We start from the raw sequence: 57671 nt of genomic DNA, 5'->3' as shown, positions 1-57671 counted from the left end.
CGTCCGGATTGCGCTCCGCCCACCGCTCGTGGTCCGCGACCGCCTGCCCGCGCACCACCGGCGGCAGCACCGCGTCGAGCACCGGCCCGGGGAACATGTCCGCCAGCTCCCGCAGCGCCAGCCAGCCGCGCAGCCTGGTCCGCCACGGGCAGACGCACACCACGCCGTCCGCCTCCGCGACGAACGCGTCCGCGCTCTCGTGCGCCGGCACCCCGGACGGCGGGGTGGCCGCCAAATCCGCGAGCGACCGGCGCAGTTCGTCCTGCGCCGTGGGGATCCGCGCGCGCCCCGCGTATCGCGTCCAGTGCTCCCGCTCGGGCTCCGGGAAGGCGGCGAGCGGTTCGTAGACCCGGAGGTAGGACGCGTACGGGACGAGCACCGAGGACACCACCGACATGCCATAGATCGTGTCATGCCCGTACTCCTCCGGGGGGTGATCCCCGGCACCCGGCCCGATCCGGCCCGCGCAGGACTTACCCTCTTGCCCAGTCGGACCCGCCTGCCGGGCCGGTCCACGGCCCTCCCCACCTTCAGGAGGGTCCTCCGCCGCTTCGTACTTGGGAGTCACCACCGTGACCGATGTAACCGACGGCGTCCTGCACACCCTGTTCCGCTCGGATCAGGGGGGTCACGAGCAAGTCGTGCTCTGCCAGGACCGCGCCAGCGGCCTCAAGGCCGTCATCGCCCTCCACTCCACCGCCCTGGGCCCGGCCCTCGGCGGCACCCGCTTCTATCCGTACGCCTCCGAGGAGGAGGCCGTCGCGGACGCGCTGAACCTGTCGCGCGGCATGTCCTACAAGAACGCCATGGCCGGCCTCGACCACGGCGGCGGCAAGGCCGTGATCATCGGCGATCCCGAGCGGATCAAGACCGAGGAACTGCTGCTCGCCTACGGCCGCTTCGTGGCCTCGCTCGGCGGCCGCTACGTGACCGCGTGCGATGTCGGCACCTACGTCTCCGACATGGACGTCGTCGCCCGCGAGTGCCGCTGGACCACCGGCCGCTCCCCCGAGAACGGCGGCGCCGGCGACTCCTCCGTGCTCACCGCGTTCGGCGTCTTCCAGGGCATGCGGGCCTCCGCGCAGCACCTCTGGGGCGACCCGACGCTGCGTGGCCGAAAAGTAGCGGTCGCCGGCGTCGGCAAGGTCGGTCACCACCTGGTCGAGCACCTGCTCTCGGACGGCGCCGAGGTCGTGATCACGGACGTGCGCGAGGAGTCGGTGCGCCGCGTCACCGAGAAGCACCCCGAGGTCGCCGTCGCCGCGGACACCGAGGCGCTGATCCGCACCGAGGGCCTCGACATCTACGCCCCGTGCGCGCTCGGCGGCGCGCTGAACGACGCCTCCGTCGCCGTGCTCACGGCGAAGGTGGTGTGCGGCGCGGCCAACAACCAGCTCGCGCACCCGGGCGTGGAGAAGGACCTCGCGGACCGGTCGATCCTGTACGCCCCCGACTACGTGGTGAACGCGGGCGGCGTCATCCAGGTGGCGGACGAGCTGCACGGCTTCGACTTCGACCGGTGCAGGGCCAAGGCGTCGAAGATCTTCGACACCACGCTCGCCATATTCGCGCGTGCGAAGGAAGACGGCATCCCGCCGGCGGCCGCGGCCGACCGGATCGCCGAGCAGCGGATGGCGGAGGCGCGCCGGCGCTGAGGGTGACCGGGGCGTCACCCGACGCCCCGGAGCATACGGCCCGCCGACCGGGGAGAGAAGTCTCACGCCGGTCGGCGGGTCGCATGCCCGGAAGAGGTTAAAATCGCAGTTGACCAGCGAGGACGGGGCTTCTCGCCGGTCGGCTTCCGGGGCGCTTGATGCGGGCGGCGTACCGTATGGTCGCGGAAGCAGGTACCGTTGAAGCCCTACGGGCACGGTCTCTCCGATGAGAGTCCGTCCTGAAACATGAACGCGTGTCAAGACTCTGGGGCCGTCGAGCCCCGTCACCGAGGGGGTCGAGCCATGGGGCGCGGCCGGGCAAAGGCCAAGCAGACCAAGGTCGCCCGCCAGCTGAAGTACAGCACCGGCGGGACTGACCTGTCGCGTCTGGCCAATGAGCTGGGCGCATCGTCTTCAAGTCAGCCACCGAACGCGGAGCCGTTCGAAGACGAGGAAGACGACCCGTACGCACGGTACGCGGATCTGTACAACACCGACGACGAGGACGAGGACGAGGACGACAAGTCCGGTCCTGCGTCAAAGCGCCGCGGCGCTTGACCTCGCGCTGACACACCGACCCGGTCCGGGCCTCGCCCGGACCGGGTTCTGTGCTACCCCGGTCCGGTCCGCCGGTCGAGTGGGCACGGAGCCCCGGCGGGTTCGGGCGCGTCGGCCGGCGGAGCGACCGGGTCGCCCCGGTCACCGGTCCGCCGCGTCGCGCCGCACTACCGCGCGTAGTCACCCACCAGCTCCGCACCCGTGGTGTGCTCGCCGCGTCCGGTGATCTCGCCCGCGACCCAGGAGTCGACCCCGCGGTCGGCCAGGGTGGTGAGGGCGGCGTCGACGGATTCGGCGGGGACGACGGCGATCATGCCGACGCCCATGTTCAGCGTCTTCTCCAGCTCCAGCCGCTCGACCTTGCCGGCCTCGCCGACCAGGTCGAAGACCGCGCCCGGGGTCCAGGTGGAACGGTCGACCCTCGCGTGCAGGTGGTCGGGGATGACCCGGGCCAGGTTGTTGGCCAGGCCGCCGCCGGTCACATGGCTGAAGCCGTGCACCTCGGTCGTCCGGGTGAGGGCGAGGCAGTCCAGCGAGTAGATCCGGGTCGGTTCCAGGAGCTCCTCGCCGAGGGTCCGGCCGAACTCCTCGACCTCGCGGTCCAGCGTCCAGCCGGCCCGGTCGAAGAAGACGTGGCGGACGAGCGAGTACCCGTTGGAGTGAAGGCCGGAGGACGCCATGGCGATCACCGCGTCACCCTCGCGGATGCGGTCCGGGCCCAGCAGCCGGTCGGCCTCGACCACGCCGGTGCCCGCGCCGGCGATGTCGAAGTCGTCCGGCGCCAGCAGCCCCGGGTGCTCGGCGGTCTCGCCGCCGACCAGGGAACAGCCGGCGAGCACGCAGCCCTCGGCGACGCCCTTCACGATCGCCGCGACCCGCTCGGGGTGGACCTTGCCGACGCAGATGTAGTCGGTCATGAAGAGCGGCTCGGCGCCGCACACGACGAGGTCGTCGACGACCATGCCGACGAGATCGCGGCCGATGGTGTCGTACACGCCCATCCTGCGGGCGAGGTCGACCTTGGTGCCGACGCCGTCGGTGGCGGAGGCCAGCAGCGGGCGCTCGTAGCGCTTGAGGGCGGAGGCGTCGAAGAGGCCGGCGAAGCCGCCGAGGCCGCCGAGGCCCTCGGTCTCCGGGCGCCGGGTCTTCTTCACCCACTTCTTCATCAGCTCGACCGCGCGGTCGCCGGCCTCGATGTCGACGCCCGCTGCCGCGTAGGAAGCACCTGTTGTCTCAGACATGGCCTGGGATCTTTCGTGTGGAGATACGGGGCTGGTGGGGCCGGGTGAACGGCCGGGCCGTCACGGCCGACGCAGGGCGTCGGACGCGGCGGTCGCCGCGGGTCCTGCCGCCAGCTCGGTCTCCAGCAGTTGCTTACCGAGCAGCTCCGGGTCCGGCAGCTCCATCGGGTATTCGCCGTCGAAGCAGGCGCGGCAGAGGTTCGGCTTGGCGATCGTGGTCGCCTCGATCATGGCGTCCAGCGAGATGTACGCGAGCGAGTCGGCACCCATCGAGGCGCCGATCTCGTCGACCGTCATGCCGTTGGCGATCAGCTCGGCGCGGGTCGCGAAGTCGATGCCGAAGAAGCACGGCCACTTGACCGGCGGGGACGAGATCCGGATGTGGATCTCGGCGGCGCCCGCCTCGCGGAGCATCCGGACCAGGGCGCGCTGGGTGTTGCCGCGGACGATCGAGTCGTCGACGACGACCAGGCGCTTGCCCTTGATGACTTCCTTGAGCGGGTTCAGCTTGAGGCGGATGCCCAGCTGGCGGATGGTCTGCGAGGGCTGGATGAAGGTGCGGCCGACGTAGGCGTTCTTCACCAGGCCGGAGCCGAACGGGATGCCGCTGGCCTCCGCGTAGCCGATGGCGGCGGGGGTGCCGGACTCCGGGGTCGCTATCACCAGGTCGGCCTCGACCGGGGCCTCGGCGGCGAGCCTGCGGCCCATCTCCACCCGGGAGAGGTAGACGTTGCGCCCGGCGATGTCGGTGTCGGGGCGGGCCAGGTAGACGTACTCGAAAACGCAGCCCTTCGGCTTCGCCTCCGCGAACCGGGAGGTGCGCAGCCCGTTCTCGTCGATGGCGACGAGCTCGCCCGGCTCGATCTCGCGAACGAAGCTGGCGCCGCAGATGTCGAGGGCGGCGGTCTCGGAGGCGACCACCCAGCCACGCTCCAGGCGGCCGAGGACCAGCGGGCGGATGCCCTGCGGATCACGGGCGGCGTAGAGGGTGTGCTCGTCCATGAAGACGAGGGAGAAGGCGCCCTTCACGTCGGGAAGCACCTTCGGGGCGGCCTGCTCGACGGTGAGCGGCTTGCCGTCGTCGTCCGTCTGGCCGGCGAGCAGCGCGGTCACCAGGTCGGTGTCGTTGGTCGCGGCGACCTGGGTGGCGCGGCCGTCCTTGCGGGGCAGGTCCGCGACCATCTCGGCGAGGCGGGCCGTGTTGACCAGGTTGCCGTTGTGCCCCAGCGCGATCGAGCCGTGCGCGGTGGCACGGAACGTCGGCTGCGCGTTCTCCCACACCGAGGCTCCGGTGGTGGAGTAGCGGGCATGGCCCACGGCGATATGGCCCTGGAGGGATCCCAGGGACGTTTCGTCGAAGACCTGCGAGACGAGTCCCATGTCCTTGAAGACCAGGATCTGCGACCCGTTGCTCACTGCGATACCCGCGGACTCCTGTCCACGGTGCTGCAGGGCATACAGTCCGAAATAGGTGAGCTTGGCGACCTCTTCGCCGGGAGCCCAGACACCGAAGACGCCACATGCGTCCTGGGGGCCCTTCTCTCCGGGGAGCAGGTCGTGGCTGAGTCGTCCATCACCACGAGGCACGCCACCGAGTGTAGGCGAGGTCGACCACTGGTCCGAATTCGGGATACCGCGCCGGACCATCGCGTAAGCACTCCCCGAGGTGGCCCCGGGACCCGACCGGCCGCTCACGCTCGGTGACCGAACCCGGTTCGCGGGGACCGCGCGGCACGGGGCGCTGATCGGCCACAGGGCGGCGGCGATGCGGATCAGCGCCCCGATAGCGGCGATTTCCGGCCACGCGGGGCGGGGCGGTCGCCGGGCCGGTTGGTGGCGCTCGGTGAACCGGGCGGGGGTGGTGCGCGGAACGCGGCCGAACGCCTGTTTCGTGGCGAGCCTCACACCGGAAAAGGCGGCCGCACGCGTCGGATCGGGCGTGTACGGGGTCGCGGGGCGGCCTGGAACGTGCGGGTCGCCGCGACCGCGGGGCGGATCGGAAGCCGTGAGCGGACTCGACCGCGGGGCGGCCGGGGCGCCCGAGCGGGGAAGTCTGGGGCTGCGGGGGCGGCCGGGGCCGCGGGGCTCACTCGTCGGATTCCGGGGCCGTGGCGCCGAGCGACCCGCCGTTCACCGAGGCGAGGGTCAGGGTGCGCCCGTCGATCCGGTACGTCGTCCGTCCGTCCAGGATCGATCCCCGGCAGCGTCCGTTCCGGCTTCGCCTGGGCGGCGGGTCACATCGTCCTGGTGGTCCCGATGCCGTCGAACGTGATCGTGGAACCGGAGAGGGCGCCGCCGCGGAACCGGTTGCAGCCGAGATCGCCCGTGACGCCGCCCTCGGCGTCGATCGTGAAGTGGGCGCGGTCCGGGGCCCCGGTCCGCTCCGCGCCGATCGTCACCGAGTCGACGGTCCAGCGGACGCCCGTGAGGGGCGCCCGGGCCGGCGCCGCTTCGTCCGCCCGGGTGCCCGCCCCCGTATCGCAGGCGGCCGGGGCGGCGAGGCGGACGAGGATCGCCGATGCCGCGCGTCGCGGGTCCACGGCCCTGTGACGGCCGGGGCGGCGGTCCGGTTCCGGCGGGGCGTCAGGTCCGCGGCGGGGCGACCGGCTCCCGGCGGGTGCGTCCGGTTCCCGGCGGGTGCGTCCGGTTCCCGGCGGGTGCGGGCCCCTCGCCCCGGCGGGCGGGTTCCTCACCTCATCAGGGGCAGGAGGGCGGCGAGATCGGCCCGTTCGCCGCTGGCCGCGACCTTCGCGTCGTCGAGGGCCCGCGCCCACTCCGCGCGGCCGGTGGCGAGCCGGATCCAGGTGAGCGGGTCGGTCTCGACGACGTTGGGCGGCGTTCCCCGGGTGTGCCGGGGGCCCTGCACGCACTGCACCACGGCGAACGGCGGGACGCGCACCTCGACCGAGCCCCCGGGCGCCTTCTCCGCGAGGGCGTCGGCGAGCAGCCGGGTGCAGGCGGCGAGCGCCTGTCGGTCGTACGGGATGCCGAGGCCGGCCGCCTCGTTCAGGTCGTCGGTGTGCACGACGAGTTCGACGGCGCGGGTGACCAGGACGTCCGTAAGGCGCATCGCCCCGGCCGGGGTCGACAGCAGCCGTTCGTCGCCCGCGCCGGGCACCAGCTCCTCGAACCGCCCGGCGACCTCCCCGAACAGCGCGTCCAGATCGGGCCGGTCCGCGGCGAGCGCCCGGGTGTCCGCGTCGATGCGCGCGGCCCGGTCCGCGGTCGTGAAGGGCCAGTCGAGCAGCTTCGTGCCGGGCTCGGGCGAGGCGGGCCCGGGCTCCTCCAGCCTCCGTGCGACCTGCGAGAGCCCCAGGGCCAGGTGGGCGGCGAGCTCCCGTACGGTCCAGTCCCCGAGCCGGGTCGGCAGCGCGAGCTGATCGGGCGTCAGCGTGCCGACGGCCTCCCGGACGTGGGCGAACTGCGCCAGGACCGCGCTGCGGGTCCGGACCGGGTCGTAGCGGCGGGCACGTTTCTGGGACGGCGGCATGCCCGGAGCCTACGGCCTGCGGCGGACCTAGGGAGTGTCCGGCGGACGTACGCGGCCTGCGGCCCGTCGGCCGACGCGGCCGGGGCCGCTCGATGTCGACGCGCCGCCGGGGCCGCTCGTTGTCGACGCCGTCGGCCTGTTCTGCGCCGGCGCCGCCCCCGGCGGCTCGTTCAGTGCCGGATCGCGTAGTCGCCCAGGCCCCGCGCGAGCAGGCCGAATCCGCGTTCCGCGAGGGCGGTGGCGTCGGCGGCGATCGTGTCCGCCGACTCGCCCGCCAGCAGCCGCTGCCGGTTCGCGTGGATGAGCGAGTTGCGGGTGCCGGTCAGCTGGGCCGACACGATCCGGGCGAGGGGCGGCTCCTCCCCCTCCTCGACCAGGACCTCGGTCAGCAGCTCGTGACTGCGCAGGGAGAGCACGTGGGTCCGGAGCATCAGCGCCGGCGTCTCCTGGATCAGCCGGCTCACCCCGAGCACCGTCGGCAGATCGCTCATGCCGACCGAGGGCTCGCGGTGCTCGACGGCGGCCAGGAACTGGGCGCGCACGGCGGCCAGGGCGGACTCGCCGGGGGCCCGGCCCCGTACCGCGCGGGCGACGTCCCCGATGTGCTCCGCCATCGGGGAGAGGACCAGGTCCTCCTTGCCGTCGAAGTAGTTGAAGACAGTCATCTTCGACACCTCGGCCGCCTCGGCGATCTCGGCGACCGAGACCTTGTCGAAGCCGCGCTCGGAGAAGAGCTCGGTGGCCGCGGTCAGCAGGCGGCGGCGCGTCTGGAGCTTCTTGCGCTCGCGCAGGCTCATCCCCTCGGTCATGGCGGCACTGTACCAGGATGAATCTTGATTCGGGTTAAATAATTTACCCGGTCAAATCCATGGAGGCGGGCCGCCGCCCCGAGGTAACGGGGACGGAGCGGGGCGGCCCCGTCCGAGCGCCATGCGCCGGACGGGGCCGCCCCGTGGTCCCGTCTGTCCCGCAACCCGCGGTCCCGTTCATCCCGCGGGCGCCCCGTGGGAGAACCGACCGCTCGTCAGGCGAGCAGACCCGGAATGGTCTCCTCGTGCGCGGTGCGCAGCTCGCTCAGCGGGATGCTGAACTCGCCCTGGACCTCGATCTCGTCGCCGTCCACGACACCGATCCGGGCGGCGGGCAGACCGCGCGCCCCGCACATGTCGTTGAAGCGGAGCTCCTCGCTGCGCGGCACCGAGACGACCGCGCGCCCCGCCGACTCGGAGAAGAGGAACGTGAACGCGTCGAGCCCGTCCGGCACGACCAGCCGGGCGCCGTTCCCGCCGCGCAGGCAGGACTCGGCGACCGCCTGGACCAGACCGCCGTCGGAGAGGTCGTGCGCCGCGTCGATCATGCCGTCGCGGGAGGCCGAGATCAGGATCTCGGCGAGCAGCTTCTCGCGCTCCAGGTCGACCTGGGGCGGCAGCCCGCCCAGGTGGCCGTGGACGACCTCGGACCACGCCGAGCCGCCGAACTCCTCGCGCGTGTCGCCCAGCAGGTAGAGCAGCTGGCCCTCCTGCGCGAACGCGACCGGCGTGCGCCGGGAGACGTCGTCGATCACGCCGAGCACGGCGACGACCGGCGTCGGGTGGATCGCCGTCTCACCCGTCTGGTTGTACAGCGACACATTGCCGCCGGTGACCGGGGTGCCCAGCGCCAGGCAGCCGTCCGCGAGACCGCGGGTGGCCTCGGCGAACTGCCACATGACGTCCGGGTCCTCGGGCGAGCCGAAGTTCAGGCAGTCCGAGACGGCGAGCGGCTTGGCGCCGGTGGCGGCGACGTTGCGGTACGCCTCCGCCAGCGCGAGCTGCGCGCCGGTGTACGGGTCGAGCTTGGCGTACCGGCCGTTGCCGTCGGTCGCCATGGCCACGCCCAGGTTCGACTTCTCGTCGATCCGGACGATGCCGGCGTCCTCGGGCATCGCGAGCACGGTGTTGCCCTGCACGAACCGGTCGTACTGGTCGGTGATCCAGGACTTCGACGCCTGGTTCGGGGACGCGACCAGCCTGAGGACCTGCTCGCGCAGCCCGGCGCCGTCCGCCGGACGGGCCAGCTTCCCCGCGTCGTCCGCCTGGAGCGCGTCCTGCCAGGACGGGCGGGCGTACGGACGGTGGTACGTCGGGCCCTCATGGGCGACCGAGCGCGGCGGGACGTCGACGATCTGCTCGCCGTGCCAGAAGATCTCCAGGCGCTCGCCCTCGGTCACCTCGCCGATGACGGTGGCGATGACGTCCCACTTCTCGCAGATCTCCAGGAAGCGGTCGACGTGCTGCGGCTCGACGATCGCGCACATGCGCTCCTGCGACTCGCTCATGAGGATCTCCTCGGGCGAGAGGGTCGCGTCGCGCAGCGGCACGGTGTCCAGCTCGACGCGCATGCCGCCGGAGCCCGCGGAGGCCAGCTCGGACGTGGCGCAGGACAGCCCGGCGCCGCCGAGGTCCTGGATGCCCGCGACGAGCTTCTCCTGGAAGACCTCCAGGGTGCACTCGATGAGGAGCTTCTCCTGGAACGGGTCGCCGACCTGGACGGCCGGGCGCTTGGCGGGCTTGGTGTCGTCGAAGGTCTCCGACGCCAGCACCGAGACGCCGCCGATGCCGTCGCCGCCGGTGCGGGCGCCGTAGAGGATCACCTTGTTGCCGGGGCCGGAGGCCTTGGCGAGGTGGATGTCCTCGTGCTTCATCACGCCGATGCAGCCGGCGTTGACCAGCGGGTTGCCCTGGTAGCAGGCGTCGAAGACGACCTCGCCGCCGATGTTCGGCAGGCCCAGGCAGTTGCCGTAGCCGCCGATGCCCGCGACGACGCCCGGCAGGACGCGCTTGGTGTCGGGGTGGTCGGCGGCGCCGAACCGCAGCGGGTCGACGACCGCGACCGGGCGGGCGCCCATGGCGAGGATGTCGCGGACGATGCCGCCGACGCCGGTCGCCGCGCCCTGGTAGGGCTCGATGTACGAGGGGTGGTTGTGCGACTCGACCTTGAAGGTGACCGCGTACCCCTGGCCGACGTCGACCACGCCGGCGTTCTCGCCGATGCCGACGAGCATCGCGTCGTTGGCGGGGGCCTTCTCGCCGAACTGCTTGAGGTGGACCTTGCTGCTCTTGTACGAGCAGTGCTCGGACCACATCACGGAGTACATGGCGAGCTCGGCGCCGGTGGGGCGGCGGCCCAGGATCTCGCGGATCCGGGCGTACTCGTCCTCCTTGAGGCCGAGCTCCTTCCAGGGCTGCTCGACGTCCGGGGTCTCGGCCGCGTGCTTGACCGTGTCCAGGCTCATGCGTTGACCAGCTTCTTGATGATCGAGGTGAAGAAACCGAGTCCGTCGGTGCGGCCGGTTCCGATCAGCGGCTCGACGGCGTGCTCCGGGTGCGGCATCAGGCCGACGACGTTGCCCTCGGCGTTGGTGATGCCGGCGATGTCGCGCAGCGACCCGTTCGGGTTCATGTCCAGGTAGCGGAAGGCGACGCGGCCCTCCGCCTCCAGCTCGTCGAGCACGCGCTCGTCGGCGACGTACCGCCCGTCCATGTTCTTGAGCGGTACGGAGATCTCCTGGCCCGCGGCGTAGTCCGAGGTCCAGGCGGTCTCCGCGTTCTCGACGCGGAGCTTCTGGTCGCGGCAGATGAAGTGCAGGTGGTTGTTCCGCAGCATCGCGCCGGGCAGCAGGTGCGCCTCGGTCAGGATCTGGAAACCGTTGCAGATGCCGAGCACCGGCATCCCCCCGCGGGCCTGCTCGATGATCGTCTCCATGACGGGCGAGAAGCGGGAGATCGCACCGGCCCGCAGATAGTCGCCGTAGGAGAAACCACCGGCCAGGACGACCGCGTCGACCTGGTGCAGGTCCTTGTCGCGGTGCCACAGCGATACGGGTTCGGCGCCCGCGACCCGTACGGCCCTCAGGCTGTCCTGGTCGTCGAGCGTGCCGGGAAAGGTGACGACTCCGATACGAGCAGTCACTTGGACTCCTCGGCCTTCTCCACCTTCACGGTGAAGTCCTCGATGACGGTGTTGGCGAGGAAAGTCTCGGCCATCTCGTGAATGCGGGCGAGGGCGGCGTCGTCGACCGGCCCCTCGACCTCCAGCTCGAAACGCTTTCCCTGACGTACGTCCGCGATTCCCTCGAAGCCGAGACGGGGCAGTGCGCGCTGCACCGCCTGTCCCTGCGGGTCGAGGATCTCGGGCTTGAGCATGACGTCGACTACGACGCGTGCCACTGGCACTCCCGTGTGGTGTGGTGCGACTGGTTCTCCGGAGGGCTCCCCTGACCTCCGCAGCTGCCCTCAGCGTACCTGGCCGGAAATTCTACGCGGGTAGATATCGGGCGTCCGCGATCACAGCAAACCGGCACCGCGGTTCGGGACGGATATCACCCGCGACAACACCCGAGGGAAAATCTGCGAAAAGAATCCTCACCAACGACACACATAGACGGCTGACACGCGGGGAGAATTGGCCCGGCTTCACAATGCGGCGCCGATCGCTGTACAAATGATTACCGGGGAATGCAGCATTGCCCCCTAATCAGTCGACACCCGGTCGACTCCCATCGTCCGGCAGCCGGAAGGCCGACATCGACGCATGTCAGAAGCGCCGATGCCGTAAGAAAGGACCGATATCCGTGGCTCAGCGCGTAGTGGTCACGCTCTTCGACGACATCGACGGCGGAACAGCGACGGAAACGGTCACCTTCGCCCTGGACGGGAAGTCGTACGAGATCGACCTCAATGCGTCCAATGCAAAGAAACTGCGCAAGGCCCTGGCGCCGTACGTGTCGGCGGGCCGGAAGCAGACGAATCCCGGCAAGCGGGGCAGGAAGCCCACGTCGTACCGGCACACCTCGCTGGAGCCCGACCCGGCGGCGGTGCGCGCCTGGGCCCGCTCGCACCAGATGGAGGTGCCGGCCCGCGGCCGGATCCCCAAGAAGGTCTACGAGGCGTTCCGCGCGGCCGACTGACGCGGCGCGACCGGGCCGGCCGGGAGGCGGCCCGGGCCCGGGAAAGGGCCGGGTCGCTAGGCGGCCCGCCGACGGCGCCCCGGGGAGGGCCGCGAGAGGACGAACGGCTTCCGGCGGCCTCCGGCGGCCACCCCTGGGCCATCCCGGCGACGCCTCATGATCACCGACTTGCGCTGCACCCCCACAGGTCGGCTAAAGTCTGGAGCACGCCGAGGGGCGAGGCCGAAAAGCCAAACCCCCAGCAGCGTGCGGGTGTAGTTCAGTAGTAGAACATCCCCCTTCCAGGGGGAAGGCGCAGTGTGCAATTCCTGTCACCCGCTCTGCACAACTCCTCTCGACCATTGCGGTGGATCGGGTAGAGTGGTGCTCGCACCGCCCGGAAGTGCCTCGTACAAGGGGTATGATGAGCGGCAGCAATGCGGACGTGGCTCAGTTGGTAGAGCATCACCTTGCCAAGGTGAGGGTCGCGAGTTCGAATCTCGTCGTCCGCTCTTGATGGGAATGAAGGCCCTGATCGATTTCGGTCAGGGCCTTCGTCGTTGACCGGCTCTTCATCGTTGATCAGGCCCTCGTCATTGACCGGGCTTCATCGTTTCCTGGCCCATGACGTTTGTCATGAGCAGTAGTGACAGCATGCACTGCTGCCGACGCCGGTCCGGCGGAAACCTGTAGGCATGACCAGCGACGACATTCCCGGCGGCCGCTCGGGCGGCGCCGTGGCAGACATCACAGCCGGACCCGCGGCCGATCCGGCGACCGAATCCGCGATCGAGGCGAGCGGGGTGCGGCGGCGTTACGCCGACGGCTTCGAGGCCGTCGGCGGGGTCTCCTTCTCGGTCGCGCGCGGCGAGCTCTTCGCCCTGCTCGGCACGAACGGCGCCGGCAAGACCTCCACCGTCGAGCTTCTGGAGGGCCTGGCCCCGACCGACGGCGGAACCGTGCGGGTGCTGGGCCATGACCCGTACCGCGAACGGGCCGCCGTCCGGCCGCGGATCGGGGTGATGCTCCAGGAGGGCGGCTTCCCGTCCGACCTGACCGTCACCGAGACCGTACGGATGTGGGCGGGCTGCACCAGCGGCGCGCGGCCGACGGGCGAGGCGCTGGAACTCGTCGGGCTCTCCCACCGGGCCCGGGTGCGGGTCAAGCAGCTCTCCGGCGGCGAGCGGCGTCGGCTCGACCTCGCGCTGGCCCTGCTCGGCCGCCCCGATGTGCTGTTCCTGGACGAGCCGACCACCGGGCTGGATGCCGAGGGGCGGCGCGACACGTGGGAACTCGTACGGGAACTGCGGGACGGGGGCACCACGGTCCTGCTCACCACGCACTACCTGGAGGAGGCCGAGTCCCTTGCCGACCGGTTGGCGATCATGCACCGGGGTCGGATCGTGACCGCCGGCACCCCCGCCGAGGTGAAGGCCGCCCGCCCCGCCCGCATCCGCTTCGAGCTGCCCGAGGACGTACCGGCGGCGCGGCTGCCGCTCCGGCTGCGGGCCGCGGCCGAAGGGCGCCGGGTCGAGATCCGCACCCGTGGGCTGCAGGAGTCGCTGACCGAACTGCTGGTCTGGGCACGGGAGTCGGGCGTTCCGTTGTACGGGCTCGACGCCCGGTCCGCCTCGCTCGAAGAGGCGTTCCTCGACATCGCGGAGGGCGCGGGCACATCGGAACCCGGACCCGGACCCCGGACGCGGAAGGCGGCTGCGGCATGAGCGAGACGACGACGGCCGGACGGAACACGACGGCCGAACCCGGCACGACGGCCGGTCACGGCCCGGCGACCGCCGGGCGACGCGCGACGGTCGCCGCCGGACGGCGTACGACGTCGGCCGACCGGCTGCGGGCGCTCGGGCGCGCCGAACTCGTCCTGCTGGCCCGGAACAGGTCGGCGATCTTCGTCGCCCTGCTGGTGCCTCTGGCGATGGTCCTGGTGATGAGGTCGACGCTGCAGCGGATCGACCTGGGCGACACCGGACTGACCGTGGCCGGTCTGGCGCTGACCGGCGGCATCGGCATGGTGCTGATGCAGGTCGTGTACATGAACCTGGTCTCCGCGTATGTGGCCCGGCGGGAGGAACTGGTCCTGAAGCGGCTGCGCACGGGCGAGGTCACCGACCGGGAGATCCTCGCCGGCACGGCGCTGCCGTCGGTCGCCCTGGCCCTGGCGCAGACGGTGCTGATGGTGCTGGCCGGCACGTTCTTCTTCGACCTCGGGGCGCCGAAGCGCCCGGAACTGCTCGTCCTGGGGCTGCTGTCGGGGATGGTGCTGCTCGCCGCGCTGGCGGCCCTCACCTCCGCGATGACGCGTACGGTGCAGACCTCGCAGATCACCACGATGCCGCTGTTCCTCGTCTCGATGGTGGGCTCGGGCCTCTTCGTACCGCTGGACGTGCTGCCGGACCGGCTGGCGTCGGTGTGCGAGCTCCTGCCGGTGACCGGCGTGATGACGTTGGTACGGGCCGGATGGCTGGGCGGACCCGACGGGCGCCAGCTGCTCGGGGCGGGGCTCGCCGCACTGGCCTGGACGGTGCTCGCCGTGTTCGCCGTGCAGCGGTGGTTCCGCTGGGAACCCCGGCGCTGACGGGGGCGCGGGGCGGACAGCCTGGACAGACGGCCGGGGCTGGAGGGCCGGGCGGGGAAGAACGCATCGGGGTGAGTCGGTGAGTCATGGTCGAGGAGACTCATGACTGAGCAACTCGTGACTGAGGGACTCGCGACCGAGGAGACTCATGGCCGAGGAGACTCATGGCTGAGGAGACCCGTGGCTGAGGAGACCGTGGCTGAGCAGGGACAGACCGCCCGGATGCGGCGGCGCACGGCGAGGTGGCGCGGGGGCAGCGGATTCGACAAGGTCGATCTGTACACGCGCGGGACGCTGTACGCGCTGGTGTGGTGCGCGGTTCTGATCGACGTCCTCATCTCGGTGACCCGGCCGGTGCGGGCCGCGGCTCCCGCCTCGCTGATCGCCGCCGCGATCCTGCTGACGATCGCGCAGGGGGTCTGCGGGACGCAGCTGATCTCCAGGGGCCTGACGTTCTATCTGGGCCGGGGCGCCGTCGACCGGCGTCTCGTCGCCGTCGGCGGCGCGCTGCTCGTGGCCGACCTGGGGGTGCTGCTGGCGCTCGCCCGGTGCACGGGCCTGCATGAGTTCCCCGAGCCGGGATACGTGCTCAGCGCCGCCGTGGTGCCGTTCTCCTGCGGGTTCGTGCTCATCTTCCCGGGATGGGCGTCGGTGCTGCAGCAGGCCGCCGTGACGGCCGGGGTAGGCATCGCGGTGCGGTTGCTCGGCGGGGGCGGTCCGCTGACCGTCGGCGCGGTCCTCGCGACGGCGTTCGGCGGCGCCTTCATGTCGGGCAGCACCCGGACGTCCGCCTGGTCGCTGGGCGTGATGTGGAAGCTGAACGAGGCACGGGAGCTGGAGGCGCGGTTGGCGGTCGCCGAGGAGCGGCTGCGGTTCGGCCGGGACCTGCACGACGTACTCGGCCGGAACCTCGCCGTGATCGCGCTGAAGAGCGAGCTGGCGGTGGAGCTGGCCCAGCGCGGCAAACCGGCGGCGGTGGACCAGATGGTCGAGGTGATGCGCATCGCCCGCACCTCCCAGCAGGAGGTCCGGGATGTCGTACGGGGCTATCGGAAGGCCGATCTGAACACCGAACTCGTGGGCGCGCAGAGCGTGTTGCGGGCAGCCGGGATCGCCTGCGAGGTGACCGGCGACGGCGGCGGAGAACTGCCCGCGCCCGTGCAGTCGGCGCTGGGCTGGGTGGTGCGGGAGGCGGCGACCAATGTGCTGCGGCACGGCGATCCGCGGCGCTGTGTGATCCGCGTCCGCGCCACGTCCGAGGTCGCGGTGCTGGACGTGGAGAACGACGGCGCGCCCGTGCCCGGCTCCGAGACGGCCGCAGGGGCCTCCGGTGCCGCCGGGACCGCCGCGGGGGCGGGCGGCTCCGGACTGGCCGGGCTGCGGGAACGGCTTCGCGCGCTCGACGGCTCGCTGGACGCGGGCCCGGCGGAGAGCGGGATGTTCCGGCTGACGGCGAAGATCCCCCTGGCCCCTTCGCCCGCACCCTCCGCTTCCGCCGCCCCCTCCGCCCCCTCCGCCTTCTCCGCGCCCTCGGAGGCGGCCCCGGGCCTGGGCGCGGGCGCGCGTAGGGACTCGGATGCGGAGGCGGCCCCGGGCCTGGGCGCGGGCGCGCGTAGGGACTCGGACGCGGGTATGGGCCTGGACCCGGACGCGGAGGCGGCCCCGGACACGGGCGCGGGCCCCGCCCTTCTGGAGGAACGACGATGACTGCGACCGCCGTACGGGTGCTGCTCGCCGACGACGAACATCTGATCCGCGGCGCGCTGGCCGCGCTGCTCGCCCTGGAGGACGATCTGGTGGTGGTCGCGGAGGCGGCGACCGGCCCGGAAGCCCTGGCCATGGCCCGGGCCCACCGCCCCGATGTGGCCGTCCTGGACCTGGAGATGCCGGGCGCCGACGGTGTGAGTGTCGCCACATCCCTGCGGGCCGAACTCCCGGACTGCCGCACGATGATCGTGACGAGCCACGGCCGGCCGGGCCACCTGAAACGGGCTCTCGCGGCAGGCGTCCGGGCCTTCGTGCCGAAGACCGTCAGCGCCCGGCAACTGGCCGGGCTGATCCGTACCGTGCACGCCGGAAACCGTTACGTGGACCCGGAGTTGGCGGCCGACGCGATCTCCGCGGGGGACTCGCCGCTGACCGCCCGCGAGACCGAGGTGCTGGAACTGGCGGCCGACGGAGCGCCGGTCGCGGAGATCGCGGAACGGGCCTCGCTGTCGCAGGGAACCGTCCGCAACTACCTCTCGGCGGCCGTCTCCAAGCTCGGGGCGGAGAACCGTCATGCGGCAGTGCGTCTCGCACGTGAGCGGGGATGGGTATAGTAGGTCTCGCGCTTCGGCGCTTGCGGACGTAGCTCAGTTGGTAGAGCGCAACCTTGCCAAGGTTGAGGTCGCCAGTTCGAACCTGGTCGTCCGCTCTGTGAAGCAAGAAGCCCCGGCCTTCCGGTCGGGGCTTCTTCGTGTTCCGGCACCGGCATCGGTACGGGCGCGGGGGATACGGCAGGACCGGCACGGGCGCGGGCGCGGGCCATGCGGGCCGGGCCGGTCAGCCGGTCAGCCGGTCAGCCAGTCAGCCGGTCAGCCAGTCTCCTGCGGCCCGCGCGGGCCGGCCTTCCTCCCTCTGCGCCCGGTTCAGGCCCGGGTACCCGACCGGTGTGTCCGGGTACCCGGGCCGCCGCCGCTCACTTCCAGGGCATGCCGGTGAGAAGTTCGTACGCCTCCAGGTACTTCGCCCGGGTCGCGTCCACGATCTCCTGGGGCAGCGGCGGGGGCGGCTGCTCGCTCCGGCGGTCCCAGCCGGACGCCGGCGAGGTCAGCCAGTCGCGGACGAACTGCTTGTCGTACGAGGGCTGGGGCCTGCCCGGCTCCCAGTCGGCGGCGGGCCAGAAGCGGGAGGAGTCCGGGGTCAGCACCTCGTCCGCGATGATCAGCCGTTCGCCGCCGTCGGCGGTGGGGGCGAACCCGAACTCGAACTTCGTGTCGGCGAGGATGATCCCGCGCTCCCGCGCGATGTCGCGAGCCCTGCCGTACACGTCCAGCGTGGCGCGGCGCAGCTGGGCGGCGGTCTCCGCGCCGACCTGCCGGGCCACCTCCTCGTAGCTGACGTTCTCGTCGTGGTCGCCGACCGCGGCCTTGGTGGCGGGGGTGAAGATCGGCGCGGGGAGCTCGGAGCCGTCGACGAGGCCCTCGGGGAGGGCGAGGCCGCAGACGGTGCGGGACTCGTTGTACTCGACGAGTCCGGAGCCGGTGAGGTAGCCGCGGGCGACGCACTCGACCGGGACCATCCGCAGCGACGTGCAGACCAGCGTGCGGCCCTCCCAGTCGGCGGGGGCTCCGGCGGGCACCTCGGTGGACAGGACGTGGTTCGGGACGAGGTCGGCGAGCTGGTCGAACCACCACAGGGAGAGCCGGGTGAGGACGCGGCCCTTGTCCGGGATCTCGGTGGGCAGCACCCAGTCGTACGCGGAGATGCGGTCGCTGGCGACCATGACGAGGTCGCCGACCTCGTTCCGGTACAGGTCGCGCACCTTGCCGGTGTGGAGGTGGGTGAGCCCCGGGACCTGCACTGGTTCGGGCTTTTCTACAAATCCGGACACGCTGCCTCCGCGTAGGTTGATCCAGGAGCGGTTCCGATTCTCCCGTATCGGGGCGCAGTGGGGTGGAGCGGGGGCTTCCGGGAGCGCGCGAGGCGCCCGGGGCGGTCCCGGTCGCCGGACGGAGCCGGTCACTGGACGGGGCCTTGTGACTGGGCGGGGCCGGTCGCCGGGCGGGGCCTCGTCGCTGGGCGGGGCCGGTCGCCGGACGGTCTCGGTCGCCGGGCAGGACCTTGTCGCCGGGCGGGACCGGTCGCGAGCGCGGATTCAGTCGCGTTTGCAGATGCGGTCCAGCAGGTTGGCCGTGGCGCGCTGGATGCGCGGGTCCACATGGCCGGGGCGGTCCAGCGCCGGCGACCAGGCGAAGGTGCCGGAGGCGAAGACGAGCGCGCCGGACGGGGCCCGGTACAGCGAGGTCTCCTGATGGCGGACGGCTCCCTCGCTGTCCTGGTACGGGGAGTGGGCGAGCAGGATGCGCTTCTCGTGGTCGGGAAGCGCGGTGCGCGGGAAGTAACGGTCGGCCTCCCCCGCGACCAGGCCGTCGATCTCGTCGCCCTCCCCGGCGCCCGTGGCCTCCCACAGCCAGTGCTCGGCGTTCCGTACGACGAGGGGGCGCGGGTCGGGCACCCGTCCCGCGTACTGGATGCCGAGCAGTTGCTGTTCGGGCCGGTCGATCTCACGCCAGAGCGCAGACCTTCCCGGACCCCGGCGCTTGCGGCAGGTGAGCAGCCGGTTCGGCACGCCGGACGCCGACGGGGCCAGGCTGACCTGCCAGTACATGGTGTTGGCGGAGAGGAAGACGAGCGAGGTGCCGCCGTCGCGGGCCTGTTCGGCGGTGCGGCGCATGGCGGCCGACCAGTACTCGTCGTGCCCGGGGAAGACCAGCCCCCGGTAGCGGCTGGGGTCGATCCGGCCGGCGTGCAGGTCGCGGGTGTCGGCGTACGCGACGTCGTAGCCGTACCGCTCGGCCCAACGGATGAAGTCGTAGGCGTGGCCGACGTGGAGCGGCAGGCCCGCGCCCGCGTACGGGCGGTCGAAGGAGACCGTGATGGCCGCGTCCTCCTCGCCCAGGAGGCAGCCCCGCTCGTCCCAGGCGTGGTACAGGCTGGCGCCGGTGTGGCCGTCCTCCGGGTAGAGGTTGTACGCCTGCCAGGTGATGTCCGGCAGGACCAGCAGCAGGTCGGCCGGGCGGTCGTCGCAGATCGTGAACGGGACGTGGGAGCGGTGCCCGTCGGCCGTGGTGAGCACGGCGACGTACGCGCCGATCGACCAGTAGCTCGGGATCTGCAACCGCCAGGACTGCCACCAGTGGTGGCAGGAGACCGTGCGGTCGGCGATGAGCGGGGCGGGCTGGACGATGCCGGAGAGCCGGGGGCTGGTCGTGATCTTGGCCGCGCCGTCGCCGCCGTAGTGGCCGATGCGGTAGACGTCCACGGAGAACTGCTGGGGCGGGTCCACGGTGATGTGGAAGTCGATCGCCTCACCGGGGGCGGCGGCGCCCGTGGAGACGAAGCCCTTGATCTGGCGGTGCACGTCGTCGGCCGTGCGGGTGCCGCCGTCGGAGGAGCGGACCAGGGTGGGGTCCGCGTACCAGGGCACGATCTGCCCGGTGTCGTCGAAGTAGTTCTCACTGCCGCGCAGCCAGGGCAGGGGTCCCTGGCCGAAGGGATCCGAAACGGCGTGTGCCAGGGCACCCGACTCCCATCGACGAATCTGCTCCGCCCCCATACCGCTTCTTCCCTCCCTCGGTCCCCCGCGACAACAGTGGGACCGCCGATGACCGGCCGCCGCCGGCCGGTGCCGTTCGACGTTCGCCGGCCGATTGCCGTTCGTCGACCGGCGGCCTTCACCGATGGCCGCTCGTCGATTGCCGTTCGCCGACGGCCGATTGCCGTTCGCCGATTGCCGTTCGCCGGGTTGATCGTCAGCACTGACCGCTTTTGGCCGTGCGTCATCGATGCACCAACAGTGACGCGCCGACTGTCAGCGTCGATCCCCAGCACATCACATAACGCATGCACTCCGTCACCGTTCGTCGCGAATTGACGTGAACGGAACGCATGCTTCCGGGTATTGGAGCATCAATGCGCCCAAGAGCGCGGTCTCCGGCGCCTCTGCACCGGGGCCGATTCCTGTGCCGGGAGGGGCTGTTGCGCCAGGGCTGCTGCGCGCCGCCGGGGGTGCGTGGGGGGCGTGGGGGGCGGCTGCGGAGGCGGGAGAGGTGGGGCCGACTGCGGTGGCAGGGGCCATCGTCTCCCGGCGTACCACGGGGCCTCCCCCGTGGCCCAACGGCTTTCCCGGGCTTCAGCCGAGCCGGACGGGCTTGTCGGTCCGTACGCCGACCGAGGCCAGCCAGGAGCGCAGCGGCTCCGCGTCCCCCTCCTCGACCAGGCTGAGAACCGGGCCGCCCAGGTCCGCCCGGCGCTTCCCGCCGACCAGCAGCGCCGGGCCGTCGAGCCAGTCGAGGCCGGGGGCCGCGCCCGCCGTGTCGACGGCCGCGCAGCAGACCATCGCCGCGACATGGTCGACGAGCAGATCCGTTCCCGTACGCGGCGGCAGGAGTGGGAAGAGAGGGAGGGGAACGGGGCCCCAGAAGCCCAGGACGTCCCCTCCCACGTCGGCGGCGGTCCCGCCCGGCGACGTCGGCGGCCCGCCGGGCGGGACCGTGCGCCGGTCCGCGGCCTCGCGGGCCACCGCGGCGCTGATGCCCGCCGCGAGCTCCTCGCCGTCGTCGCCCCGGCCCGCCAGGTACTCGACGACCCGGGCCAGCGTGGGCACCCCTGCGTCGGCGGAGAAGGCGGCACCACGGCCGGAGCCGAGGCCCGGCGCGGAGCCGAGGCCCGGACCAGGACCGCCGCGAGAACCGCCGCCGAAACCGCCGCCGGAGGCGTCAGCGGGCCCGCCGTCGCGAAGACCGCCGCCGGAGGCGTCAGCGGGCCCGCCGTCGCGAAGACCGCCGCCAGGGACGTCAGCGCGCCCGCCGCCGGGACGAGGGCCGCCACCGGTGCCGGAGCCGGCAGAGCCTGTAGAGCCAGCGCCGGACACGCCGACGCCCGGTGCGACCGCCCTGCGCGACGAGTCGAGTACGTCGAGGACCCGGTGCAGGCGGGCCGCCTCGGCGCGCCACTTCCGGTCGACCACCTCCTCCGGGTACTGCTGCCAGTCGACGGGCGACCAGCCGGTACCGGGTTCCGCGGGGCCGCCGTGGAACAGCCGGGCCGCCAGCAGGGATGTCGCCTCGTCGGCCGCGCCCGGCTCCTCCAGGAGATCGCAGGCGGGGCGCTCGCCGAGCCGCGAGGCGAAGTCGTCGGCGAGCCGGTCGCGCCGGGACAGCTCGGTGAGGGCGGACACCACACCCGCGTCCAGCCGGGACGGCCAGCGGCCCATCTGCCAGGCGGGCAGCGCGACCCTGGTCAGCAGCCGGTCCCAGCCCGCGTAGGCCAGGCCGACCTGCTCCTGGGCGACGATCCGGAGCCCGTAGTCCACACCCTGTGCGCGGACGGACGCGGCGGCGGCCACGCCGCGTTCCATCTCGGCGGCGTGACCGCGGCAACTGCGCAGCAGCAGCCGGGCGATCCGGCCGACGAGAATCCGCGGCACCGCCCGCACCCGGGAGAGCGGCCCGGAGAGGGGCGCGGACGCGTCGGCGACCACCCCGTCGAGGCCTCTGACGAACCGGCGTGCCGCGGCTATGTCGGGATGCGCCGAGGGACCCGTGCCCGCGACGACCGGGGCCAGCACCGCCCGTAGCTCCGCCACCCGCATCCACCACAGAAACGGCGAGCCGATGACCAGCACGGGAGCCGTCCCGGCCCGTCGGCGGAAGCCGGACTCCGTCCGGCCGTCGGCGGCGCGCGCCCCGGGACCGTCGCCGTCCGCCCTCCGGCCCGCGCCCGGGCGATCGGCGCCCCCGCGCCCCGGGCCCGGACGGTCCGCGCCCGTGCGATCCGAGCCCGTGCGATCCGAGCCTGGTCTGTCCGCGTCCGGTCGGTCCGCGTCCGGTCCGGAAGGGGGCTGCGCGGAGGGGTGTGTGCGGTCCTCCAGCCAGCTGTCGCAATCGGGGGTGAGCGCTATGGCCGAGGGCGCGGGGACGCCGAGCCGGTCCGCGAGGTCTCTGACCAGGCGGTAGAGATCGGGAGCGGCCTCCTCGGCGAGCGGGACGGTCGGGCTGACCGCCGGCCGCGCGCGCACGATCGCGCGGGCGACCACCGCGGCGATCAGCAGCACGACGACCGCGCATCCGGAGACCGCCCAGCGCGCGATCTCCCACCCATCGCCGACGGCATGCCCGCGCACGCCCGCGACGAGCAGCACCACGGCCACGGCCGCCGGCAGGACGGCCGCCGCGGTGGCCCTGTTGCGGATGCGCAGCAGGGCGAGAGCTCGGGCATGCGCACTCCGCGCACCCGGCTCCTCACTTGTACCGATACCGGACACGGCCGGACGTCACCCCCTCTGCCCCCGCGGCGGTGTTGGTCACTCCCCCACTGTGGCACCCGTCACTGACATCGCAATGCCAGTGGGCCAAGTGCCGGAATGCTTGCGCCGCACCCTAGTTGGGGTCTCGGCAGGCGTCAGCCGGATGGCTCACCCGTCACTCGATGGAATGGCTTTGGGTAAAGGTGATGGTGCACCGAAATGCCTGGATCGGCGGTGCGACACGCCTGGACGGGCGGCGCTTCGGCGACCGCCGGGAACGACGGGACGAGAAGACGACGGAACGAGAAGACGGAATCGAGGAGGGCACACGGTCACGGGGGAAACCGACTCACCGGCACACCCCCGCGACCGGGCCGAGGCGCCGGAGCGGAACCGGGCCACGGGAAGGCAGGGGGCAGAACGGCCGTACCGAGGAGGCCGCCCGGGACGCCTGGGCCGGGGCGGGACGCCCGGGCCGGGGCGGGACGGGCCGGAGCTGGCCGGAGCGGGCCGAGGCGGGGCGAGCCGAGGCGGGGCGGGCCGGGACGGGGCCTGGGATCAGCCGTACGGGATCAGCCGTACGGAAGCCGGGAGAGGCCGCCGTACCGAAGGCCGGGACCGGAGAACCGACAGGACGGGCGGACGGACCGGTTCCCCGATGTCCCGGCCACCGTACTCAGTTTGCCCCGCGCCCAGTCCTCAAGCCCATGTCCCAGCCCGCCGCGCCCCGCTTCGGCCCCGCGCCCCGCTTCGGCCCTGCGCCCCGCTTCGGCCCTGCGCCCCGCTTCGGCCCTGCGCGGCCGGTCTCAGCCCTCCGCGGCCTTCCGGGCGATGTCCGTGCGGAACTGCGAACCGTCGAGCCGGATCCGGGCCACCGCCGTGTAGGCGCGCTCACGAGCGGCCGCGAGGTCCTTGCCGACCGCGGTCACGGACAGCACCCGGCCGCCCGCGCTGACGATCGCGTCGCCGTCCCGCCGGGTGCCCGCGTGCAGGACGTACGCGCCCGGCGCGTCCTGCGCCGCCACGTCGTCGAGCCCCTCGATCGGGTCGCCCGTCCGCGGCGTGTCCGGGTAGTTGTGCGAGGCGACGACCACGGTGACGGCGGCCTCGTCGCGCCAGTTCAGCGGCGGCAGCTCGTCGAGGGTCCCGTCGGCGGCGGCCAGCAGCACCGCGGCCAGCGGAGTCTTCAGCCGGGCCAGGACGACCTGGGTCTCGGGGTCGCCGAAACGGGCGTTGAACTCGATCACCCGCACGCCGCGCGAGGTGATCGCGAGGCCCGCGTACAACAGCCCGGAGAACGGGGTGCCGCGGCGGCGGAGCTCGTCGACGGTCGGCTGGAGCACCGACTCCAGGACCTCCTCGACCAGCTTGGGGTCGGCCCATGGGAGCGGGGAGTACGCGCCCATGCCGCCGGTGTTCGGGCCCTCGTCGCCGTCCAGGGCACGCTTGAAGTCCTGCGCGGGCTGGAGCGGCAGCACCGTGGTGCCGTCGGTGATCGCGAACAGGCTGACCTCGGGCCCGTCGAGGAACTCCTCGACGACCACCCGCTCGCAGGCCAGGGCGTGGGCACGGGCCGCCTCGACGTCGTCGGTGACGACGACGCCCTTTCCGGCGGCCAGGCCGTCGTCCTTCACGACGTACGGAGCCCCGAAGGCGTCGAGGGCGGCGTCGATCTCGGCGGGGGTGGTGCAGACGTAGCTGCGGGCGGTCGGCACGCCGGCGGCGGCCATCACGTCCTTGGCGAAGGCCTTGGAGCCCTCCAGCAGCGCCGCCTCGCCGGAGGGGCCGAAGCAGGGGATGCCCGCGGCGCGCACGGCGTCGGCGACACCGGCGACGAGCGGCGCCTCCGGGCCGACGACCACCAGCTCGGCACCCAGCTCGGTGGCCAGGCGCGCGACGGCGTCACCGTCGAGGATGTCGACCGGGTGGAGTTCGGCCACCTCCGCGATGCCGGCGTTGCCGGGAGCGCAGTACAGAGCGGTGACGTCGGAGTCGAGGGAGAGAGAGCGGCACAGGGCGTGTTCGCGGGCGCCGCCGCCGATGACGAGGACCTTCACGCAGTGCAGCCTAGCCGCCGGGGTCCGTCGGCCTTGACGGACGGCCATTCCGTGGACACCTCAGGCATCCCGTGGACACCTCGGGACGAACGGGCACGCCCCGCCCCGCACACCACGCCTCCCCCGCGACGCCCCACGAGGACCGGCCGCCCTGCGAGCAGGGCCACCCCACGACGACCGGCCGCGCCGCTCGCCCGCCCGGCCACGGGCGAACCCTGCTCGTCAGCGGCCCCGCCCGTCAGCGGCGGCCCTGCTCGCAGCGGTCCCCGCCACTCGCCAGCGAACCAAGCCGCTACTCGTTGGTGAACTCCTCCAGGACCGTGGCCCCCAGCTCGCGCACGATCAGCTCATGGCCGGAGAGCGCGGAGTCGACCAGGTCCGGGTCGTCGGCCTCGGGGATGTCGTCCTCGGGGGCGACCGCCCGGGGGGGCTCCGGCGCGGGCGGCGGCTGCGACGGCTGATACGGCGCGGGCGACGGGGACGGGTCCGCCGCGGGTGCCGCGCTCGGCTGCGGGGCCGGGGCGGGCCGGGACTCGTACTGCTGGGGCGGCGGCGGGGAGGCGGCGGGGCGCTGCGCCGGGGGCGGACCGCCGTAGGACCGGCCTCCGCCGGACTGCGGCGGCGCGCCCGCCCCGCCCGAGGGGTCGACGATCGCCTCGACCTTCCACTGCGCGTTGAACCGCTCGGCGAGGGCCTGCCTGAGCACCTCCTCGCTGCCGCTGCTCGCGAAGTTGTCGCGGGCGCCCGCGTTCAGGAAGCCGAGTTGCAGGGTGGTTCCGTCGAACCCGGTGACCTGGGCGTTCTGGCTGAGCAGGATCCAGGTGAACCGGCGGCGGTTCTTCACCGCCTCCAGGATGTCCGGCCACATGTTCCGCACCTGGGCCGCGCCCTGGGCCATCCCTGGGCTGGGCTGGGCTGCGGCGGGGGCCGGCGCCGCGGGCACGGCCGGAGCCGCCGGAGCGGGCGCGGCCTGCGGCGCCTGCGCCTGGCCGGGGGCGGCCGCGGTCGGCCAGCCGCCGGGGCGACGGCCGGACTCCGGCGCGGCGGCGGTGGGCCAGGCACCGGGACGCTGACCGCCCCCTCCGCCGCCGGCCGGCGGCCCGGCGGGAGGCTGCTGCGGAGCGGACGGCTGCACGGCCGCCGCCGGGGGCGCCGCTGCGGGCACGGGGGGCGTGGGAGCGGCAGGCGCGGGCGCGGCCACAGGCGCGGCGGGTGTCGGCGCGGGGGCGGGCGCTTCTCCCCGTACGGCCGCGCGCGCGGCGGCCGGTCCGCCGCCCGGCTGGACGGCCGGGGCGACGGGAGCGGGGGCATGGGCCAGAGCCTCCGGCCCCGGCACGTATCCCATGGCGGGGCCCTGACCGGCGGTGGCGAAGGACGCGCCGCGCTCCAGCCGGTCCAGCCTGGCCTGGAGCGAACGCTCGTCGTCGAAGGCCGCGGGCAGCAGCACCCGGGCGCAGATCAGCTCGACCTGGAGGCGCGGCGAGGTCGCCCCGCGCATCTCCGTCAGCCCCTCGTTGACCAGGTCGGCGGCGCGGCTCAGCTCGGCCGCGCCGAAGACGGACGCCTGGGCCTGCATCCGTTCGACGACATCGGCGGGCGCGTCGATCAGGCCCTTCTCCCCGGCGTCCGGCACAGCGGCCAGGATCACCAGGTCGCGCAGCCGCTCCAGCAGGTCCGCGACGAAGCGGCGCGGGTCGTTGCCGCCCTCGATCACCCGGTCCACGACCTCGAACGCCGCGGCCCCGTCGCCCGCCGCGAACGCGTCCACGATGGAGTCGAGCAGCGAGCCGTCCGTGTATCCCAGCAGCGACGTCGCCATGGCGTACGTCACACCCTCGGCGGCCGCGCCGGCCAGCAACTGGTCCATCACCGACATCGAGTCACGCACCGACCCGGCCCCGGCCCGCACGACCAGCGGCAGCACGCCGTCCTCGACCGGGATGTCCTCCTTGCCGCAGACCTCCGCGAGGTAGTCCCGGAGCGTGCCCGGCGGAACCAGCCGGAACGGGTAGTGGTGCGTACGCGACCGGATGGTGCCGATGACCTTCTCGGGCTCGGTGGTCGCGAAGATGAACTTGAGGTGCTCCGGTGGCTCCTCGACCACCTTCAGCAGGGCGTTGAACCCCGCCGAGGTGACCATGTGCGCCTCGTCGATGATGTAGATCTTGTAACGACTGGACGCCGGCCCGAAGAACGCCTTCTCCCGCAGATCACGGGCGTCGTCCACGCCACCGTGCGACGCGGCGTCGATCTCGATCACGTCGATCGACCCCGGCCCGTTGCGCGCGAGGTCCAGGCAGGACCGGCACTCCCCGCACGGCGTGGGCGTCGGCCCCTGCTCGCAGTTCAGACAGCGGGCCAGGATGCGCGCGCTCGTCGTCTTTCCGCACCCGCGCGGACCGCTGAACAGGTACGCGTGATTGACCCGGTTGTTCCGCAGGGCCTGCTGCAGCGGGTCAGTGACATGCTCCTGCCCGATGACCTCGGCGAACGACTCGGGGCGATAGCGGCGGTACAGCGCAAGGGACGACACACATACGAGGTTATCCGGGCGCGCCGACAACCGGCCCCGCCCCGGCCCCACGGCCCCCGGGAAACACAAGGGCCCCCCACGCACCCGCCAGAGCCGACCTACCCTTGCTGCCTTCCGGCCCTGGGGGAGTTCAGTCAGATAGCGCCACGTGAGGGGCTGACGCCCACCTTAGCCGATCCCCACCCCTCCCGGTCCACCTCCCCGCCCTTCTCCCGCACCGCCCCCCTCCTCATCTCATCGCCCCCCTCCCTCGCCCTCTCTTCCCCCCTCTCTCCTTCCCCCCTCTCTCCTTCCCCCCTCTCTCCTTCCCTCCTCGCGCCCCGCCCGTCCGGACCGCTCCGGCGGTGCCCCCGATCCCCTCCGAACGGTCCCGAACGATCACGAACGGATCTCAAGAGCGCCTCGAGGGCGCCTCCAGGAGGCAGGGGTTCGCGAGCACTCCTCAACGTCTTGTATTGTTTGCGGCGGAGGATTCGCCTAGTGGCCTAGGGCGCACGCTTGGAAAGCGTGTTGGGGGCAACCCCTCACGAGTTCGAATCTCGTATCCTCCGCAGGCCCAGAGGGCCGGATTGCGAAAGCGGTCCGGCCCTCTGGCGTTTCCGGGGTGAGCGGTGAGTGCCGAACCGGCTCGCGGCAGCCCGGGCTGAGGCGTCAGGCGGCCTGGCAGGTGGCGAAGGGCCAGCGGTCGGCGGGGCGGCCAGGGCGGCGACCGCGTCGACCGGGCGGCGTTCCGCAACCGGCGACGGTAGAGGAACAGCCCCTCCGCCGAACGGTCGGGATTCCGGGGTCGAGGCCCTCCGCGATCAGACGGCATCCAGTCCAGCGGCAGGTCCGTGGCGACGTTGATCCGTCGCACACCGGGCGGGGCGACCAGCCTCTCCGGGACCGCGTTGCTCGAAGCCGGGGACGTGTGCCCGGTCGATCCCGAAGACCTTGTGGCCGGGGTCGCACGGACGAAGTGCTCCGCGTACGTGTCCCGTACCAGCGCGTCGGGCGGCCGGTCTCGACGGCCGCGCCGCGGCCACCAGGAGCGCGGTCAGGCCGACGCCTCCCACCACGCCGTCGGTTTCCTCGGCGGTCACAGCCGTGCTTCCTTCTCCTCGGGACGCCGTGTCCACCGGGCGGACCGGTCGTGCATGGCGACGCGGGCGCCGTAGTTGGTGGGGCGTTGGGGGCTGCCCTCTTCTCTACGTGGGCGGGGCCGGATCCGGCGCTGTTCGGGACGGTTCGAGGCCCCTCGTGGAATCATGGTCCTGATGTCCCTGACCAGGCACTTCACCAAAGGAACCGGTATTCCGCATGTTTGACGCTCTGAAGAATCTCAAGGACAAGGCCGAGGAGATCGCCGAGCAGCACGGCGACAAGATTTCCGGCGGGCTGGAGAAGGCCGGCGACTTCATCGACGACAAGACCGGCGGCAAGCACAGCGGCGCGATCGACACCGCCGTCGACAAGGCGCAGGAATTCGTCGAGAAGCTGGGCGAGCACGGTGAGAAGGGCGAGCACGGCGAGAAGAAGGACTAGAAGCCGTCTGAGGGGCGTTCCCGCGTGCCCCTGCGGGCATTTGCTGGTGCTCGGGTGGGCGCGGGCACCGCGTGCGCGCACGGCCCGGACCATTGCTGCGGTCCGGGCCGTGCGGGGCCACGTGGAGTCGGGTCCCGTCGGTGGGCGAGCGCGGCGCACTTCCCTACCGCCGGAGGCACTTCGGCGATCAGCGGCCGCGGCGCCGTCGCCGTGAGTCCCGGGCCGGGGCCTGCTCCTCGTCGTTCCCCGAGGCGAACCGCGCGCCCGCCTCGATGTCGTCGTCGTGCACGCGTACGTCCTGGATGCCGAGCCCGCGCATGAGGTCGACGAGGCGCACGACGTAGACGCGCCCCTCCTTGCGCAAACGGCACGGGAACTCGCCCTGCCGGGCCCGCCGGTACGCCGTGGCCGGACTCAGCCCCAGCGCCTCCGCCGCCGTCCGCAGATTCACGCGCGTCGGCAGTTCGAACACCTCCGTGAACGACACCGACTCGTCACGATGCCGCGTCATTACCGGCCTCCCTCGTCTCGGAAACGTCGAACAGAAAGGGCTGCGCGGCCCGTGCGCGTCCGGTGTCCGCCCGATGCCGCGGGCGGGCGCGGCGACGACGGCGCGCCTCGCGGACGTGCGGCAGGAGGCCGAGGCGATACGCCAGGGATCCCAGACGCTCGCCGTGGGCCCGCTGGAAGAGCGAGCGGGTCATCGTGTGGACGCGCACGACCTGAGCGCATCCGCCGCCCGACGCCGTTCCTGCCCGGCGGGGGTACGGACCGCGCGGACCGGCCGGATCGCACACGCCGCTCGGGTCGCACAGACAGCCCGGTTCTCCCGGGCCGCTCGGGCCGCTCGGGCCGCCGGGACGGTCGGGGGCGCTCGGCGTTCTGTCCCATGCGTCCGTCGGCGTCTCGCGCGGGTCCCGCCGCCCGGTTCGCCACCCGGCGTGGAACGCCGCGTCCACCAGGTACTTCTCGACGTCCGGGGGCATCACCGTGCCGACAGTCCGCAGGGCGTCCAGCGCGCCCGCCAGCATCGCGGAACGCGCGTCGGCCGGCTCCGCGCCCGTCCGGCGGGCGACGGTGCGCGCACCGCCCCTGAGGCGGGGCGTCAGGAGCCACAGCGCGATCAGTTCCCAGCGCCGCTCATCGTCTCTCCCGGACACCCCGGATGCCACGGATGCTTCCCGGACACGTCGCGCGATGTGCTGCCACAGGGCGAGGCGTGCGGGGCTGCCAGCGGTTTTCAGGGCCGTCGCGGACCGCATCTCCTCCAACGTCAGGCACGTGTCAGATCGGTATGCGGGGCACGTTCCCTCGTGCGCGCACAGTCGTTCGTCGGCGTACCGGCCCTCGACCCAACGGCCGATGCGGGCGAAGACGTCACCGGTCGGCGTGGGAGTCACCGCCATGCTCCTTCTCCTTCGGGTCCCTCGTCGAAGCCGTTCCGGTCGGAGTCGTCCTGGCCGAGGTACGTGGGCGACGATGTGCCGGGGACGGGAGGCACGGACGGCTCCGCGCCGGGGGCGGCGTACGTGAACGGCTCCGCGCCGGGGGCGCTGCGCGCCTGCGGGCCGTCCCACCAGTCGGGCTCCGCACGTTCCGCCTCCTCGGGGGCGGTTCCGCCGTAGCCGTTCGCACGCGCCGTCGGAACGTCCTCGGAGCGTGCCCCGGGCACCGGACCGGCCGCCGGTTCCTCGGGAGCCGGCGGGCCCTCCTCGGCCTCCCCTCGCGGCCCCTCGTCCTCGACGTGCAGCAGATCCTGGCGGATCCGGTCGGCGGCGTCCTTCCGGCCGACCGCGTCGCACATGCCGGCCAGCCGTCGGAGGAACACGGTCCATTGGGCCTCGCCCTGTTCCAAGCCCAACTCATCCACGACGGCGGTCACCCGGTCGCTGAACGTCTCCCGCCGGGTGTGCGGGGTTCCGAAAGGCTCTCCGTGCGGCGCGCCGTCCCCCATCGGCTCGGGGTGGTCGAATCCGCCCGCCGAGGGTTCGCGGACGGGTTCGTCGGGTGTGCTGAACAGGTGGCGGAACTTCTGGGGGATCTCCTTGTCGTTGGCTGCGGCGGACAGGCACGTCAGAGGGGCGATCATGTCCACCGCGCGTTCGATCTCGTCCTCGTGGCGTGCCATCCACCAGACGACCGCGCTCCCGGGGCTCCGCAGCACGTCGTCCCCGAGGTAGGCACGGCGGTCGCGCTCGTGCTCGCGCCTGCCCGCCCAGGCGGCCTCGGACTTGCGCAGATCCTCCAGCTCGTCGAGGCGCCGCTGGTCCGTGGGGCTCAGTGTGAGACGCACGTCGTCGGCGTAGGCCGTGATCAGCCCCGCGTCGTCGGACAGGGGAGCACCGAGCGCTCCCTCCAGCCAGTGCTGGAGATATCCGCACCGGTCCGGCTGCTCGGCCGCCACGATGTCGCGTACGCGCCGCAGGACGACGGACACCGCCAGGGCCGCCGGATTGCCGTGCGCGGCGGAGGGGTACTCCGAGGCCGCCCGCCAACGGACCACGGCGGAAAATAGGAACGGGTAGTCGGCCTTCGCGCTCTCCACCGGGACCGATGACACATGGGCCACCAAGTAGGGCGGCTCGACGGGAGGCAGCGGAGCGGTGTCGTCGTCCGGCTCCGAGTCCGCGGCGTAGGCCCGTTCGGGAGCGCTCGGCAGCATCGTGCCGAGGAGCAGGACGCCGGCCACGAGCGCCGGCAGGAGGAACCAGATCCAGATCGGCCAGGAGAGCGCGGCACCCACTCCCAGGACGCCGGCCACGACGGCCGCGAGCAACAGAAAAAGCAGGTGGCGGGGGGTCATTCCCTCTCCCTAGTCCCCTGGGTACCGGGCTCCGAGCGCATGTCCTCGATGCCCTGCACCAGGTCGATGTTCCGGCAGAATCGTTCGGAGATCCGCTCCCGGACGTCGCGTGGCGTCCGTATCTCCAGTGGGGTGTCGGCGTCGGGCCGTTCCGCCCAGTCGCACGCGGCCGCGTAGAGGTGGCTGAGCCACGACGGACTTCCCGCCGCCGCGTCGACCATCGCCTTCAGCGCCTGTTCGCCGGCCGGGCGCGAGGCTCGCTCGGTGAGCCAGCGCCGTACGGTCGGTGTCCAGAGCGCCGCAGGCCTCGTGGACATGACCGCCCGCCAGGCCAGGGTGAACTCCCGCCGGGGCGGCGTGATCCGCAGCGGGACGGGGTCCAGCAGTTCCAGGAGGATGTCCGGCCCGGGATCGGGGCCCGGGCCCGTCCCCGTCCCCGCCCCCGATCCCGGCCCCGGTGGTGACGCCGATGCCGTGAGGCGTTCGGACAGCCGTCTGAACAGCCGTCTGTTTCCACGGGCCAGTCGCAGCAGGGCCGAACGGGCGTCCGCGGCCTCCGGGACCCTCTGCCGCTGCGCGAGGTGTCGCAACCTGACCACCGCCTGGTCGGGGTGCGTCTCCGCGATGACCTGCTGGCAGACGTCCGTCAGCACGGCGACGAGGACGGGCGTCAGAGGGGTCTTCCTGGACCAGTCGTACACACGGACGCGGAAGAACGAACCGTGGCGTTCGTGGTTGAGGCCCTGTTCCAGGACGGTCGTGGCCTCTGCGCGGAACGGGCCGGGCCCGGACGTCCGCGTCCACCGCTCGACGAGTTCGCACAGATCACCGGGGCGGTCCGCGGCGAGCGCCCGCTCCGCGAACCTGCCGACCAGCCGCGCCCGGTCCTCGGCCCCGAGTTCGGGGAGTTCCACGCACCGGCCCACCCAGTCGCAGAAATCCGGCCGGACGTCGGGGAAGTTCTCCCAGAAGTGCCGTCGGACCGTGCCGCCGTAGGCGAACCTGGTGAAGCCGACCCTGCCGTCGTCCCCTCGCTCGACGGACAGCGCCTTCAGGCGCTCACCGAGGTCGGCCTGCCCCAGCCTGGGCGTGTCCTCCCGCTGGTGGTCGAGCACGTCCAGCAGTCGTTCGGCGGCACCGTGCACGGCCTCCGCCGACGCCCCTTCGACCATGGCCGCGGCCAGCAGCAGGGAGCGTTCCGGCACACTCCGGTGCTCCGTCAGCTGCTTGGCCACCTCGTCGGACCACTTGGTCGCGGCCTCCAGGGCCTTGTCCCGCCACTCCACGAAGCTCGTGCCGTAGCGGTGGCTGTCCCGTGCCTGCGCGATCAGCCCGGCCAGGCGGGCCAGTTCGCTCATGGGCGCGGTGGCGAACATACGGGTGAGCCCGTCGGTTCCCAGCTCGTCCGGGGCGAAGACCAGGTGCTGCGCCCGCAGATGCCGGCTGAAGACGTAACGTGCGGGCGGCCGTTCGAGTCGGACGACCAGAGGGTCCAGTTCCGGGTCGCGCATCCACTCCAGGCCGACCGGAAGCACGGCCACCATTCGGGCACCGCTCTGCTCGACGCTCGACCTGTAGCGCATCAGGGTGCGCTCCGCGGCCGGATAGTGCTCGTCGGCCACGTTGGACAGGTCCAGCAGATAGCGGTCGTCGGCCGATGTGTCGAGGCCGTCCTCCTCCGGGGAGAGGGAAAGCACCTCGATCGAGGTGCCGTCGACCGACGCGTCCCTCAGGAGCATCGTCGCGGCCGCCCGTTTGCCGATCCCGGCAGGGCCGTCGAGCAGGACCACCGCTCCGGCACGCCCCAGCGCGTCGGCGGCGCGGCCGTAGTGGCGCGGAGGGACGAAGCACCGGGTCAGGTGGGGACGGTACTCCTGCTGAATCCGCATCCGCGCGGGTCCGGACCTGGACCGGCGTTCTTCCCCGCCGACGAACCAAGCGATGTACTGGTCGCCGCTGCCGCCGTGCACCGGTCCTCGTGGGTCGTAGACCCGTGTGCGGTTGGTGTCGGTCATCGGTCCCCGTCCGCCGGCCGCTCACCCCGGTTCGACTGCTGTCGCATGGTCCCGTGGTTGTCGGCCACGTAGTTGACGTCCATCGCGTCGCCGGTGAAGCTCGGGCCGAATCGCTGCTCGGACCCCTGGTAGACGTGTCCGCTTCCGGTGTGGACGGTGCCCTGCGGCTCGCTGACGAACGTCCCCAGATCGCCGTTGAGGTTGCCGATGCCGCCGCGCTGGTGGTGGTTGATCACTCCCGCGCGCAGCCGGGCGGCCCCGCCGTCCCGCTCCTCGGCCGTCCGGCCGCCGCCGTCCCGGGCTTCCGGCGTCCCCGACCTCTTCGACAGGTAGCCGTTCTTCTCTGCCGCCTCGGCGAGTTCGGGCAGCAGACCGATGAGGTCGTCGGCCAGCCGGGAGAGGTCGGCGTCGGCGCTGCGGTGGTCGAAGCGGCGGTACTGGCACTCCGCGAGGACGCCGAGCTCCGGCGGGAGGTCTGCGGCCCGGAGCCGTTCCGCCCGGGCGACGAGGACCGGGATGACGACCGCTCCCGATTCGAACGCCTCCCGGATCTCCCGGCAGGTCCAGTCGTCCGGGTCGTCCACGGCGCCACGGCCGTCGGCCGTGCGCGCCTCCAGCCACCGAGGACCGATGACCGCCAGCAGCACGTGGCTGCGACGGACGGCGGTGAGGATTTTCTGCGGGAAACGGCTGCCGGGGCCGATGGACTTGCTCGCACGGAAGACGTTGTCGCCGCCGAAAATCCGGGAGAGCTCCCGCTCGATGAGTGTGGCGGCCTCCGGCGCGTCTTGGGTGCGGTAGTTCACAAAGATCAGAGGCATGGCGGAATCTCCTTCGGCGCGTTCATTCGGTGTCGACGAGGTGGCTGGAGGGCGCACCGCCCCGGCCGTTCGATGACGGCCCGGTCCCGGCGGGCATCGGCGTGCGGGTTTCCGAAAACGGGCGGCTTCGCGGACGCGGGCCTTTGACTACGCGCGGGGTCTTCCCCTACGCGCAGGGCCTTTGCCTGCGTCCGGGGCATTTCCCCCGCGCGGGTCGATCTCCCTGTGCGCGGGGCGCACACGGAGGGTTTTCGGGCAGCGCGCAGCCGCTTCCATGACGGCGCGGCACGGCGCGATGGATCGCCCGCTCCCGGCGGGGTACGCGCTGCGGTGCGACGCGTACAACGAGGTGGGACAGCAGGTCAGTTGGCGCTCAGCGCATGCACCAGCGCAGGCCGGAGTTCCCGCACCTCGGGATTCGTACGGAACCGGGACAGCTCCCGGTCGAGCTTGCGCACATCCGACCGCACGGTGGCGGACGGGGCGATGTTCGTGAGATGCAGCAGTTCGCGGGCGACCTCGCAGGACCGCTCGATCTCGCCCGAGGCGGCATGGGCCAGGGCGCTGCGAAGCCCGTACCGGGTGCGGGTGCGCAGGGCGTGGGGCGGGATGCGCCGGCATTCCCGGTCCAGCACGGCGGCCGCCTCCCGGGGCCGCCCCAGGTCGTGGAGACACCATCCGGTGACCATGGACACCGGGTCGGTCAGGTGGGTGGTGCCGAGCATGGGGGTGTCGGGCGGCTGCTCCGCCTCGTCGAGGAGGGCGCGTGCCCGTTCCAGTCCGCGCAGGCACGCCTTCTCGTCACCGGCGAGGGCATGTCCCTGTGCCTCCCGTTGGGCGGCCAGCCCCCGGATCCGGGGCGGCAGGGCGCTTCGCTGGGCCTGTCGCGCGAGGCCGACCGTCGCGACCGCGTCGCCGTTGTAGAAGGTGACGAGCGCCCGGCGGACCAGGGCGTAGTCCGCGAGTTGTTCGTCGCCTCCGGCCCTGGCCAGTTCCACGGCGTCGTCCGTCCAGCCGAGGGCCGCCTCCTCGTCACCCGCCTCCTGGGCCATCCATCCGGTGTATTCGGCGAAGCGGGCCGCGATGACCATCAGGCCGGCCCGGGTGGCGCCCGAGGCCCGGGCGGCGAGATCGATCACCGTCGCCGTCTGTGTGCGCAGTACCGGGAGCAGCGTGCCGGGGGCGACGCTCTGACCCAGCTGCCGCATCTGCTGCATCTGGTCGCGGAACAGCGCGATCGTGGACGGCGCAGCCTCGTCGGCGAAACCGTCCCCGCCGGAAACGGACGGGATCCTTCCCTGCCCGGTCGGGTCCTTCCCCGAACCGGTCAGCGTGACGGCCAGCAGCGATCCGACCCCGGTGGCGATCACCTCGCGTCGCGGCACGACGGGCCCGCCGGGTTCGGCCGCCCGTCCCCGCCCCGGACGCACCATGCGTTGCAGCCGTCCGTCCGTCGCGAAAAGGATGTCGCACCGCCGCGCCAGATCCATCGTCGGCCGTTTGTCACCGCGTTCGATCTTGCAGAGATGGCTTTTGCTGTAGTTCACAGCGTCCGCGAATACCTGCAGCGTCATGCCCGCGTCCTGACGCAGCCGCCGCAACTCCGCTCCGAAACGTAAAGGAAAATCCATCAACCTCCCCTTCCCCAAGGTCGGATGAGCCTCCGCACATCGGCGTCCGGCGCTCACGGCGACGAGTCTGGCACGTCATTCCGCGCTCCCACCCGGGTAAGTGGATGTTTCCTGTTTCCTCTTCTTTGCGCGCACATAGATCCCGCCACGAGGTGTGGCCGACCCGGCCAATTCGGGCCGGTCGGGAGCCGTCCAGGCCGCGCGCCACATCGGGGATTCGAACATGGATACGAATCAGTCGCGAATTAAAGGCGCGCCGGAGCCCGACCCGGCGAGTCGCGGTTCCAGGGCCTTGCGCATGGAAGCGGAAACACCCCTCCCCCAGAAAACCCCAGACATAAGCAGTCCCCGGTAGTCCTTCTCGTACCGTGGGCTTCGACCGTCGTCGAGAACTCCGGAATCAAGTGGACCTGCCGGGGGCCTGGCCAGAGCCAACAAGTGAGTCACGCGTATCGGCGAACGTCTTCGTCGACGTTGCGGCTCGCTCTGGTTTTCTGGTGTATTGACAAGTTTCCTCCCGTTTTCCGGGGAGTCAAGGGCTTGGCGCGACCTTTTCGGCGCGGCCGGGAGATTTTCCTGGGGACGCGGGCTCGCCGGATTCGGTGTGTTTCCGGGCGGCCGCGCAGCGCGTTCGGGAGTGGTGGGGTGGGGAGCAGCGGGGCGGGGGACGGTGTGTGCGGATGGGGTGCGGTGGGTGGGGTGCGGTAGGTGGGGTGCGTGCGGTTGCGCCCGCGCGGTCGGCGTTGACTCCATCGGGCTGTCATCGCTCGCGGAACGGCGGGGGCGCTCCCAGGCTGAGGCGGGGGTACCTACTCGGAAAGGCGGCCCCTTGATGAGGCTTGTCGTCGATCTCAACCGGTGCCAGGGGTACGCGCAGTGCGCGTTCCTGGCACCCGATGTCTTCACCATCCACGGCGAGGAGGCGCTGCTCTACAACCCGCACGCCGACGCGTCGCAGCGGCGGCAGGTGCTGTGTGCCGCCTCCGCCTGCCCGGTGCAGGCGATCCTGGTGGAGGACGATCTCGACGACGCGCCGGCGGGGGCGGGCCCGGGGCCCGGGGCCGGGGCGGGTGCGGGAGGGGGATTGTCCGGTGTCCGGTGACAGGTCGCTGGAGTGGCTGAGGCGCGAGGGGCGCATCGTGATCGTCGGTGCGTCGCTGGCCGGTCTCCGGGCCGCGGAGACCCTGCGCCGGGAGGGCTTCGCCGGGTCGCTGACGCTGATCGGCGACGAGCCGCACGAACCGTACGACCGGCCGCCGCTCTCCAAGCAGGTGCTGCTGGGCCGGGCCGCCGCCGAGCGCACCGCGCTGCCCCGGCGGGTGGCGCTCGACGCGCGGTGGCGGCTCGGGGTCGCCGCCACCGGCCTCGACATGGCCGCCAGGCGGGTGCGGCTGGCCGATGGGGACGAGGTGCCGTACGACCGTCTGCTGATCGCCACCGGGGTGCACGCCCGGCCCTGGCCGAACGCGACGGAGGCCCGGCTGGACGGGGTCTTCGTGCTGCGCACCCGGGAGGACGCGGCCCGGTTGCGGCGGCGGCTGGCGGCGGCACCGCGCCGGGTGCTGGTCATCGGCGCCGGGTTCACCGGTTCGGAGATCGCGTCGGCCTGTCGCGAACGCGGACTGCCGGTGACGGTGGCCGAACGCGGCGCGACGCCGCTGGTGGGCGCGCTCGGCGGGGTGGTGGGCCGGGTGGCCGCGGAGTTGCAGCGCGAGCACGGGGTGGACCTGCGCTGCGGGATCATGGTCACGGGCCTGGAGGGCGACACGGCGGGACGCCTGCGGCGCGCCCATCTGTCCGACGGCTCCGCCGTGGACGCCGACATCGCGGTGGTCTCGCTCGGCACCTCGCGGAACACCGAATGGCTGGCCGGTTCCGGGCTGGGCGCCGGCCCGCGCGGCATCGCCTGCGACGCCGGGTGCCGGGCCTTCGACGTACGGGGCATCGTGACCGACGACGTGTTCGTGGCCGGGGACGTCGCCCGCTCCCCGCACGCGCTCTTCGGGTACCAGTTCCTCTCCCTCGAACACTGGGGGAACGCCGTCGCGCAGGCCGAGACCGCGGCGCACAACATGATCAGCAGCAGTTCGGAGCGCCGCCCGCACCTGTGGGTTCCGGCGTTCTGGTCCGCGCAGTTCGGGGTGAACATCAAGTCGGTCGGGGTCCCGTCCCTGGGCGAGCAGGTGGTCGTCGCCCAGGGGTCGCTCGCCGACCACCGTTTCACCTGCGTGTACGGGTACCAGGACCGCGTCATCGCGGCCGTCACCTTCGACCAGACGAAGTGGCTGGAGTTCTACCGGCGGCAGATCGAGTCGGCCGCCCCGTTCCCGCCGCCGTACACCTCGGTGGACCGCCGGCCCGAGGGACTGCGGCCGGTCCCGGCCGAGTTCCCCGACCCCTCCCTGCCCACGCACGGGCCGTCCGTCACTGTGAGCGGCTACTCCCCGACCGACCAGCGGATCACGTTCACCCCGTCCCGGGCCTGAGAACGGTCCGGCGCGGGCTCGGGGCGCCTGTCCGATGCGGACACGGGCGCCTGTCCGGACCGGGGCCGTGTCCGTACCGGGGCCCGTGTCCGTACCGGGACGGGTCCCGTTTCCGGGGATTCGTTCTTCCCGTTCTTCCCGTTCCTCCCGTTCCTCCCGTTCCTTCTGTTCCTCCCGTTCCTCCTTCTTCTGACTTCTTCTGACTTCTTCCAAGGACCGCCCTGCTTCCAAGGACCGCCACCATGACGCAAGAAGACCTCCTGCGGCAGATCCTCGACTACGACCATCGCGCCGACCCCTATCCGCTCTACGCCGAGCTGCGCAGAACACCGGTCGCCCAGGGAGGAGACGGCCTGTTCGCCGTCAGCACCTACTGGGAGATCAAGAGCCTGCTGCACGATCCCCGGGTCAGCTCGGACGCCCGGAACCTCTCCCCCGCCGCGTCCGGGTTCCTGGTCCAGGACGAGGAGTCGTCGCTGCTCCCGCCCTCCTTCCTCCGGCTCGATCCTCCCGAGCACGACCGGCTGCGCCGGATGACGACGCGGCCGTTCGGGCCGCCGGAGTGCCCCCGGCGCGTCCACGACATGCGCGGCGAGCTGGCCGGGATCGTCTCCGGGCTCATCGACGGGTTCGGGGACCGGAGGCAGGTCGACCTCGTCGACGACTTCTCGTACCCCTTCCCGGTCACCGTGATCTGCCGGCTGCTGGGCGTGCCGCGCGAGGACGAGCCGCGCTTCCACGCCTGGGCGGACACCATCGCCGCCGGTCTCGACCCGGACCCGGACCAGGACCTCGGGGAGCGGCGCCGCATCACCCAGCAGGCCCGCGCCGATCTGGGCGCGTACCTGTCCGCGCTCATCGACGAACGCGGCGGCGCGCCCGGCGATGACATGCTCTCCGCGCTGGTCAACCAGCAGGGCCCGGACGGGCGGATGAGCCGCGTGGAGGTGCTCGCCACCGCCTCCCTGCTGCTGATCGCCGGGCACGAGACCACCGTCAACCTGATCACCAACGGGATGCTCACCCTGCTGCGCAACCCCGAGGTGCTGGAACGGCTGCGCGCCGATCCCCTGCTCGCCGCCCCGATCGTGGAGGAACTGCTGCGCTTCGAACCGCCCGTGCAGCTGCTGCCGCAGCGCACCACCCTGGCGGACATCGACCTCTGCGGCACGACCATCCCCAAGGGCTCCGCCGTCTGGCTCGTGCTGGCCGCCGGCAACCGCGACCCGCGGCGGTTCGCCGAGCCGGACCGTTTCGACCCCGGCCGCGAGGACAACCAGCACCTCGGGTTCGGCAGCGGCATCCACATCTGCTTCGGCGCGCCCCTCGCCCGCCTGGAGGCCCAGATCGCGCTGACCGAGCTGGCCCGCAGGCTCGACAACCCGCGCCTGGTGGAGGACCCGCCGCCGTACCGCCGCAACGCCGTGCTGCGCGGGCCCCGGCATCTGAACATCGCGTTCGACGGGGTGCGGGAAAGGACCGGGTGAGACGGGCCGGCCGACCATGATGGACGCATGGCAACGCACGCGCAGGAACCGGACGACGGGCGTGACGCCAGGCCGTCGCTGGGGCAGATCCTCGGGCTGATCGCCCCCGGTGTGCTCGATGTCGTCGCGGCGCCGCGCGGCACGGCCGTGCCGGTCGCCGACGTGGTGCTGCACGATCCCGGCGAGGAACGGGACGACGGAACCTGGGCGGCGTCCGGGCTGATCCTGCTGGTGGTCGGCGTGGAGGTCGCCTCGCCGGAAGCGGTCGACGTGCTGCGCGAGGCCGAGCGGGCCGGGGCCGCGGCCGTGGTGATGCGGCAGGGCCACCGCGGTCCTCGTACGGCGTTGCTGGAGGCGGCGGGCGCCGGACGTACCGCGCTGCTGACCCGGCGGCCCGAGCAGGGCTGGACGGAGGTGCTGGGCCGGCTGCGCACCGCGCTGGCCCACAGCGCCCCGGCGGGAGCGGCCGGGGCGGACGCGGTGGGCGGGCTGCTGCTCGGCGATCTGTCCGGACTGGCCAACACGGTGGCCGACCTGGTCGGCGGGGCAATCACGATCGAGGATCCGCAGTCCCGGGTGCTCGCGTACTCGCGCATGGACCACGAGCCCGATCCGATGCGGCGGCTGACCATCCTCGGCCAGCGGGTGCCCCGGTGGCGGGTCGACGAGCTGCGGGCCAGCGGCTTCTTCCGGGCCCTGTGGAACACCGACGACGTGGTGCGCCTGCCGGCCGACGACCGTTACGCCGAGCGGCTGGCCATCGCGGTCCGGCACGGCTCGGAGGTCCTCGGCTCGCTCTGGGCGGCCGGGGACGGCAGGCCGCTCGCCGAGGGCGCGGCGGCGGCGCTGCGCACGGCGGCGCGGGCGGCCGTGCCCCATCTGTCGCACCACCAGACCTGGGGGCGGGCCGCGGCCCGCGCCCGGGAGGAGGCGGTGCACGCCCTGCTGGCGGGCGGGCCGGACGCGGCGCGGGCCGCGCACGACATCGGGATGGCGCCGGGGCGGCCCTACGCGGTGCTGGTCGCGGAGGCATACCTGGTGGAGGGCCCGGGGGCGTTCCCGGCAGGGGCCTTCCCGGCGGAGGCATACCTGGCGGAGGGCCCGGGGGCCTCCCCGGCAGGAGCCTTCCCGGCGGAGGCGTACCCGGTAAAGGACACGGGGGCCTTCCCGGCCGGGGCGGCGGCGTCTCCGGCCGAGGGCGCGGGGGCGGCCGGGGCGGAGGCGTACGGCGAGCGGGCGGCCGGGGCCGCGGGCGTCGGCGTTCTCGGGAAGGCGGCCGAGCAGCGGGCGCTGGACGTGCTCGCGCTGCAGGCGGCGGCGTACCGGCCGGGCTGCGTGACCGCGCGGTCGGGGCGGCGGCTGTACGTCCTGGTCCCGGCGAGGGACGGCGAGACCGACCCGGCGCGGGCGCTGCTGGCGACGGCGCGCTCGGTGCCGCGCGGCGCGGTGTTCGCGGGCGCCGGTCCATTGGCCGGGGACCTGGCGGGGCTGCCCGCGTCACGCGAGGCGGCGGAGTCGGTGGTGCGGGTGCTGCGGGAACGGGCCGCGAGGCGTCCGGCCGCGGCGGCGGTGTCGGCCGCCGCCGCGTTCGACGAGGTACTCCCCGAGACGGCGCTGCTCCGGGTGCTCGACCGGATCGGGCCGCTCTGGGAGACCCTGTCGGGGCCCGTGCACGCGATGACGGAGCACGACCGGACGCACGGTTCCGCCTACGGCGCGTCGGTGGCCGCCTATCTGGAGGCGTTCGGCGACACCGGCGCGGCCGCCCGGCGCCTGAACGTGCACGCGAACACCCTGCGGTACCGGCTGCGGCGGGCCCGCGAACTGTTCGGCGTCGACCTGGCCGACCCCACCGTGCGGCTCCTCGCGGACATCGGGCTGCGGCTGCCCCGGCGCCCCCGGTGAGGGCCCGCACGAGGCCCTGTGCGCGACACCTCGTGCGCACGCCCCGGTCGCCGAGATCGCTCCGCTGTCGCGGCGGACGTCGAATCGACCGATCCATGGTCGGGCGGAACGAAGACGGGACGGGTGCCGCGCCCCGAAGCTGGGCGCAACGGTCGGCCGCCCGAAGCGTGCCGCGCACGCCCGACGTCTGGAGTGTGGTTCGTGTGACTTCCGGTTCCTTCCCCCGCCGCGCCGCCGCCCGTGAGGCCGCGCTGGCGCGTGCCGTCGAGGACGGTCTGCTCGGCCCGGGGTCCCCGCTGGTGGGTCTGCTCGACGTCGACGGCGTGCTCGCCGCGGTCGATGCGCTGAACGAGGCGTTCGAGGGTCCGGCCGCGGTGCAGCACACGTTCGCGGCGAAGGCGTGCGGCCTGGTGCCGGTGCTGCGGCTGCTCGCGGACGCGGGAATGGGCTGCGAGGTGGCCTCGCCCGGGGAGCTGGAACAGGCACTGGCGGCCGGGTTCACGTACGACCGGCTGGTCTTCGACAGCCCGGCGAAGACGGTCGAGGAGCTGGAGTTCGCCCTGGCCCACGGGATCGCGATCAATCTGGACAACTTCCAGGAGCTGGCCCGCGTCGACCGCCTGCTCGCCGGACGGGAGGCCTCCGGGCCCATCGGGCTGCGGGTGAATCCCCAGGTGGGCGCAGGTGCCATCGGGGCGATGAGCACCGCGACCGCCACCTCGAAGTTCGGCGTCGCGCTGCGCGATCCGGGGGCCGTCGACGCGGTGATCGCCGCCTTCGCGCGGCGGCCGTGGCTCAACCGGCTGCACGCCCACGTCGGTTCCCAGGGCTGCCCGCTGCCGCTCATCGCCCGGGGCGTGCGGGCCGCGTACGAACTCGCCGAGCGCGTCAACGCGGAGCTCGGCCATGCCCGGATCACCGGACTCGACATCGGCGGCGGTCTGCCCGTCAACTTCGACGACGAGGACGACCGGCCGACGTACGCGGACTACGTGGCCGAACTCTGCGGCGCCGCACCCGGGTTGTTCGACGGCCGCTACACCCTGGTCACCGAGTTCGGCCGGTCGCTGCTCGCCAAGAGCGGCACCATCGGCACGGTCGTCGAGTACACCAAGTCGGCCGGGGGGCGGCGGATCGCGGTCACGCACGCCGGGGCCCAGGTGGCGACCCGTACCGTCTTCATGCCCGACGCCTGGCCGCTGCGCGTCGGGGTGTTCGACGCCGCGGGCCGCCCCAAGCAGGGCCCGGCCGAGGTCGTCGACATCGCGGGCCCGTGCTGCTTCGCCGGGGACCTGACCGCGACCGGGCGCGAACTCCCGGCCGTGGAACCGGGGGACGTGGTGGCGCTGTACGACACCGGGGCGTACTACTTCTCCTCGCACTTCTCCTACAACTCCCTGCCCCGGCCCGCCGTGTACGGCTACCGGACCGACTCCGGGGGGCAGGTGCGGTTCGCGCTCGTGCGCGAGGCGCAGAGCGTGCGCGAGGTGGTCGAGGAGAGCGGGCTCTCCCGGGCGGACGCCCTGGTCGCACTGCGCACGACGTAGCGCGTCGGAGCACCGCGCGGCGCGACGTGGCGCCAAGCGGCGTCGCGCCGGGACCTGCTGGCGCGAGGCGCCGCTCGCGCCCGGCCGGGGCGACGACGGCGGGGCCGGGGCGAGGTGGTGGGGGCCGGGCGAGGCGGTGGGCGCGGGTCAGGACCGTCGGCCGAAGAACTCGACCTCGGCGACGGCCAGCCGCCGCCCGGAGCCCGCCCCATAGGTCGTGTCCACGGTGAGCCGGGCCCGTACGACCTCGGAGCCGCGCAGGTCGAAGGTCTGCTGGCCGGGCTGGTCCTTCACCCTGATCGCCTTGCTGACCTGGTCGCCGTCGGCGGAGGTGAGCAGGACGGTGATCCGGGCCGGGCGCGCCTGGGTGAGGAACTCGTCCATCTTCGTGGACGTGCCGGAGAAGACGACCAGCTTCAGCACCCGGACCGGCTGGTCGAAGTCGCACTCCAGGTACTGCCCCACGCCGGTGTCGGGTCCCGCCGCCGCGGGCGCCCAGTAACGGTTGTTGAAGCCGTCGAACGCGGCGCCCGCCGGATGCCCGGGGGCCCGGCTGGAGGCCCTGAACCGGGTGGGCGGCACCGCCTCCGGCGTCCCGGTCTCGTCCTTGGCGAGGCCGAGCCAGCTGGACAGGTGCGGCAGGGCGAACCAGACGCCGCACGCCACCAGGACCAGCGCGAGCGGCAGCGCCAGGCCGGGGCGGCGCCACAGCCGGCGCTTCGGCCGGGTGCCGGCGACGGGAGCCCGGCGCGGTCGCCTTCGCAGGATCCGGCGCCACCAGGGCGGCCGGACCTCGGGCGGCGGCCCAGGGTCCAGCAGCAGGGCGCAGCGGACGCACAGGGTGCGGTCCGGGGCGTTCTCCGTACGGCAGTTGGGGCAGCGTACGGGCGCGGCGGGCGGCGGCCCCGGGGATACGGGGGCGGGCCCGGGCGGGACGTCGGGGAACGCCTCGGGCCCCGGCACGGGCGCGTCCGGCTCGTCCCCGGGTCGCCGCGGCGCGGCCGTGGCGACGGGCGGGACGGACGGTGACGTGGGAGGTGGTGCGGACGGTGACGTGGGAGGTGGTGCGGGTGGTGGTGTGTGAGGTGGTGCGGACGGCGAGGGCGGGGCCTGTGGGACCGGCAGGACCGGTGGGGCCTGTGGGACCGGTGGCGGCGGTATCGGCTCCGGCGTGGGCCGAGGCCGAGACATGCGCTGGGGCTGAGGTTGCGGCTGAGGGATGGGCTGCGGCTGCGGCTGCGGCTGCGGGCGAGGCTGCGGAGCAGCCCCCGTCCCGGAAGCGGAAGGACCCTCACCGCCCGCGCCCCCGGAACCCGCACCGCCCGTGCCCGCCGAACCACCCGCGCCGCCGGCCCCCGAGCCACCCTCCCACTCCAGAAACGCCTGGCACGACGTGCAGAACTGGGCGCCCGGCGGGTTGTTCTGGCCGCACGTCTCGCAGATCACGACACCTCCAGGTCGAAGCCGACGTGCGCCGGTATCTCCGTGCGGATCAGCTCCTCCAGCCGTACCCGGTCGACCAGTTCCGGGCGTTCGGCCCGGAGCCGTACCGTCACCCAGGGCCGGGGGCCGCCCGGGAACCGGGTGTGCGGGGTCGACGACCAGGCGGTGCCGCCGCTCTCGACGATGTCCGGTTCGATCCCGGTCTCCAGGAGCACCGCCTCCGCCAGCCCGCGCCGGGTGCCCCGGCGGCTGTGCCGCTCGACCGCGCCCAGCACCGCCGCGCGCCGCCGCTCGACCGGGTGGTCCTCATGGGGTTCGACGGCGACCCACTGGGCCAGCCAGGACAGGAAGTCCTCCGGGGCGCTGCGCGCATCGAGGTGGGCGGGCAGGTTGTCGATGGCCAGCAGGACCGGGGCCAGCACCTCGTCGAGGGCGGCGAGGAACCGCCGCAGGAAGTCCTGTTCCAGGTAGACGGCCGGGAGCTGGTCGATCAGCGGGTGCGGGGTCGGCAGGCCGGTCACGGCGGTGCGCACGGGGTCAGCCCTCCTGTACCCGGAGCTGGTGCTCGTAGCTGAAGACCAGCGCGTGCCGGTCCAGGGCGATCTTGGCGGTGGGTTCGCCGCGCTGTCCGGTCACCGGGTCGGCGGGGAAGAGGCGGACGTCCTCCACCAGGTCCACCCCCGCCACCTGCTGCAGCACGGCGAACGCCTCGCCCGACTGGATCGGCCGCCCGAACGGCCAGCCGTCGCCGCCCGGCCCGCCGCTGAGCGGGTTGAAGTAGCGGTAGAGGGCGGCCAGCGCCTCCTCCCGCACCCGTTCCGGCGCCGCGCCCCTGCGGGCCTGGACCGAGGCGACCACGGTGACCCCCTGGTAGTAGGGCGGCTCGACCACCAGCCGGGCCCCGATCGGCCGCCGCTCGTCCAGATGGCCCGCGATCAGGGCCAGGGTGTGCTGGGGCGGGATCAGCTCGTCGAACCGGATGCGGCCCTGCTCGTCGCTGCGCCCGGCCGGTACGACGAGCAGCCGCACCCCGCCCGCCTCCACGTCCGAGTCGCCGCCGGCCGGGACGCACTGCACCCGGGAAGCGTCGGGGGCGACCTCCCGCGCCAGCAGCTCGTAGTCGTGCGGGACGACGGCCCGGTGCAGGGTCCGCAGGGTCATCGGGCCGCGCACCCGGGCGCTCTCCACCGTCTCGCCGTCGACACCGCCGAGCGCGGGGCGCCGGTTCTCCACCCGGGCCACGTACGGGATGGCGCCGCGCAGCACCCGGAGCGTGGAGCGGGCGACATTGCCGCGCAGGCCGCCGCCGGTGCGGTACGCGCGCACGCGCACGGCGGCGCCCTTCGGCGGGACCGCCCCGTAGTAGCGGATGGACCCGTCCCGTTCCCGCACCGCCGGGCCGAACTCCACCCGGCCCGAGTTGGGGTCGAGGGTGATGTGCCGGTCGTCGGGGCCGGAGTGCGCGAAGTCGTCGACGCGGGTCCACTCCGTGCCGTGCGGGCCGCCCGCCGGATCGGACACCTCGACGACGAAGTCGCCGGGCACGACCGGCGGGCGGCTCACCGCGAAGGTCTGCCCCGGCACGCCCTCGGCCGTGCCCAGCACCTCGTCGGTCACGGTCTCGGCGTGCTCCGCGCCGACGGTCGCGCCGATGGTGAACGCGGTGACCCCGCGCAGCACCGGCGGCGCCATGTAGGTGGGCTGGCCGGGGGCGGCCTCCACCAGCCGGCAGCGCAGCCAGCCGCCGGTCCGGCGCACCACGACGGCCGGGGTGTGGCCCTCCGGGAGGTGCAGGATCAGCTCCCCGGACTTGTTGAAGCCGCCGGTGTCGTCCTTCTCGACCTCGCAGGCCGTCCAGGCGGCGCCGTCCCACGCCTCCCAGAGCAGCGGCGGGCGCAGCGGGTCGACGCCGACGCCCTCGACCGCGCAGTCCAGACGGAGGACGACGACGCCCGCCGGGACGGCCGCCGACAGGCCCAGATAGAGGGCGTCGCCAGGCGTGGGAGCGGGGCCGAAACAGGGGACGGCCCGGCCCAGCGCGAGCTCCTCGGTGCGGTCGGCGGCGTCGCCGGACGCCGGCCAGGTCGCCAGGTGCGCGAACTCGCAGGGCGTGACGACCAGTTCGCGGGTGGTCGTGAACACCACCGCTTCCTCGGTCTCGGTGCGCACGGTCGCGACCTCCGTGCCGGCCCGTACCCGCACCGGTTCGGGACGGGGCGCGGAGAGCCGGAAGGTCACCTCGGTGCGGGCGGCGGTGGGCGGGTGCAGCCGCACCCCGATCAGGTCGAGGAAGGTCAGGTAGTTCTTCTCCGGTACCCGGTTCACCCGGTAGACGAGCTGGTCGACCATGGTCGCGAACGCCTCGATGAGGGTCACTCCGGGGTCGGACACGTTGTGGTCGGTCCACTCGGGGCAGCGTTGCTGGACGAGCCGCTTCGCCTCGTCGACCAGGCCCTGGAAGCGGCGGTCGTCCAGATGCGGACTGGGCAGCGTCACGCGCCGTCCACCTCCTCCGCCTCCAGACGCGGGCTGGACAGCGTCACCGGCCGTCCACCTCCTCCGGATGCGGACCGGACAGCGTCATCACGCGCCGTCCACCTCCTCGTGCGCCGGGATCACATAGAACGGGAAGACCAGGTTCCGGGGGTCGTTGGCGCCGCGCACGGTGTAACCGATGTCGATGTACAGCACCCCTTCGTCGGCCTCGTCGAAGCGGACGACGACCTCCGTCACCTCGATCCGGGGCTCCCAGCGGTCCAGCGCCAGGCGCACCTCGTACGCGAGCTGCCCGGCCGTGCCGGCGTCCGCCGGGGCGAACACGTAGTCGTTGACGGCGCAGCCGAACTCCGGGCGCATGGGGCGCTCGCCCGGCGAGGTCGAGAGGATCAGCCGGATCGACTCCTCCAGTTCGTGCTCGCCGCGCACCAGGGCGATGGACCCGGTGGCGTCGGTGCGCGGCGGGAACGCCCAGCCCGCGCCGATGAACTGCTGGCCCATGCCGATCAGCCCCCGATCAGCACGGTCGGGCAGCCGGACACGACGGGCGCGCCGCAGCCCGCCAAATCCCCGACCCGGGCGGCGGGCCGCCCGCCGATCAGCACCGTGGTGCTGCCGGGCGGCACGATCGCGGACGGCGGGTGCACGGCGGGCGGCGGCGCGGCGCACAGGTGCGGGGTGCCGACCGTGGCCGCGGGCAGCCCGCCGATGAGCACGGAGGGGACGCCGGGCGGCCCGACCGTGCCCGGGTGCCCGGTGGGGTCGCCGACCCGTGCGGCTGCCGCCGCGCCTGCTGCCATGGCAGTCCGTTCCTCTCGCTCGTCCCGTCAATTGATCTTCACCAGGGGCGCGTTGATGGACAGCGAGCCGCCGCCCCTGATGTCGGTGCGCTGTGTTCCGTCGACGGCGACCTGCGCGCCGCGGACGTTCACCGTGCCGCCGGCGGAGAGGTCGACCCCGCCGTTGCCGCCGTCCACCCGGACTCCGCCCCGGGAGGTCAACGTGACGCTGTCGCCGCTGAGTTCGACGGTCCCCCGGCCGCCGTCCAGCCGGACGCCGTGTTCCGCCCTGATGGACACCTGCTGCTTGGCCTCGATGGTCACGCCGCCGTCGCTGTTGATCACGATGACGGTGCCCCTGCGGTCGAGGTCGATCTTCAGCTTGCCGTCGCCGGTCAGCAGGCGTACGCCCTGCGGCCCGTCCGCGCCGTCCAGGATCTCCAGCTGGTTGCCGCTCTTGGAGGCGACCGAGCGGCGGTTGACGGCCCCGCTGGTCGGGTCGACGAGCGGAGTCCCGCCGGAGGAGCCGGATCCGGCGCCCGGGGCCCCGCCGGAGGTCCCGGAGGAGCCCGAGGTCCCGGAGGTCCCCGCTCCGGCTCCGGACGTGTCCGGGGCCCCGCCCGCCGCCGCGCCTCCCGGCCCGCCGCCACCGCCGGCGCCCCCGGGCCCGCCCGCGCCGCCGGCCCCGCCGCCGCTCCCGGCCCCGCTGCCCTGCGACGGCCGGTCCTTCCCGTTGTAGAGACCGGCGAGGACGTACGGCCGGTCCAGCAGCCCGTGCTCGAACCCGACCAGCACCTCGTCCCCCACCTCGGGGATGAACGCCTCGCCGCCGCTGGTCCCGCCGGACTGCGCCGTACGTGCCCAGTCGCTCGCGTACTCGTCCGACAGCCAGGGGAACCGCACCTTCACCCGGCCCGAGCCCTCCGGGTCCTGGGTGTCCGTGACCGTCGCGTTGACCAGCCCCGCGCAGCGCGACCCGGCCCCGGGATCCGCCCCGGACCCGCCGGAACCCGGACCGCCGCCGGTCAGCCCGAACAGCGACCGCTCCTGCTGCCCGGAGACCGTGAGCCAGGTCTCGTACCCGCGCACCGGGTCGAAGACGTGCCGGGACGAGGTGACCGTGTACCGCCCCTCGAACGGCGCGCCCACCGCGTTGAGCGCCACCGCGCTGCCCGCCCGCACCTCCGGGTTGCCCCGGATCACCGCCTCCAGCTCCGCGAACGACCCGGCGATCCGCTCCGCCAGCGCCTTCGCCGCCTGGTCCACCTGGGCCTGCGTCCCGTACGCCGCGTCCGTGACCACGAAGCGCGCCTCGCCGAACGGCGCGGTCACGTCCGCCGCGCTCACCCCCAGCTCCAGCGTCGCCGACTTCCCGGCGGGCGCCCGCCCGACGAGCGGCTGCTTGGTGGTGACGTCCCAGCCGCGCACCTCGACCTCGGAGACCTGCTCGGCGGACGACACCCCGGCCCGGCAGCGCAGCAGATTGCCGCCCATCTCCAGAACCAGCGGGTCGCGGTCGGCCCGCGCGGAGGCGTCGGGCGCGCCGCTCGCCTCCGCGGGCCGGGTGACGTGCAGCCGCCCGTCCCGTACGTACACCTGGGCGCCCGCCTCCCGGGCCAGCGAGCCGACGAACTCCCAGTCGGTGACGTTGGGCTGGGCGACGTGCGCGAGGACGGGCCCGGCCACGTCCACGTCCCCCGGTTTCAGCCCGGCGCGCTGGGCGACCTGGGCGCAGACGTCGGCGAGCGTCATGTTCTGGTAGCTGGCCACCCGCCGCCCCCGGAACAGCCGGTGCGACTCGTCGAGCCCGCGCACGACGGTGAAGGTGCCGGTCTCGTCGAGTTCCACCTCCAGGGCGGTGACCACCCCCTTCAGCAGCGGCTTCGGGACCGTGTCGCCGCCCGCGCGGGCCAGCAGCCGGGCCTCGGTGCCGATCTTCAGCCCGGCCTGTTCCAGCAGCACCCGGTCCGGGTCCCGGAAGCGCAGCAGGAACAGGTCGGGGAGCGTACGGCTGTCGTCGACGTACCCCTCGACCAGCGTGTTCACGAACTTCGGCGGCAGCGGACGGCCCCCGAACTCCACCACCAGCGCGGTCGAGACACCCGGCTGCGCCATCAGGACCGCCCCCCGCCCCGTTCCCGTTCCTCCTCCAGGCGCTTCAGCTCGTCCAGCGCGGGGAGCAGCAGCTGCCGTCCCGGAGCCAGCCGCATCGGGTCGTCGATGCCGTTCGCCTCCGCGATCACCCGCCAGGCGGCCGGGTCCCCGTACTCGCGCTGGGCCAGCGACGGCAGCGAGTCGCCCGCGCCGAGCCGGTGGACCCGGCGGGCCGCGAGGGCGCCCGAGGTCGGGTTCTGCCCCGGCGTCTCGCCGCTGATCTCCTCCATCGTCACCTGGCAGACGGCCCGGATCGGCACGCCCGACGTGGTGAACAGGGTGTACTTCGCCTGTACTTGGCTGACGTATCCGGGGAACCCGGTCAGCCCGCCCCAGTGGAACACCACCCACGGCGGCGACGAACGCTGCTGCTGGCGCGTCTCGTTCGTCGGCACACAGCACGCGAAGAGCTGCTCCACCGCCGTCACCACCCGGGTGTCGTGGGTGTCGCCCGCGTCGAAGAACATCTCGACGGTGAGCTTGCTGGGCTGCGAGCCCTGGTACTCGGGCGGGCCCGAACTCTTGGCGCCCTTGGCCGGACTCCGTTTCCAGGAGGCGGCCTTGGTGAGGCTCAGCTCCTTGGGGTTGAACTGGAAGTCGATCCGCCCGCAGGGCGCGCCGGGGGTGAGCCCGCCCCCGGAGGGCGGGGTGCGCAGCTCCAGGTAGGCGTGTTCCAGCTTGGGCCGGGCCGAGCCTCCGCCGCCTGCCCGCGCGGCGGTCGACGCCCCGGACGTGCCGGCGGCGCTGAACGCGATGGGACCCGCACCGCTCACGGTTCTCAGCCCTCCATCACATAGCCGTGGTGGGCGATCTCGATCGTCTCCATCGCGACCTTGGGCGACTCCGGGGAGAAGGAGGGCCCGGTCCACCGGACCGGCACCACCTCCAGCAGCCCCCACTGGGCCACCTTCTGCCCGTCCCCGGTCCGCGCCTCGATGTGCGCGGTCTTGCGGGTGAACCCGGTCGTCATGGCGGCGAACCAGCGGGCGACCTTCTCGGTCTCCTTCGTCAGCGGCCTGGAGAGCTTGACGTTGGAGTACTTCAGCCGGGTCGGCAGCTGCCACACATGCCCGTTGTTCCCGCCCTCCTCCCGCGTCTCCAGCACGACTTCGCAGCCCAGCCCGTCGCAGGTGTTGAACGAGCCCAGTTCGATGTCGTCGATGGTGACGACGAAGCAGACGCTGACGGCGGGGTCGTCGTTCGGGGCGGTGGCCATGGCACGTACCTCTCAATTCCCTGTGGCGCGGCCGCTGTTCGCCGCCGCTCGTCCGTCTCGCGGGTCGCCGTCGGTCGTTTGCGCCGAGTCGTGTCGGTTCCGTGGGGTGGTGATCGGTCGTGGTCGGTTCCGTTCGTCGTGTCTCGTCTCCTGCGCCTCGCTGTACGTGCCGCCGGTCCCCGTCCCCTCCCCCCCGGCCCGCCCGTCAGCGTCGGGTGTTGATGAGGAATCCGGCCCGTTCGCGTTCGAGTCGCAGATCCGCCTTGAAGAGCCTGCTGAGCGGCGGATACAGGGCGCGGACCAGTTCGTCGGTGACGACGGGCGGCGCCCCGGCGGCCGGGGCGTGGGCTCCCGGCGGGTCGGAGCCGCCGGGAGCGGCGCCGGGCGGGTCGGGGCCGGGCTCCGGGCCGGGCTCCTGGGGCGGGTCCGGAGGCGGCGGATCCGGAGGCGGCGGATCCGAGGAAGGCGGGTCCGGGGGAGGCGGGTCCGGAGGGGGTGGTTCCTCGCTCGCCGTCTCGCGCTGGACGACCGGCGCCGAGTACGCGGACGGCGGCGGCCCGAACACCACGCTGCCGTCCGCCATCCGCTGGGCCACCCCCGCCGCCACGGCGACGGAACCCGCCGTGGTGAACGTGTCGCCGGAGGACGCCGGGAAGGCGGTACGGGCGCCGGGGCCCGGCACCGAACGCGGCACCGGCGGCCCGCCGGCCGTCTGGCGCTGCACCCAGGACTGCGCCGACGGAAGCGACCCCGGCACGTTCCCGGGCACGCCTCCCGGCGGCCCCGCGCGCTGCACCGGCGCCACGGCCGGGAGGGCCGCCGGAGCCACCGTCGCCGTCCGCGCCGGTCCGCCCTCCCCGGCGGACGTCCAGCGCACCGGTACGGCCGCCTCCGGCCCCGGCACACCGGTCGCCGTCCCGAGGCCGCCGGCCCCGGACGCGTCGGGCGCGCCGGAACGCTGGACGGCCGGGGCGGGCCCGCCGGGGGTACCGCCCCGGCCGGCGTACGGCGCCAGCGGCCTGTCGGCCAGCAGCGGCGCGAGCGGGCCGGCGGCACCGGCCGGGGCCAGGGGCGCGCCGGCGGACGGGTCGGCCTGGCGCTGCACCGCCGTACCGGACGCCGGAACGGGGTCCGCCGCCGGAGCCGGGAGCAGCGGATCGTCGCCCAGCAGCGGGGCCGTGGCCTCCCCGGGCCCGGGGAACGGCGGCGACGTCTCCGGGCCCGAGGGGGCCCCGGCACCGCCGGATTCGGTGGCCGCCCCGGGGACGCCGTCGAAGCCGCCGGAGCCGTCTGAGCCGTCCGAGCCGTCAAAACCACCGGAACCACCGGAACCACCGGAACCGCCGGAACCGCCGACGTCCTCCGCGCTCCGGGCGACGGGTGTCCGGGAGGAGCCGGTCTCCACCCCGGCGTCCGTGGCGGCGGGCCGGCGCTGCGCGGTCGGCGGCAGCCCCGGCAGCGGCGCGCCCAGCCCGGGCGCGCGCCGGGGCCGGTCCACGGCCGGGCCCGTCACCGAACGCTGTACGGGCGGCGGCCCGGACGGGGACACGGCCCCGGCCCCGGACTCCGGCGCGGACGCGGCGGCGACCGGCTGCCCGGAAGCCGCCCCGTGACCGTCCGACGCGGCCGCGAACGACTGCTCGCCCACCAGACGACGCACCGGCAGCCGGGCCGCGCTCTCGTCCCCGGCGGACGTCATCGCCGCCGGCCGCCCGGCCATGGCCCGCTGCACGCCGACGGACCCGAGCACCGGCACGCCGACGGAGACGGCCGCGACCGGCGCCGAGGCCCCGCCCCGGACCGGCAACCCCGCCGAGACCGCTCCCGGCACCGCGCCCGACGCCTCGCCCGGCGCGCCCGCCGACCGCTGCACGGCGGCGGCTCCCCGCTCCGCCGGAGCCGGGGCGGTGACCCCGTGCACGAGCCCCATGGGCGCGTCCGGGCTGACCAGATGGCCCAGCGGCGTACCGAGCGCGACGTCCCGCCGGGTGGAGAGCGACCCCTGGAACCCGGTCGGATCCACGACCAGCTCCTGGGCCGCCACGGTCCTTTGGAGCGGCGGGAGTTCGCTCAGGTCCACGCGCTCACGCGGGGCGGTGAACGGGACGACGTCTCCCCCGCCACCCCCCGGACTCCTCGCTCCGGCCCCGACGGCGGGACCTCCCGCGCCGGTCGGCGCGCCGCTCTCCGCGCGGCCGCCGCCGAGCAGCCGGGAGCCGCCGTCGCGCAGCCAGGACATCAGGCCCATGAACTCTTCGCCCCTCCCCCGCGCTCCTCGCTACCGCCCGTTGAGACGGGCGACCTGCTCGACGAACCTCAGACGTTCCGGATGTTCCAGATCCAGCAGCTCGTCGAGCGGCCAGTGGAAGTGGTAGGCCAGGTACGCGACTTCCTCGTACAGCAGGTCGGTCGCGTACGTCACGATTCCCCCAGGCGGCCACCGGCGAGGTTCACCGCGAACTCCTCCTGGCAGGCCGGGCAGGTGACGGCGGCGCGGGTGTGCCCCTCGGCGTTGATCCGCCGGTAGAAGTCCTGGAGGAACGCCAGGTCGGAGGCGAAGAGGTCCTCGATGACGCCGGGGTGGACGTCGTCGATCGTGCCGATCCGGGTGACCACCCGGGCGATGAGCACGACCGAGAGATACGCGGAGTTCTCGCGCACCCGGTCGTCCCGCAGCGGTACGAGTTCGTCGCGTGCCGTGGCCAGCCGCATGACTCCGGTGCGGTGCACGACGCCCGCGTCGTCGACGTACCCGCGCGGCAGCTCGAAGGCGAACTCGGTGCGCAGGGTGTCCCGTCGGCCGCCACCGTGACCGCTGCCGTTGCCACCGCCACTCCCGTGGCCGCCGCCGTGGCCGGTCGCGGCCCGTTCCGGGCCGTCCCCGCCCGCGCCGGACCCGGACGCGGACAGGGAAGCGGGAGCGGGCCCGGGTGCGGGAGCCGGCGCCGTACGCCGCAGCATCATCAGTCGACTTCCATGCTCTCGTAGGTGATCGCGAGCTTCTCCGTCAGCACCGAGGTGTCCCCGGCCTTGAGGGTGCCGATCTCCAGGGACTTCGGCCAGGCGTTGATGAGCTTGTAGCGCTTGATGGCGACGCCCTCGTGGTCGTACACGATGACCGCGCCGTTGCGCCGGGCCGTCGGCATCCGGCCGAACCGGGAGTCCTTGATCCACCGTTCGAAGCTGTTGTCCTCGGTGAGGCCCCGGGTCACGGTCACCTCGCCGGCCTTCGGGCGGCCGGGGAGCTTCTTGATGGCGTAGCGGCCGTCGGCGGTGTTCTGCTTCAGCTCGATGACGTCCTGCTCCATCTTCAGACCACTGACCTCGGTGATCTGCTTGATGACGACGCTGTCGAATTCGAGGCCGAACGACGCGCCGACGGTGCTGTCGAGATCGGGAAGTGGCACAACAGGCTCCTTTTCCGCTCTTGCCGCTCTTGCCGCTCTTGCCGTTCCTGCCGTTCCTGCCGTTCCTGCCGTTCCTGCCGTTCCTACGGCTCATACCTGACGCCTGACGCACCTGACGCGCCCCGTGCGCGCGGGCCGACGGTCATGGACCGGGCCGGGTCATTCGTCGACGCCGCCGCTGCCCTCGCTCAGCTGCGAGAGCCGGAAGACGACGAACTCGGCGGGCCTGACCGGCGCCACTCCGATCTCGCAGACGACCTGGCCCGCGTCGATGCTCTCCGGCGGGTTGGTCTCGCGGTCGCACTTGACGTAGAACGCCTCCTCCGGGGTGAGCCCGAAGAGCGCCCCCCTGCGCCACTCGTTGACCAGGAACGCCGAGACGGTGCGCCGGATGCGGGCCCACAGGGCGTCGTCGTTCGGCTCGAAGACGACCCACTGGGTACCGGCGAGGATCGACTCCTCCAGGTAGTTGAAGAGACGCCGGACGTTCAGATAGCGCCAGGCCGGGTCGGAGGCGAGGGTGCGCGCGCCCCAGATCCGGATGCCGCGGCCGGGGAACGACCGGACGCAGTTCACCCCGATCGGGTTCAGCTGGTCGTGCTCCCCCTTGGTCAGCTGCGTCTGGAGCGCGACCGCTCCCCGTACGACCTCGTTGGCGGGGGCCTTGTGCACCCCGCGCGTGTCGTCGTTGCGCGCCCACACCCCGGCGATGTGGCCGCTCGGCGGCACCAGCCGGGACCGCCCGGAGGACGCGTCGGCGACCGAGATCCACGGGTAGTAGAGCGTGGCGTACTTGGAGTCGAAGTTGGCCCGGTCGCCGCGCCAGGCCCGGACCTGCTGCGGGGAGAGCCCGGGCGGCGGATCGAGGATCGCGACCCGGTCGCCCATCAGCTCGCAGTGGGTGATCAGCCCCTGCTGCACGGCGATGACCGACTCCAGGTCCAGCAGCCCGCGCTCGTACGCGCTCATCAGATCCGGCACCGCGACCGTGGTGACCTCCTCCACGGCCTCCAGACCGCCCAGCCCGGTGCGGCGGTCCGGATCGCCGACGTACACCTCGGGGGTCAGCGCCCCGCTGCCGGCCGGCGCGGGCGCGGCGGGGGCCAGGACCACGCTCTGCGGCTCGGGGACGGCGGGGGCGGCGCCGCGCCCCGGCTCCCGTATCTCGATGAGCTCCGAGGCGGCGTTGACCCGGGTGGCGACGTTCTCCTTGCTGCGCTTGGTCGTGACGTTCGGGTACGTCTCCACGACCTGCCCGTCCCGCTTCACGAGCAGCCGGAACACATCGGAGGGCGGGTCGTCGCCCTCCGCCTCCGCGACCTCCACGGTGATCTCGCCGACCACGCCGGGGCGCGGCTTCACGGCGTACGGCCCGAGCCGCGACTCCGAACCCGGCGGCAGCGCCCCGGCGGCCGGCGCCTCGTCCGCGTCCTCCGGAGCCGGCTCGGTGCCGTCGCCGACGCGCACCACATAGCAGACGCCGCCGCCGTTGGCGAAGAACCCGTGGACGGCGGTGGCCAGATACGCGCCGTCGAGGAAGTCACCGAACGTCGCCGTGAACTGGCTCCAGTTGGTGATCAGCGTCGGCTCGTCGAACGGGCCCTTCCGCGCGAAGCCGACGAAGGCGGCGACCGAGGTGCCCACCCCTTCGATCGGCCGGGACCCGGACTCGATCTCCTCGACGTAGACGCCCGGGGACAGGTACGACGGCATATGAGCTTCTCCTTGGCCGGGGAACGCCCGCCATTCTGGTGACAGCCGCGATCACCGGGAACGGACGCACGGCCGCCCGCCCGTGCACCGGCCACTGCCCGATCAGGCAACGTCCCCGCCCGTGCGCACGACCGCGCGCTGCCCCGACGCACGCCCTCCCGCCCTGCGCACGCATGTCCCCGCCCGCACACCCTGGGACGGCGGCAGGGCCGGGCGCGACGCGTACCGACGGGCCGGGGAAGCGGTGGGCCGGGAGGGTGGATGAAGGCGGTTCCGGAGCGGGATCCGGCCGCTGCCGCTGCCCGCGCCAGGCCCGGTCCGGCGGGTACGGCGGTGTCCCGTACGACGGCTCCCCCTCCGCAGCGCCCGCCCGCGGACCGGCCGTCCCCCGGACCTGATCCGCGCAGCCTGCAACGGCTGCAACGCGCGGCCGGTAACGCGGCCGTCGCCCGCCTGGTCGCCCAGCGCTACACCGCCCCCGTCAAGCCCTCCCCCGCCCAGGCCCCCGGCTTCCGCCGCGTGAAGTCGGATGTCGCGGCCAAGAAGACCCGGCTGGCCGCCCACGCCCCGGCCGCCGCGGAGTCGAAGTCCGCACAGGACGCCGCCGTCGCGCCCCCCGACGACAAACAGGCCCAGGGCAAGGCGGCGAACGCCGAGAAGATGAACACCGCCAAGCCCGGCGAGTTCGACAAAGCGGCGTTCATCGAGGCCGTCGACAAAGCGATCGCCTCCCAGGCGCCCAAGAACCTCGACGACGCCGACAAGTTCGCCGAGTCCGGCAAGGCCGACGCGATCAAGTCCACGGTCGACGGAAAGGTCTCCGCCGGCAAGGACTCCTCCGCCAAGGACATCGAGACGGCGACCAAGGCCCCGCCCGACACCGCGGCGGCCAAGGACAAACCCGTCACCCCGATGACCCCGGACCAACCGCCCGCCAACCCCGGCGCCCCCTCCGCCGCGGACGCCGCCCCCGACCGACAGCCCGCCGCCGTCACCGACTTCTCCCAGGGCCCCGCCGCCAACGACAAGGCCCTCGCGGACGCCGACGTCACCGAGGAACAACTCGCCAAGGGCAACGAGCCCGCGTTCGACGAGGCCCTGTCCGCGAAGAAGACCGCCGAAGCGGACTCCGCCAAGGCCCCCGCCAAGGGCAGGGCCGCCGAGAACCAGCAGCTCTCC

Annotated in this window: 47 protein-coding genes, 4 tRNA genes and 1 other RNA gene (2 of these 52 only partly in view); 18 read left to right on the top strand and 34 right to left on the bottom strand. The window is 73.3% G+C overall.

What is annotated here, in order from left to right; all coding sequences use genetic code 11:
* Positions 1-397, bottom strand: partial view of a DUF8083 family protein gene (locus WA762_RS03060; protein ID WP_335932658.1) — the 5' end (the start) only. The gene continues 449 nt to the left of window position 1, outside the view; the window shows 397 of its 846 coding nt (coding positions 1-397); its start codon is at positions 395-397; the stop codon falls past the left edge of the window.
* 175 nt (positions 398-572) lie between these two features.
* Between WA762_RS03060 and WA762_RS03055 the strand changes: the two genes are divergently transcribed.
* The gene (locus tag WA762_RS03055; protein WP_335932657.1) at positions 573-1655 is read left to right on the top strand and encodes a Leu/Phe/Val dehydrogenase; all 1083 of its coding nucleotides are present in this window, start codon (positions 573-575) and stop codon (positions 1653-1655) included.
* 303 nt (positions 1656-1958) lie between these two features.
* Positions 1959-2213 (top strand): DUF3073 domain-containing protein, encoded by a 255-nt coding sequence (locus WA762_RS03050; protein ID WP_073786650.1) that lies wholly within the window; start codon positions 1959-1961, stop codon positions 2211-2213.
* Positions 2214-2380: 167 nt separating this feature from the next.
* Here the strand turns inward: WA762_RS03050 and purM are convergent, their stop codons facing one another.
* From purM to purS, 8 genes are all read right to left on the bottom strand, one after another.
* On the bottom strand, positions 2381-3454 hold the full coding sequence (gene purM, locus WA762_RS03045) for a phosphoribosylformylglycinamidine cyclo-ligase (RefSeq protein ID WP_335932656.1): 1074 nt from the start codon (positions 3452-3454) through the stop codon (positions 2381-2383).
* Between the two features lie 60 nt (positions 3455-3514).
* The gene (gene purF / locus WA762_RS03040) at positions 3515-5041 is read right to left on the bottom strand and encodes an amidophosphoribosyltransferase (RefSeq protein WP_335932655.1); all 1527 of its coding nucleotides are present in this window, start codon (positions 5039-5041) and stop codon (positions 3515-3517) included.
* Positions 5042-5688: 647 nt separating this feature from the next.
* Positions 5689-5994: an META domain-containing protein gene (locus tag WA762_RS03035; protein WP_335932654.1), complete on the bottom strand. Its 306-nt coding sequence runs from the start codon at positions 5992-5994 to the stop codon at positions 5689-5691.
* Positions 5995-6143: 149 nt separating this feature from the next.
* Positions 6144-6944 (bottom strand): maleylpyruvate isomerase family mycothiol-dependent enzyme, encoded by an 801-nt coding sequence (locus WA762_RS03030; RefSeq protein ID WP_335932653.1) that lies wholly within the window; start codon positions 6942-6944, stop codon positions 6144-6146.
* A gap of 170 nt (positions 6945-7114) precedes the next feature.
* Entirely contained in the window at positions 7115-7753 is a 639-nt protein-coding gene (locus tag WA762_RS03025) for a TetR/AcrR family transcriptional regulator (protein WP_335932652.1), read from the bottom strand.
* 215 nt (positions 7754-7968) lie between these two features.
* A complete protein-coding gene (gene purL / locus WA762_RS03020) occupies positions 7969-10218 on the bottom strand; it encodes a phosphoribosylformylglycinamidine synthase subunit PurL (protein WP_335932651.1) in 2250 nt (749 codons plus the stop codon).
* Positions 10215-10895 (bottom strand): phosphoribosylformylglycinamidine synthase subunit PurQ, encoded by a 681-nt coding sequence (gene purQ / locus WA762_RS03015; protein ID WP_335932650.1) that lies wholly within the window; start codon positions 10893-10895, stop codon positions 10215-10217. Before purQ ends, purL begins: the two co-directional genes overlap by 4 nt.
* Positions 10892-11152, bottom strand: coding sequence for a phosphoribosylformylglycinamidine synthase subunit PurS (purS, locus tag WA762_RS03010; protein WP_311311191.1), 261 nt, complete (start codon positions 11150-11152; stop codon positions 10892-10894). Before purS ends, purQ begins: the two co-directional genes overlap by 4 nt.
* 404 nt (positions 11153-11556) lie before the next feature.
* Between purS and WA762_RS03005 the strand changes: the two genes are divergently transcribed.
* The 8 genes from WA762_RS03005 to WA762_RS02970 all read left to right on the top strand — a co-directional run bounded on the left by WA762_RS03005 (position 11557) and on the right by WA762_RS02970 (position 16880).
* Positions 11557-11892, top strand: a complete 336-nt coding sequence (locus tag WA762_RS03005) for a histone-like nucleoid-structuring protein Lsr2 (protein WP_335932649.1) — start codon at positions 11557-11559, stop codon at positions 11890-11892.
* 248 nt (positions 11893-12140) lie between these two features.
* Positions 12141-12212, top strand: a tRNA-Gly gene (locus tag WA762_RS03000).
* 98 nt (positions 12213-12310) lie between these two features.
* Positions 12311-12383, top strand: a tRNA-Gly gene (locus WA762_RS02995).
* Between the two features lie 183 nt (positions 12384-12566).
* The gene (locus WA762_RS02990) at positions 12567-13595 is read left to right on the top strand and encodes an ABC transporter ATP-binding protein (RefSeq protein WP_335932648.1); all 1029 of its coding nucleotides are present in this window, start codon (positions 12567-12569) and stop codon (positions 13593-13595) included.
* Positions 13592-14464 carry an ABC transporter permease gene (locus WA762_RS02985; protein WP_335932647.1) on the top strand — a complete coding sequence of 291 codons (873 nt, stop codon included), beginning with the start codon at positions 13592-13594 and terminating at the stop codon, positions 14462-14464. The genes WA762_RS02990 and WA762_RS02985 overlap by 4 nt, the downstream gene beginning before the upstream one ends.
* 195 nt (positions 14465-14659) lie before the next feature.
* On the top strand, positions 14660-16171 hold the full coding sequence (locus WA762_RS02980; protein ID WP_335932646.1) for a sensor histidine kinase: 1512 nt from the start codon (positions 14660-14662) through the stop codon (positions 16169-16171).
* Positions 16168-16785: a response regulator transcription factor gene (locus tag WA762_RS02975; RefSeq protein WP_335932645.1), complete on the top strand. Its 618-nt coding sequence runs from the start codon at positions 16168-16170 to the stop codon at positions 16783-16785. The genes WA762_RS02980 and WA762_RS02975 overlap by 4 nt, the downstream gene beginning before the upstream one ends.
* Positions 16786-16807: 22 nt before the next feature.
* Positions 16808-16880 (top strand) — tRNA-Gly (locus tag WA762_RS02970).
* Between the two features lie 264 nt (positions 16881-17144).
* On the opposite strand, the gene WA762_RS02965 is transcribed toward WA762_RS02970, so the two are convergent.
* The 6 genes from WA762_RS02965 to ffs all read right to left on the bottom strand — a co-directional run bounded on the left by WA762_RS02965 (position 17145) and on the right by ffs (position 27225).
* Positions 17145-18059, bottom strand: a complete 915-nt coding sequence (locus WA762_RS02965; protein ID WP_335932644.1) for a phosphoribosylaminoimidazolesuccinocarboxamide synthase — start codon at positions 18057-18059, stop codon at positions 17145-17147.
* Between the two features lie 264 nt (positions 18060-18323).
* A complete protein-coding gene (locus WA762_RS02960) occupies positions 18324-19784 on the bottom strand; it encodes a N,N-dimethylformamidase beta subunit family domain-containing protein (protein ID WP_335932643.1) in 1461 nt (486 codons plus the stop codon).
* A gap of 576 nt (positions 19785-20360) precedes the next feature.
* On the bottom strand, positions 20361-22493 hold the full coding sequence (locus WA762_RS02955; protein WP_335932642.1) for a hypothetical protein: 2133 nt from the start codon (positions 22491-22493) through the stop codon (positions 20361-20363).
* Between the two features lie 788 nt (positions 22494-23281).
* Positions 23282-24532: a phosphoribosylamine--glycine ligase gene (gene purD / locus WA762_RS02950; protein WP_335932641.1), complete on the bottom strand. Its 1251-nt coding sequence runs from the start codon at positions 24530-24532 to the stop codon at positions 23282-23284.
* A gap of 292 nt (positions 24533-24824) precedes the next feature.
* The gene (locus tag WA762_RS02945; RefSeq protein ID WP_335932640.1) at positions 24825-27065 is read right to left on the bottom strand and encodes a DNA polymerase III subunit gamma and tau; all 2241 of its coding nucleotides are present in this window, start codon (positions 27063-27065) and stop codon (positions 24825-24827) included.
* Between the two features lie 65 nt (positions 27066-27130).
* Positions 27131-27225, bottom strand: an RNA gene (gene ffs / locus WA762_RS02940) — signal recognition particle sRNA small type.
* A gap of 306 nt (positions 27226-27531) precedes the next feature.
* Between ffs and WA762_RS02935 the strand changes: the two genes are divergently transcribed.
* Both WA762_RS02935 and WA762_RS02930 read left to right on the top strand, forming a co-directional pair.
* Positions 27532-27616: transfer RNA gene (locus WA762_RS02935), tRNA-Ser, on the top strand.
* A 748-nt stretch (positions 27617-28364) separates the two neighbouring features.
* Positions 28365-28589 carry an antitoxin gene (locus WA762_RS02930; protein ID WP_335932639.1) on the top strand — a complete coding sequence of 75 codons (225 nt, stop codon included), beginning with the start codon at positions 28365-28367 and terminating at the stop codon, positions 28587-28589.
* Positions 28590-28776: 187 nt separating this feature from the next.
* On the opposite strand, the gene WA762_RS02925 is transcribed toward WA762_RS02930, so the two are convergent.
* The 6 genes from WA762_RS02925 to WA762_RS02900 all read right to left on the bottom strand — a co-directional run bounded on the left by WA762_RS02925 (position 28777) and on the right by WA762_RS02900 (position 35859).
* The gene (locus WA762_RS02925) at positions 28777-29100 is read right to left on the bottom strand and encodes a helix-turn-helix transcriptional regulator (RefSeq protein WP_335932638.1); all 324 of its coding nucleotides are present in this window, start codon (positions 29098-29100) and stop codon (positions 28777-28779) included.
* Complete coding sequence (locus tag WA762_RS02920) at positions 29084-29995, bottom strand: hypothetical protein (protein WP_335932637.1); 912 nt, start codon at positions 29993-29995, stop codon at positions 29084-29086. Before WA762_RS02920 ends, WA762_RS02925 begins: the two co-directional genes overlap by 17 nt.
* A complete protein-coding gene (locus WA762_RS02915) occupies positions 29986-31392 on the bottom strand; it encodes a hypothetical protein (RefSeq protein WP_335932636.1) in 1407 nt (468 codons plus the stop codon). The genes WA762_RS02920 and WA762_RS02915 overlap by 10 nt, the downstream gene beginning before the upstream one ends.
* Positions 31389-33407 (bottom strand): hypothetical protein, encoded by a 2019-nt coding sequence (locus WA762_RS02910; protein ID WP_335932635.1) that lies wholly within the window; start codon positions 33405-33407, stop codon positions 31389-31391. Before WA762_RS02910 ends, WA762_RS02915 begins: the two co-directional genes overlap by 4 nt.
* Positions 33404-34228, bottom strand: a complete 825-nt coding sequence (locus WA762_RS02905; protein WP_335932634.1) for a toll/interleukin-1 receptor domain-containing protein — start codon at positions 34226-34228, stop codon at positions 33404-33406. Before WA762_RS02905 ends, WA762_RS02910 begins: the two co-directional genes overlap by 4 nt.
* Positions 34229-34590: 362 nt before the next feature.
* Positions 34591-35859, bottom strand: coding sequence for a helix-turn-helix transcriptional regulator (locus WA762_RS02900; protein ID WP_335932633.1), 1269 nt, complete (start codon positions 35857-35859; stop codon positions 34591-34593).
* An 832-nt stretch (positions 35860-36691) separates the two neighbouring features.
* Between WA762_RS02900 and WA762_RS02895 the strand changes: the two genes are divergently transcribed.
* The 5 genes from WA762_RS02895 to WA762_RS02875 all read left to right on the top strand — a co-directional run bounded on the left by WA762_RS02895 (position 36692) and on the right by WA762_RS02875 (position 43284).
* On the top strand, positions 36692-36961 hold the full coding sequence (locus tag WA762_RS02895; RefSeq protein WP_335932632.1) for a ferredoxin: 270 nt from the start codon (positions 36692-36694) through the stop codon (positions 36959-36961).
* The gene (locus WA762_RS02890) at positions 36951-38345 is read left to right on the top strand and encodes an NAD(P)/FAD-dependent oxidoreductase (RefSeq protein ID WP_335932631.1); all 1395 of its coding nucleotides are present in this window, start codon (positions 36951-36953) and stop codon (positions 38343-38345) included. The genes WA762_RS02895 and WA762_RS02890 overlap by 11 nt, the downstream gene beginning before the upstream one ends.
* A gap of 242 nt (positions 38346-38587) precedes the next feature.
* Positions 38588-39832, top strand: coding sequence for a cytochrome P450 (locus WA762_RS02885; RefSeq protein WP_335932630.1), 1245 nt, complete (start codon positions 38588-38590; stop codon positions 39830-39832).
* Positions 39833-39859: 27 nt separating this feature from the next.
* Positions 39860-41737, top strand: coding sequence for a PucR family transcriptional regulator (locus tag WA762_RS02880; protein WP_335932629.1), 1878 nt, complete (start codon positions 39860-39862; stop codon positions 41735-41737).
* Positions 41738-41940: 203 nt separating this feature from the next.
* The gene (locus WA762_RS02875) at positions 41941-43284 is read left to right on the top strand and encodes a type III PLP-dependent enzyme domain-containing protein (protein WP_335932628.1); all 1344 of its coding nucleotides are present in this window, start codon (positions 41941-41943) and stop codon (positions 43282-43284) included.
* A 147-nt stretch (positions 43285-43431) separates the two neighbouring features.
* Here the strand turns inward: WA762_RS02875 and WA762_RS02870 are convergent, their stop codons facing one another.
* The 13 genes from WA762_RS02870 to WA762_RS02810 form a co-directional block, all read right to left on the bottom strand.
* Positions 43432-44247, bottom strand: a complete 816-nt coding sequence (locus tag WA762_RS02870) for a discoidin domain-containing protein (RefSeq protein WP_335932627.1) — start codon at positions 44245-44247, stop codon at positions 43432-43434.
* A 479-nt stretch (positions 44248-44726) separates the two neighbouring features.
* Complete coding sequence (locus tag WA762_RS02865; protein ID WP_335932626.1) at positions 44727-45260, bottom strand: phage tail protein; 534 nt, start codon at positions 45258-45260, stop codon at positions 44727-44729.
* Between the two features lie 4 nt (positions 45261-45264).
* Positions 45265-47223: a putative baseplate assembly protein gene (locus tag WA762_RS02860; RefSeq protein WP_335932625.1), complete on the bottom strand. Its 1959-nt coding sequence runs from the start codon at positions 47221-47223 to the stop codon at positions 45265-45267.
* A gap of 87 nt (positions 47224-47310) precedes the next feature.
* Positions 47311-47724 (bottom strand): GPW/gp25 family protein, encoded by a 414-nt coding sequence (locus tag WA762_RS02855; protein ID WP_335932624.1) that lies wholly within the window; start codon positions 47722-47724, stop codon positions 47311-47313.
* 5 nt (positions 47725-47729) lie between these two features.
* Positions 47730-48023, bottom strand: a complete 294-nt coding sequence (locus WA762_RS02850; protein WP_335932623.1) for a PAAR domain-containing protein — start codon at positions 48021-48023, stop codon at positions 47730-47732.
* A 27-nt stretch (positions 48024-48050) separates the two neighbouring features.
* Positions 48051-50117, bottom strand: coding sequence for a VgrG-related protein (locus tag WA762_RS02845; protein ID WP_335932622.1), 2067 nt, complete (start codon positions 50115-50117; stop codon positions 48051-48053).
* Complete coding sequence (locus tag WA762_RS02840) at positions 50117-50929, bottom strand: CIS tube protein (protein WP_443080498.1); 813 nt, start codon at positions 50927-50929, stop codon at positions 50117-50119. The genes WA762_RS02845 and WA762_RS02840 overlap by 1 nt, the downstream gene beginning before the upstream one ends.
* 5 nt (positions 50930-50934) lie before the next feature.
* Entirely contained in the window at positions 50935-51372 is a 438-nt protein-coding gene (locus WA762_RS02835; RefSeq protein WP_335932621.1) for a phage tail protein, read from the bottom strand.
* 205 nt (positions 51373-51577) lie between these two features.
* On the bottom strand, positions 51578-53620 hold the full coding sequence (locus tag WA762_RS02830; RefSeq protein ID WP_335932620.1) for a hypothetical protein: 2043 nt from the start codon (positions 53618-53620) through the stop codon (positions 51578-51580).
* 30 nt (positions 53621-53650) lie between these two features.
* Positions 53651-53794, bottom strand: coding sequence for a DUF6760 family protein (locus WA762_RS02825; protein WP_335932619.1), 144 nt, complete (start codon positions 53792-53794; stop codon positions 53651-53653).
* Positions 53791-54333 carry a hypothetical protein gene (locus tag WA762_RS02820; RefSeq protein ID WP_443080502.1) on the bottom strand — a complete coding sequence of 181 codons (543 nt, stop codon included), beginning with the start codon at positions 54331-54333 and terminating at the stop codon, positions 53791-53793. Before WA762_RS02820 ends, WA762_RS02825 begins: the two co-directional genes overlap by 4 nt.
* 2 nt (positions 54334-54335) lie before the next feature.
* A complete protein-coding gene (locus tag WA762_RS02815; RefSeq protein WP_335932618.1) occupies positions 54336-54779 on the bottom strand; it encodes a phage tail protein in 444 nt (147 codons plus the stop codon).
* 159 nt (positions 54780-54938) lie between these two features.
* Complete coding sequence (locus WA762_RS02810; RefSeq protein ID WP_335932617.1) at positions 54939-56492, bottom strand: phage tail sheath family protein; 1554 nt, start codon at positions 56490-56492, stop codon at positions 54939-54941.
* Between the two features lie 519 nt (positions 56493-57011).
* Here WA762_RS02810 and WA762_RS02805 point away from each other — a divergent pair.
* Positions 57012-57671, top strand: partial view of a hypothetical protein gene (locus WA762_RS02805; protein WP_335932616.1) — the beginning only. 3006 nt of this gene lie beyond the right edge of the window; 660 of the gene's 3666 nt are visible here — the first part of the coding sequence; it begins with the start codon at positions 57012-57014; the stop codon falls past the right edge of the window.

The organism is Streptomyces tyrfis, from assembly GCF_037034285.1.
Taxonomy (GTDB): domain Bacteria; phylum Actinomycetota; class Actinomycetes; order Streptomycetales; family Streptomycetaceae; genus Streptomyces.
Note: the sequence above shows the minus strand (reverse complement) of the source record. Positions and strands in the feature narration are given on the sequence as shown.

Excerpts from the sequence above, each read along its gene's own strand:
- WA762_RS03050 (WP_073786650.1), top strand. The coding sequence starts at position 1,959 with ATGGGGCGCGGCCGGGCAAAGGCCAAGCAGACCAAGGTCGCCCGCCAG.
- purM (WP_335932656.1), bottom strand. The coding sequence starts at position 3,454 with ATGTCTGAGACAACAGGTGCTTCCTACGCGGCAGCGGGCGTCGACATC.
- WA762_RS03030 (WP_335932653.1), bottom strand. The coding sequence starts at position 6,944 with ATGCCGCCGTCCCAGAAACGTGCCCGCCGCTACGACCCGGTCCGGACC.
- WA762_RS03025 (WP_335932652.1), bottom strand. The coding sequence starts at position 7,753 with ATGACCGAGGGGATGAGCCTGCGCGAGCGCAAGAAGCTCCAGACGCGC.
- purL (WP_335932651.1), bottom strand. The coding sequence starts at position 10,218 with ATGAGCCTGGACACGGTCAAGCACGCGGCCGAGACCCCGGACGTCGAG.
- WA762_RS02990 (WP_335932648.1), top strand. The coding sequence starts at position 12,567 with ATGACCAGCGACGACATTCCCGGCGGCCGCTCGGGCGGCGCCGTGGCA.
- WA762_RS02985 (WP_335932647.1), top strand. The coding sequence starts at position 13,592 with ATGAGCGAGACGACGACGGCCGGACGGAACACGACGGCCGAACCCGGC.
- WA762_RS02975 (WP_335932645.1), top strand. The coding sequence starts at position 16,168 with ATGACTGCGACCGCCGTACGGGTGCTGCTCGCCGACGACGAACATCTG.
- WA762_RS02960 (WP_335932643.1), bottom strand. The coding sequence starts at position 19,784 with ATGGGGGCGGAGCAGATTCGTCGATGGGAGTCGGGTGCCCTGGCACAC.
- WA762_RS02930 (WP_335932639.1), top strand. The coding sequence starts at position 28,365 with ATGTTTGACGCTCTGAAGAATCTCAAGGACAAGGCCGAGGAGATCGCC.
- WA762_RS02925 (WP_335932638.1), bottom strand. The coding sequence starts at position 29,100 with ATGACGCGGCATCGTGACGAGTCGGTGTCGTTCACGGAGGTGTTCGAA.
- WA762_RS02920 (WP_335932637.1), bottom strand. The coding sequence starts at position 29,995 with ATGGCGGTGACTCCCACGCCGACCGGTGACGTCTTCGCCCGCATCGGC.
- WA762_RS02915 (WP_335932636.1), bottom strand. The coding sequence starts at position 31,392 with ATGACCCCCCGCCACCTGCTTTTTCTGTTGCTCGCGGCCGTCGTGGCC.
- WA762_RS02910 (WP_335932635.1), bottom strand. The coding sequence starts at position 33,407 with ATGACCGACACCAACCGCACACGGGTCTACGACCCACGAGGACCGGTG.
- WA762_RS02905 (WP_335932634.1), bottom strand. The coding sequence starts at position 34,228 with ATGCCTCTGATCTTTGTGAACTACCGCACCCAAGACGCGCCGGAGGCC.
- WA762_RS02900 (WP_335932633.1), bottom strand. The coding sequence starts at position 35,859 with ATGGATTTTCCTTTACGTTTCGGAGCGGAGTTGCGGCGGCTGCGTCAG.
- WA762_RS02895 (WP_335932632.1), top strand. The coding sequence starts at position 36,692 with ATGAGGCTTGTCGTCGATCTCAACCGGTGCCAGGGGTACGCGCAGTGC.
- WA762_RS02885 (WP_335932630.1), top strand. The coding sequence starts at position 38,588 with ATGACGCAAGAAGACCTCCTGCGGCAGATCCTCGACTACGACCATCGC.
- WA762_RS02880 (WP_335932629.1), top strand. The coding sequence starts at position 39,860 with ATGGCAACGCACGCGCAGGAACCGGACGACGGGCGTGACGCCAGGCCG.
- WA762_RS02855 (WP_335932624.1), bottom strand. The coding sequence starts at position 47,724 with ATGGGCCAGCAGTTCATCGGCGCGGGCTGGGCGTTCCCGCCGCGCACC.
- WA762_RS02850 (WP_335932623.1), bottom strand. The coding sequence starts at position 48,023 with ATGGCAGCAGGCGCGGCGGCAGCCGCACGGGTCGGCGACCCCACCGGG.
- WA762_RS02845 (WP_335932622.1), bottom strand. The coding sequence starts at position 50,117 with ATGGCGCAGCCGGGTGTCTCGACCGCGCTGGTGGTGGAGTTCGGGGGC.
- WA762_RS02835 (WP_335932621.1), bottom strand. The coding sequence starts at position 51,372 with ATGGCCACCGCCCCGAACGACGACCCCGCCGTCAGCGTCTGCTTCGTC.
- WA762_RS02830 (WP_335932620.1), bottom strand. The coding sequence starts at position 53,620 with ATGGGCCTGATGTCCTGGCTGCGCGACGGCGGCTCCCGGCTGCTCGGC.
- WA762_RS02820 (WP_443080502.1), bottom strand. The coding sequence starts at position 54,333 with ATGCTGCGGCGTACGGCGCCGGCTCCCGCACCCGGGCCCGCTCCCGCT.
- WA762_RS02810 (WP_335932617.1), bottom strand. The coding sequence starts at position 56,492 with ATGCCGTCGTACCTGTCCCCGGGCGTCTACGTCGAGGAGATCGAGTCC.